Here is a 57,671-nt window from a genome sequence, read left to right as displayed (position 1 = left end):
CGTAGGCTATGCACAGGTTATTGCCGGTGTAGCCCCTACACAGCGCGCGGCCTACAGCCAGTTTAACCAGATTATTGCTGATTTGGGCTACTCACTGCCCAGCACCAACCCGTTTGACCGTATTATAGACCAGGACACGCCGTGGCGTTCTAACCAGGATATGGGTGGGGCTTCGGTTAACGTAAATATTAAGGTGGGTAACGGTACGCTTACCAGCACCACTGCGTGGCGTTTTTGGGACTGGGACCCCAGCAACGACCGCGATTTCACCGGCCTGCAGGGCTTAGCCAAATCAGAAGCGCCCTCTAACCACCGCCAGTGGAGCCAGGAAGTGCGCTGGGCAGGCACCCTTACCGAAGGGCTTGATGCCGTGTTTGGCCTATTTGCCATTGGGCAAACCCTAAAGGCAGACGGCGCCCATGTGGAAGAAGCCGGCCGCGACCAGTGGCGCTTTAGCCAGAACAGCACCAGCGAACTTTGGCAAACCCCCGGATTGCTTGAAGGCTATGGCATACGTTCTTACCCCAATATGGAGAGCTTTAGCGGGGCGTTCTTTGGGCAGGTAGACTGGGCCGTAACCGATAAGCTAAACATATTACCCGGTTTCAGGATAAACTATGACGATAAGGATGTTGATTTCCGCCGCGAAACCTACGGCGGCCTGCAAACCGACGACCCGGCGCTTATTGCCCTTAAAAATTCGGTATACAGCAACCAGGCGTTTACCGCCAATGTAGACGACACTAACTTCAGCGGGCAGCTTACAGCCGCTTACAAGCCCTCTAAACGCGTTAATATATTTGCCACAGGCGCCACAGGCTTTAAACCCGTAGGATTAAACCTGGGCGGCCTGCCAAACGCTAACGGCCAGCCCATGACCGAGCTTGCCACCATTAAGCCTGAGCGTGTTTTTCATTACGAAGCGGGTGTAAAAACCATACCGTTTGAAAACTCTACCCTGAATTTTGTGGTATACAACACCGATGTAAACGACTACCAGACCCAGGTACAGGCAGCCGACCTTTCGGTTAACCGTGGCTACCTGAGCAATGCCGAGAAAATCCGCGTGCGCGGTGTAGAGGTAGATGCCACCCTGCGCTTTAACGATCATTTCAATATTTATGGTGCCGTAGCATATACCGATGGCAAATACGTAAAATTTACCAACGCCCCCGTGCCGCTTGAAGAAACCGGCAGTGCTAACTTTAAAGATATATCGGGCGCTAAGCTGCCCGGCATTTCAGAGTGGGCAGGGTCTTTGGGGGGAGAAGGTTCGGTTGCAGGGTCGCTAATAGGCCGCAAAGGCGAATACTTCCTGGCCATAGACACCTACCACCGTAGTGAATTTAGCAGCAGCCCCTCACCCTCAAAATACCTTGTGGTAGACGGCTACTCGCTGGTTAACGCCCGTTTGGGTTTCCGCGTGGCAGACAGGTTTAGCGTGTACGTGTGGGGCCGCAACATTTTAGACAAAGATTATTTTGAGCAGCTATTGCCCGGTGCCGGCAACGCAGGCCACTATGCGGGCGTGCTTGGCGACCAGCGCACCTATGGCGTTACGCTGCGTTTCAGCATTTAGGTTGTTATTGTTTGTTAACCTTCTTTTGTTGTTTAAAGAAAATGCCGCCCCTGCTTGGGCGGCATTTTTATTTTAATCGTTAGCCTTACTCCTTCTTTCTCGCCACCGCCCTTAAAATACCCGCCGTTACCAGCGCCCCGGCAACATAATAGCCCACGGTAAGCGCCTGGCTGGTTTTGGTTTTGGCAACCGGCTCCGGGTCAAGGCCCAGCGGTTCGGGCAGGGTAATGGCGCCCACGCCAGCCGCCACACCATAGCTAATGGCACGCAGCCACAAATGCTGTGGCGCACCGTTGCCTATCATGCTATAATACATGGCATTACTAAGTATATCGCCCGCAAGGGTGGCTTTATACAGTGTTTTTTCATCTTCTATTTCACCCCCAAAATACTCCACGGTTTTTTGCAACGCTTCTTCGCCCAGCAGGTCTACACGTGGGGTTTCTTTGCTTTTCTTTTTAAGGCTTTCGTGAATAACGTTCAGGGCTATGGCACCGCCAAGGCCCGCCAGCAGGTTGGTTATTTTACTCATACTATTATAATTTGCTGCCCCGCTTGTGGCAGGGCAGCGGTTATTTAATCTTTATTTTTTAAGACTTAAGCCCCCACAGCTTTACAGTGGCTTTTTTATCGTTACCCGATGTGCCCACCGTTTTATAACGGAACACCACCTTGGTAACCTTACGCTCAGTATCTCCCGGCAGTTTGATTACCTCGCTTTCGCCCGCGCTTTTAATTTCTTTGCCCACGCTAACGCTTTGCTGCGCGCCCTTGTCAAAATAAATATCCAGCGACACCAGGCTTATGGGTGCATCTTCTACACTAAACTTAAGCGAATCAAAACGGTTGTTGCCAATAACCAAAAGCTCATCACTTTCGGTTTTAAAATCAACAGTGGTTTCGGCAATTTTTGTCCACCCCGGTTTATCGGTGGTAACAACTTTTGGCTTTTGCGCCCATGCAGTAGCCTGGGCGGCAACCATAATCAGGATTACAAGTAGCTTCTTCATAATATTGTCATTAGTGGTTTATAAACTATTCACTACTATAAAGTTAGCCCCTGCTACGCTAAAGAAAAGTAAAAGGCCTGCCAATTTTATTATAAAAACGGGCAGGCCAACAATTTGATTATCAAAGGAAAAAATCTAAACCACTACACGGTTAACCAGTTCCTGCTGTGCAGCAAAAGCATCTACATTGGCAAAGGTAGTGGTAGCAATTTGTTCTAACGCCTCACGCGTAAAAAAGCCCTGGTGCGATGTTATAAGCACATTGGGGAATGATATGAGCCTCATAATAAGGTCGTCCTGTATTACATCTTCAGATAAATCCTGAAAAAACAGGCTGCCCTCCTGCTCATATACATCAAGCCCCAGGTAGCCCAGCTGGCGGTCTTTAAGCGCCTCAATAACATCAGGCGTATTAATAAGCCCGCCGCGGCTGGTATTGATGAGCATGGCTCCGGGTTTAAACAGTTTTAGGGTTTCGGCATTAATAAGGTGGCGGGTGCCCTCCATAAGCGGGCAGTGTAACGATACCACATCGGCATCGCGCAGCACATCCTCCAGCGGGGCATAGGTAACACCCAGGGCTTCAAGGGCAGCATCGGGATATACATCATAAGCATAAATATTGCAGCCAAAGCCATTGAGAATGTTGCATACCGCCTTGCCTATATTACCCGTACCTATAATGCCCACCTTGCGGTTGTGCAGGTTAAAGCCCAGCAGGCGCTCCAGCGAAAAATTGCCTTCGCGCACGCGGTTATACGCTTTGTGGGTTTTGCGGTTCAGGGTTAGCATAAGCGCCACGGTGTGTTCCGCCACTGCCTCGGGCGAATAGGCCGGTACGCGCAGCACGGGTATACCCAGGGCATCGGCAGCCTTAATATCTACATTATTAAAGCCCGCGCAACGCAGCACAATAAGCCGCACGCCGTGCTGTTTAATGGCGCTGAGCACTTCGGCATTAACGGTGTCGTTTACAAACACGCATACGGCAGTAAACCCCTGTACCAGGTTGGCCGTTTGCAGGTTTAGCGGAAGCTTGAAAAACGTAAGGTTGTGCCCGGTGTTGTGCTGGGTTAAAAACTCCTCATCATAACTGTAGGTACTAAATACGGCAATGTTCATAGCGTGTAAAATTGTTGGTTTGTTAGCCTAAAGATACAATTTTACTAATGAAGCCCCGCCATTACGGGGGCGCAAAAAGCAATGTGATTTTAACCGGTTTATGATGCCTGCTAACAATCAATAATACAACCTGAAGTCAAGCAGTTTGCACAGTGCATAATGCCGTTCGTGCAGTTCTTCTACAATGCTGCGCAGGTTGTCATCGTCTTCAAAAAGGCTAAAGAATGCCCTATCCAGCCCGCTGCTGGTTAGCCCGCTGTTGGCATCGCCATAGCCCGATACTGCCCTGGCATTGGTTATATCCAGAAAATACTGGGCTTCATCGCTGGTAAGGTCGAGCGCCTTGGCATTGGCAAAATGCAGTATTTTACCCTTTAGCTTGCCTTCAAACAATTCGGCAATTTCCTCAACGCTGTAGTAATAGCCGTTAAGCCTTATGGTATTGGCCTCGCCGGGCATAACCAGGTATATAATTTCGTAGTTCTTAAAATTGTGATCGTCATACAACAGCGCCTGCAGGCTTTCTTCAAGTCCTTCTATGGTATCGCAGGTTTTGTAAATACTGCCTATGCCCTGCTCAAAAGCCAGGCGTTCCAGGTTTTTAACGGTTTCAGTCTCACGCTGATGCTCTACATCATCAACCCCTTCAAGGCAAAAAATAAACTTTTCATCGTCCATATTACAAAGATAAGGCTTAAAGCGCAATAGTGGTGTTAAAGCCGGGCACTACAGGAAATAGTTAACAAGAACCAGGACAAGAGAAAACACATTGAGCAGCACAAAAGCAGTAAGCAGCAGCTTTTGTGCTGAAATACTTTTTCTTACCGGCGCTATTACTGCCCACACCAGCCACAAAAACAAAATCTGGATAAGAATAATTATTAGGTTAAGTATAAAGCGGTTCAGCATAAAAATGGCCAGGTTGCTTTTAAGGGCTTCAAAGTCGTCTTTTGTACCTATCCAAAATATCGTAGTAAATTCAAGCATGGCGATACAAACCAGCAGGTAAAAGGCATACAGGTATTTCATGCTATTACTTTATAACCGTTTCATAATACTTGTATTGTACGGGCTCCATATCAACTGCAGCGTTTCCGGCATACACCTTAAGCGCCAGCGTGCTATTGTCAAGCCACACCATTTCATCAATAGACCATTCGGTCGATTCAAACTCACGGTACAGCCTTAATCCTTTCATGCCTTTAGTCTGCCCAATACTGTATATCATAAACTCACTACGGGTAGTGTAATAGTCTGCATAATCAGGCCCGTCATAAGAAGAATATACCAAAAAGTATTTACCAGAAGGTGACACCGAAAACCCCATCACTCCGGAATCATAAGAAGACGGCACATACATTATCCCGTTGGTTTCATGATCCAGCAGGTAGGCAGAGCAGGCCCCTTCGCCACACCGGCTTATCAGGTGCGAACGTATTTCAGGCACATATTGTATATAGCTGTACGAACTTTCATAACCCCCACCGGCGGGCAGCTCAAACAACGCGTTTTTTGTAGCTACTATAAGCTTTGAGTCTTTCAATACAGGTGCAGGCACTCCCCCGGCATTCTTATTGGCTATAGCAAAAGCCCTTATATCATTAAACTGTTTTCCGGTAATGGGTACAAACTTTAACGGGCCGGTTTTAACAGCTGTAGTATCCGGCCATACTACGGGCAGGGTATCAAAATCACGCCGGGTTTGGGCAAACACGCTGTAAAACGTAAAGAAAACGAGTAGAACTGTATACTTTTTCATGGCTATTTTATCATAACACAAATTAAACAAAAAACCTTTTTACTGTTAAAACAAATCCTGCTATCTTAGTAATACCAACACCACGCCATGACTATAGTAAAAGCCACTCCACAAGATTTTGACACTCTAACTACGCTTACGCTGCAATCTAAAGCCCATTGGGGGTATACCCCACAACAAATGAGTTCCTGGCAGGAAAAGCTTACCATTACCCCCGCCTATATTGATAAGCACGAAGTATACAAACTGGTAACCGGCAACACCATTACCGGTTATTATTCTTATTATTTAGATGATGACTGCGTGCTCGACAATCTTTTTGTATTGCCGGAATATATAGGCAAAGGCTGTGGCCGGCGGCTTATTGAAGATTTTTTAAGCCGGATAAAAAAAGAGGGCGTTACAAAAATAACCGCCGATGCCGACCCAAATGCAGAGGGTTTTTATACTGCTTTCGGGTTTAAAACCATAGGCCACAAGGTTACCCAGATTGAAGGGCGCTTTTTGCCGGTTATGGAATTTGTGCTATGACACCAGCTCAAGCTGCCTGAATACCGGCACCAGTGCCTGGCCTTTTTCGCTTAGCGTATATTCTATATGCAGGGGCTTTTGCTTAATAATGTGCTTATCAAACAGGCCGTTTTCTTCCAGCTCGCGCAGCGCTACAGATATAGATTGTTTACTTGCGCCTTTTAAATCCCTCAGCAGGCCGTTAAAACGCACAGGCCCTGAAACAGCAAATAAAAATATCTGCGGCTTCCATTTGCCCGAAAGCAATTTTAAAAGCCCCTCGGCCGGGCATTCGCTCTTGTTTTGTGTAGTCATATTTTTTTGACTAATTGACCGGCGCGTTTAAATGCACCAACTTTGCAGTAAAGTTACAACAATACATGAGAGCCGCAACCTTTATAGCACTGCTGGCATTTAACCTGGCTTGCCAACCACAAAAAAAAACTATGAGCAACAACAATCCTAACCCCCTACTGTGCGACCCCGAAACCGGCGTGTGCGAAATGCCCCAAACTGCCCCAACGGGTACTGCCGGTATCATCCCTACAACCAAACCCGTTAAAGTTATTTATTATACAGATCCCATTTGTTCTTCCTGCTGGGGTATTGAGCCGCAACTGCGCAAGCTAAAGCTGGAGTATGGCGCTTATATAGATATAGACTACCGCATGGGCGGCCTCCTGCCCGACTGGAGCTACAACAGCGGCGGCATAAGCAAACCCGCCGATGTGGCCCACCATTGGGACGAGGTTAGCCTGTATTATGAAATGCCCATAGATGGCGATGTATGGCTTGAAGATCCGCTTGATTCTTCTTATCCGGCTTGTATTGCCCTTAAGGCGGCACAAATGCAGGATAAGGCAAAGGCCGTTACCTTTATGCGCATACTGCGCGAAAAGCTGTTTTTAGACAAGCAGAATATTGCAAAATGGCCAGCTATAGCACAGGCCGCCACCGAAGCCGGGCTTGATGCACAACAGCTAAAAACTGATTTTGAAGGCCCTGCCAAAAAGCTGTTTGAAGAAGACCTGGCCTATGGCCGCACACTGGGTGTAAGGGGTTTCCCTACGCTTTTCTTTTCAGATGGTAAAGACATAAAAAATACCGTATACGGCTCTAAGCCTTATGAACAGTTTGAGCAGGCGCTGCTGGCTGTATATCCGCAGGCTAAAAAAACCGCTTTTAACAACACTACGCCACTTGCCTTGTTTAATGTATTTCCCTCACTTACCGCTAAAGAATATGCCGTAATACTTGAAACAGGCGTTAACGATGCCAAAACCACCCTTGAAAAAGCCTGTAACGATGGCCTCCTTACAAAGCAAACCATTAAAACGGGTACTATGTACCGTAAGAAGTAAAATCAGGCATTACACAACAATTTGTAACGCATTGTTTTAGATAATTTAAAGCCTCCGCCTTTTGTGGGGGCTTTTTTATTGAGCTGTTGCAACTCTTAAAGCAACGTTAAAGATATGTTTAATTTAAGGCAGTGCATTTATGAGCTTCTTAAATTTGGGTATCCACACTAAAAAATCATAAAACCATGTCAAGCCAAACAGAACTTATTGAAGCGTTACAAAAACAAAAAATTGACGACGCCCGCCAACTTCTTAAAGCCGAAGAAAACATTCCCGGCAACCTGGACAGCTTTAAAAACATACAGTTGTTTGATATTCTGCTGCGCACAAAAGCCTTTGATATTATTAGCCTTTTTGTAGACAAAGGCCTTATTGAAACCGACCTGTATGAGTATGATAACCTGGAAAGGACATTTTTTGACGCCGCTTTCCGAATCCTGCAGGACGATGCCGAATCGGTTGCATTTGTTGAAGAATTGATGCCTAAACTGAGCAGCCTTAACGATGCCGTACGCGATAAAACCCTGCTGAGCTTTGCCTTTGAACAAAAAGCCAACCCTGCCATTATTAAAACCCTGATAGACGGCGGCTGCGATGTAAACACCGTTAACAATGCCGAAAACACCTACCTGCACCAGATTGCCAAAACCTACAACACAAATGCCGAACAGGTTAAACAGTATGCACAGCTGCTTATTGACAACGGTGCCGATGTAAACGCTACTAACATCATAGCCGAAACCCCGCTAATGCTGGCTATTTCTAATCATAAAAAAGAACTTGTGGAGCTACTACTTGAAAACGGTGCGCAGGTAAACGAGCAGGACAAGGAAGGTAAAACAGCGTATTACCAGGTTACCGTAGACCACCAAAGCCTGGAAATGTATGAAATGCTCAAGAAATATGAATCGCCTGATTTCGACAAAAAAACAAGGGATGGCGTAGCATTTTTCTTTGAATATGTTAAGCGCATTAGCGGCAGCTATTCACCTTACCCTGCTACCCTGGTTACAGCAATGATGGAAGATGGCGCCGACCTGCACCAAACCTCAACACATTACGGCGTTGAAAAATCAGTATTTGATATTATGGGCGAAAAGCCTTTTGAGGTGTTTGAGCAGATTGTAAAAACCGGCAACATAGACCCATCTCAAACCGATAACGACGGCAATACACTACTGCACAAGGTAGCGGCTTATAATGTAAATTACGACCAGAATGCCGCCCGCGATACCTATAAAAAAACAAAGCTGCTTTTAGAAATGGGTGCCGATGCAAATGCCACAAACAACCGCGACGAAACGGCCATGATGCTGGCATCTGCCGATAACCTAAAATCTAAAACTGTTGAACTGCTTATGCAGGCCAAATAATACCGCCTCCTTATGTCAATGTCTTTTATTATAGCCTGCGAGTCGGGCAAACGGAAAATAGCCGAAATACTGCTTAAAAACAACGAGGTAGATGTTACCTATACCGATGAGAAAGGCCGCACTGCCCTGCACTATGCCGCCCACAACGGCTACCTTGATATTGTAAAGGGCCTGCTGGAAAAAGGCGCCGATATTAATTATGAAGACCACGCCGGCGAAACCCCGCTGTATTTTGCCTGCCTGCTAAAACAAAAGCAGGTGGCGCTGTACCTTATTGAGCAGGGTGCCAATACCGGCATTAACGACCACAAGGGCAACAGCTTGGTGCACCTTACGGCAAACCTGGGCCAGGCCGATGTTTTGGCAAAACTGCTGGAAAACGGGCTCGACCCCAATGCCGAAAACAAAGAGGCGCAGTCTCCGCTTATGCTGGCAGCCTACTGCGGCTTTAGGGATGTAATACACAAACTGGCCGATGCCGGCGCTAATGTTAATGCAGTAGATAAGTATGGCAATACCGCACTGCTGTTTGCCGTGCAGTCTAAAAACCTGCAGGCGGTGCAGGCTCTTGCAGAAAAAGGTGCCGATGTAAACCACCTTAACCAGCAGGGCGAAAGTGCCTTGCTGCTGGCCTGCTACCAAAACAATAACATGATTATTAAGTTCCTGCTGCAAAACGGTGCCGATGCTAAGGTATCGTCTAACAACGGGCTGGCACCGGTATGGTTTGCCGTAAACAACAACCAGAAAGAAATTGTAAGCCTGTTTCTGGAGTATGGCATTGAAGTTAACTACGCCAAACCACTGGCAGGTAATAACGATGATATGTCTTCTTACCTTGACTGGGTGCTTACCGCCAATGACCTTGCGGCCGACAGTAACTTTAACATCAGCTCCGGGGCGTATGGCGCCGAAAGCCTGTTACACGCCGCCGTTAAAAACGGCCACCTCAGCATGGTGAAGTTATTGGTTGAAAAAGGCGCTGCCCTAAACGCGCAGGACCAAAGCGGCAACACCGCCCTGCATTATGCCGCTGCAGGCGGAAAGAAAGATATTGTAAAATACCTGCTTGAAAAAGATGCCGATGCCACTTTGGTAAACGTAAAAGAGCAAAAAGCCATAGACTACAGCAACGTAAAAGGCTTTAATGAAATCACCGAACTGCTACTGAGCAAAAACCCGGCAAACGCACCCACAATGCAGCCTGTGGCGCAGCCCGTTGCCGCTGAGGCAAACAACGGCATGGGCGATAAAAAGAAAGCCCTCATGGATATTAAAGAACTACTGGATGCGGGCATCCTTACCCAGGATGAATTTAATGTAGAGAAACAAAAAATACTGGCGGGATAAGCAGCCATAGAGTACAAAACAAAAAGCCTCAGCAATTGCTGAGGCTTTTCACTTACTACTAAATATATCCTGACAAACAAGTTGTCAGTGTTTTGTGGTGGCATCAAATAAACGGCAAAAATTGCCGCTGCTTATCTTTATTATCTCAGCCTCTGTAAAGCCGGTTTTAAGCAACGCATCTGTAACAGCATAATAAAACCCTGTCGTCTGCCCTGCCCAGGCAAGGTTAGTGCGCTCACCTATCCTTTCGCCGTTTTTGTTTTCTTCTTTTTTAGGATGGTTATTACCTTCCGATGATGTACCCACATCTTTCCCTTTAGGCTTCTCCGGGCTGCCCTGCTTGCCCCATTGCTCATTTGGCGAATGGTATGCCGGTGTAAGTTTTGTATCGGTGCCTATACACACGTGGTCTATACCCACAACATCTGCCATAGCCCTTATGTTTTGTGCATACTCAAGAGGCGTTTCGGCAAGGTGTGTCCATACACCAATCACCCCACCTGCATTCGCAACAATCTTAGCCTGCTCTTGACTTATCAGCCTTGGCTTCATCATTTTTGCCATAAACGGGTTTTGGCCAAGCTGCGTGTCGAGCCCGGTGTGCGAAATCAATACCGGTTTTGTAGCCACCTTAAGCGCTGCATTAACCATATCATTACTGCCATGTGCAAGGTCTACCAGTATGCCCAGCCTTTCGCATTCTTTAATAACATCGCTGCCCAGCTTTGTAAGGCCACCATATTGTGGCGGGTTGGTATATACATCGCCCAGGGGTTGCAGTGCATCATTATCATGTAGCAGGCCCAGCACCCTAAGCCCGCGGTTATAAGCCTCCTCTACTTTAGCGGCGTCTCCTTCAAGAAAATGGCACCCTTCTACAGATTGTATTACAGCAGGCTTTTGTTCTTTGTGGGCAGCCTCAAGGCCGGCCAGATTAAGCGCCCTCTTTATGTTGTTAAATACAAGCAGCCTGTCCATTGCATCAAGCCCGGCTGTAAAACGGCTGTAAGACTCGCCGGGTGCAAGTGGCTGTTTATAGTCTACGGCAAACGTCATACAAATAGCCGATAACCCTGACTTTTTCATTTCGCCTGCCATATCCTGTGCAGGCCCGGGCAGTTCTGCCTGTACCAGCGGAACATCTATATGGTTGTGGGTATCAATACCCATGCTTTTGGCTACAAGGGCAGTAATTTTAGGGTCGGCACCTTCAAAAGCCCATGAAAATTGGGGATTTAGCAAAACAAGCGCGCCTGCACCTGTAAACCGGGCTACAAATTTTCGGCGCGACCAGTTAGGTTGGGGTAAATGCATAGTGTGTGTTTTTAGGTTAATAACCAAATGTTAGACGCACTATACTGTATATGGTTTAATGGCGGCCAAAACAAAAAGCCTCAGCAATTGCCGAGGCTTTTTCCATTACCTAATAATCTCCGAACCCTGTTTAAAAGTGCGGTATAATAACTAACCCTAATTATTCTGATTCTGTGTACAGGTAGTTTAACACAGCGCCCGGTGCTACGGCTATAGTACCGTTTTGCATGGCAAGCTGCACTACTGCGGTTTTGCGCGGGTCTACCATATTGTTGTTAAAGTGTGTGTGGAAAACATACTGCATATTTCCGGCAGTATCATAAAACAGGTCGCCGTGGCCGGTGCCGGGCTGGCTCAATATATTTCTTGATATAATCGGGCTGTTGTTTTCCTTATCCCAAGGGCCATAAAGGCTGCTTGAAGTGGCATAACCCACAGCATAATCTTTATTTCTGAAATCATTGGCCGAATACAGCATATAATACAAATCGCCCTGCTTAAACACAGTAGGCCCTTCGGTTACAGACCAGCCCACGTTTTCGGTATTTTCCCAGGGCTTGGTAGCCGTAATACACTCAGTAAGCGTTTCAGGCTTTATGGCGCTCAGGTCGGCTTCCATTTCTGCAACAAAAATCTTGTTACCGTTAACCAGCCTTACGTGATACAGGTAAGGTGTACCGTTTTCAAAAAACACAAACGGGTCTATTTGGTTTCCGGTTGAAGGTATTTGCGTGCCGTTGTTTGTAAATGGCCCAAGCGGGCTGTCGGCCTCGGCAATGGCTATTTGCTCATTGGCCGTATACGCCATGTAGAATTTATTATTGTGCTGAAAAATCTGCGGTGCCCAAAAGCCTGTTGTACCATAGCCGTCTCCTTTTTTAAAGGCAAAGCCATCGTGTGCACCAGCCGGGCCTTCCCAGTTTTCAAGGTCGGTTGAGGTGTAAACCAAAAAGCCTTCTCCCTGTATATTGGGGTTATTTTTTGTACCATAAAGGTAGTAAACACCGTTGTGTGCAAAAATGGTTGGGTCGGCCAGCATAGGATTTACACGCGGGGCAAGCGGGTTAGTAACCTGGCCGCCTCCATCATCAGAACCGCCACAGTTAACCATAAACGGTACCACAAGCAGCAATAGCATTTTTTTTAGTTGTTTCATAAAGTAGTGTAAGTTGTCAATTAAGGTTAGTTTCTGTAAACTATTTCGTTTTCGCAAAATAGCCTATTTTAAGCGGAAAGCCATACACGCCGTCATTCCAAAATATGTTCAAATCGTGTCAAACTTTGATTTCAGGCCACAAAAAACAGCCCTTTAACCCAAAATGCAGAAAAATAAGACATTTTGAATTAAGGCAACAGCAACAAATAAGACAATTTGGTTATGGCTTAAGGAGCACCGTGTAGCGGTTAATTTCCGGTTTCTGGCCTTTACGTTTTTTATAGAGCAGTGTAATGGTAATAGCAGCCGCTATGGTTAGCACCCTGAAAATATTTGCTGCCCAGCCACCCAGGGCATTGCTGTTATCGGTAAACAGCCCCCACGAAAGGTTCATAAACGCATGGGTAAAAATGGGCATCCACAGGTTGTAGTTCCATTCGGCATACAGCCATGCAAAAAATATTGCACCAAAAAAGGTAATGGCAAATATGCCTGCCATTTCAATTATGTTGGTACTTTGATACAGGTGGCCCGATGCAAACACCAGCGCCCCTATAAATATGGCCGGTATAAAACCCAGCTTTGTATTTTTAAACACCTGCCCAAACAAAAACCCACGGAAATAAAGCTCTTCAAAAAAACCGGCCACAAGGGTTCCGGCCAGCAGGTTTTCTATATCTATTTCACTCTTGAGGCTAAACACCGCCAGGCCTCCTATAAACATGGGCAGGGTTACCACAAATGCGGCTACAATACCTGTAAGAATGTTTTTGCCAAGCCCCAAGCTGCTGAAAACATTAGGTTTCCGGTTTAAAAAATAAGTAGCTAAAAACACAGGCACCCCCACTATAAAATAGGTTATAATGTAGCTGGTTAGCCCCTGGTTGGTATAGCCGTCAAGCCACACCTTTATGGCGGCAAATTGCTCAAACAGTATATAGTAGGCTACAAAACCTGTTATTACAATAGCCAGTGTGGTTAGTTCTTTCCTGTTTTTCATGGTTTTGGGCTAATAAGCACCAATTTAAAACAAAAAAGCGTTGGTTGGGCCAAACAAAAAGCCCTCTGCTGGTGCAGGGGGCTCTTTATATCTTGCTTTTTGCTATTTCTTAGTGAGCAGGAGCAGTTTCAGCAGCTGGAGTTGCAGCAGGAGCAGCAGTGTCAGCAGTTGGGGCAGCTGTATCAGCAGCTGGAGTAGTAGTTTCTTCAGTTGCAGGAGCAGCAGCAGTATCTACAGCGTCAACAGCAGGTTCAGTTTTCTTTTCGCCACAGCTTGTTAGAGATAGAGCAACAAATGCAGCGCTTAGTACGATTACTTTTTTCATGGTTATTAGTTTTTTAAAGATTATAAATTTGTCAAACTTTATAGTACAAATGTACCGGGTTATGTCAATGCTTTTTTGCAGAACGGGTAAAACCCCCTTTTGACTTGGTAAACATAATTGGAAAAGCATATAAAATTGATTTATTTTACAATACCAATACTATAGTTATGTATCGTTTTACCGGTTTGCTCCTCTTTTTAATGCTTTTTACCACCCTTGGGCTAAGGGCACAAACACCTGTGCAGCAAAAAAAGGAAATGCCCGGCCAGCTGAAAAGCGCCGCCAGCAACCTGGAAAAATCACTGCTGGAAAACGACAACCCTAAAATTGCCCGTAATTATGAGGCACTGGCCGAAGAATATATAGATAAAGACGACCTTAAAAAAGCCAAGCAATATCTTTTAAAAGCCTTAACCATTTATAAGGCTGCAAAAGACGCTACCGCCCCGGCACGCGTGTTGCGCAAAATTGCCCTTGTGCAGGAACAGCTAAACCAGTTGTCTGATGCGCAGCAAAACTTTAAAACCGCCGCAGAGGCATCGGCAAACAGCACGCTTAAAACCATTAACCTCAACGATTATAACCGTTTAAAAAACAACGGCAATACCGAGGCTGAAACAAAATACCTTATTGATAACATTGCCCTGCTAAAAAAGGTTAATAAAGACGAAGTGGCTGTTGCCTACACCCGGCTTGCCAAAGTATACCTTAAGACTACCGATACGCTTAAAGCCATTGAGCAGTACAAACAGGCGCAGGATTATGCAACTGCGCTTCCGGCCAAATCGGTTAAAATGTATGCCGAAACCGCAAGGCTCTACACAGCCCTGAAACAATATCCTGAAGCCATTGAGGCTGAGGCTAAACTTTTGGCCATAGCCAAAAAAACAAACGACACCGAAACACAAATATACCACCTGCGCAGTATGGCAGCTGCCTATTTTAAACTGGAAGACACCCAAAACGGAATTGGCGCACTAAAACAGTCGTATGATATTGCTGCGGCAAACGGAAAAACCTTTGAAGCCCGTGAAAGCATTTGGCTGCTGGCCGATTATTACAAATCGGTACCCGATAGTGTGCAAACGCTGGCCGTGTATGAGGGTTTTCTTAAAAACCTTGATCGCATTATACTTTCAGATAAATCGCTTACCGATGCCAAAACATTCAGGGTAACCGAAGAACGCATACGCCAGCTGGAAAGCGAAAAAACATTAAAAGACGAGCTCATTACACGCAAAAATACCTTTAGCTATTTCCTGTTAGGGTCTATTGTATTGCTGCTGGTATTCCTGGCATTTATTTTTAAAACCCTGCGCTCTATAAAGGCAAAAAATAAAGAAATTGCGCTACAGGCCCTAAGGCGCGAAATGAACCCGCATTTTTTGTTCAACAGCCTCAACAGTGTTAACCAGTTTATTGCTCAGAATAACGAGCTTGAGGCCAATAAGTTCCTTACCTCCTACTCTAACCTGATGCGCAACACCATGGAAAACTCCAATAAAGACTTTGTTACCCTGGGCAAAGAAGTAGAGAACCTAACGCAATACCTTGAGCTGGAACACCTGCGCTTTAAAGATAAATTCCGTTTTGAGATAACGGTAGACCAAAAACTGGATGTTGAAAGCGTGTGGGTGCCCAACATGATTATACAGCCCCACCTTGAAAACGCAATTTGGCACGGCCTTCGCTATAAAGACGAGAAAGGCCTGCTTAAGCTGGATTTTACTCTAAAAGAAAAGAATTTAATTGTAACGGTAGATGACAACGGTATAGGCATAACCAAAAGCAACGAGCTTAAAACCCATAACCAAAAAGCACATACATCGCGCGGCATAACCAATACGCATGAGCGCATGGTACTACTAAACGAGCTGCATAAAACCAGGATGGCCTTTACGGTTAATGAAAAGGAAGCCCCGCAAAGCGGCACCGTTGTTACCATAACCCTGCCCATAAAAGATAAACCATGATTACTAAAATAAAAAGTGTTATTGTAGAAGACGAAGCCGCCGCACGCGATGTGCTGCGCAGTTACCTTACCAAGTATTGCCCGCAGGTAGAAATTGTGGGCGAGGCACACAACAGCCGCGAAGCCGTGCCCCTGCTGCATGAGCTGCAACCCCAGCTGGTATTTCTTGATGTAGAAATGCCTTTTGGCAATGCCTTTGATGTGCTTGAAGCCTGTAGCACCCTTAGCTTTGAAACCATTTTTGTTACCGCGTTTTCTGATTATTCGCTTAAGGCACTGAATAGGAGTGCTGCTTATTACCTGCTGAAACCCATAAGCATTGAAGAGCTTATAACAGCCGTTAATAAGGTACAGCAGCAAATACACAGCAAAGAGCTTTTTAACCGCAACAAGGTAATTGTAGAAAACTTCAGGGAGCCCAAGCCGGAAAAACAGCAGGTTATACTGCCCACTATGGAAGGCTTTGAGGTAGTGCGTATGGACGAAATTGTTCGCCTTAAAGGCAACGGCAATTTTACTGACCTGTATCTTACCAACAGTACTAAAAAAATGGCCTGCCGCTTTTTAAAGTATTTCGACGAAATGCTGCCCCTGCCCTTTTTACGGGTTCATAAATCGCACATGGTTAACCTTAATTTTGTAAAACTGTATAACAAAGGCGGTTATATTACCCTTCAGGATGGCAGCGAGGTTGAGGTGTCGCCTACTTATAAAGAAGAGTTTTTAAAGCACTTTAAATAATTGTAGCTAAATAAAATTCAGCGAGTAAAATTACGCAGATGTAATTCAGTATTGTTTCACGTTAAAGCAATAATGGTTAAACAGCTGTTATAATATATTTATAAAGCCGCTTTTTTCGATATAAAATAACATTTCGCGAAAATTAATTGGGTAAATTAATTAGATTTTATTTAGATTAAATTTAAATAGGATTTATATTTGCCACACCAATTAATAGAAGAAACACCAAATGAGATTTTTACAGCTTGTTTTGCTGCTGGCCTTTTTTCAGGGCTGGTCGCAAACGGCATCAATTAGCGGAACTGTAATTTTTAATGATAATGAAATTGCAACAGGCACTGCCGTGCAAATTTCGGGCAGCCAGAAGTATGCCGTAGCCGATGAAAACGGGCATTATGAAATTACAAATGTGGCTTATGGTACCTATACCCTCGAGGTAACCTCTATGGAGGCACAGCCTAAAACCATACAGGTTGTGGTAAACAAGCCCCGCGTAGAGGTAGCCATTACCATCCAGAAAACCGACCCAAAGTTGCTTGACGAGCTGGTAATGACCAAAAAAACCGAAAAAGCCGAGATACTGAGCAAAGGGTTTTCGGTTAACGTAATTGACACTAAAGAAGCCGCAACCCGCAACCTGCAAACTAACGACCTGCTCGACAGGAGTGTGGGGGTACGCGTTAGGCAAAACGGTGGCCTTGGCGCCAGTGTTGATTACAACCTAAACGGCATGAGCGGCAATTCAGTACGGGTGTTTATAGACGGCATACCCATTAGTACTTATGGTTCATCGTTTAACCTTAACAGTATTCCACCCGCACTTATAGAACGTATAGAAGTATATAAAGGTGTAATACCTGCCCACCTGGCCGATGATGCACTGGGCGGCGCCATAAATGTTATTTTAAAGAAAGGGGCTAAAAATGTGGTTAACGCCTCAGCTTCTTACGGTTCATTCAACACCATACAGTCTAACTTCAACACCACTTTCAGGGCAGAGAAAGGCTTTACCGTAAAGGCATCTGGCTTCTATAACTATTCCGATAATGATTATGAGGTTTGGGGCAAGTTTGTATACAACATATTGCCAAACGGCCGCTATGAATATATAAGGGCAAAACGCTTTAATAATATGTACCGTTCTTATGGCGGCAGGATTGAAGCCGGATATACCGATGTTAAGTGGGCCGATGTGTTTTTACTTGCCTACAACGGTTCGGCTGATTTTAATGAAATACAGCACGGCCAGTTTATGACCAAGCCTTATAAAGGCCGTTTTACCGAGGCTGATGCCCACGCCTTTAGCCTTAACTATGCCAAGAAAGATTTTATAGCAAAAGGGCTCGATTTTAACCTTAACGCTGTGTACAGCCGCAGGAATGAGGTTGTAAACGATACTGTAAAATGGAATTATAACTGGAATGGCCAACCGGCACTTGGGCTGTATGGCGACCCGGTGCTGTCGCCTACAGGGGCACAGCAGGGGGCACCTACCATAAACCACATTACCAGGAATGTATTAAGCGTGCGTGGCGGTTTTAACTACAACATAAACGAGCAGCACAAAATCATATTCAGTAATATGTTTAATACGGTAGACCGCGATGATTATGATGAAATGAAATCAGCCCTGGAAAGAACGTTTCAGCAAACGCGCGACCTGCAAAAAAGCGTGTCATCGCTGGCGTATGAAATGCAGGTTTTAGAGTCAAGCTTAAGGACAAGCCTTTTTGGTAAATACTACTCGCAAAGCCATGAAATGCGTAACCCGGTTATCGTCAATCAAAACGGTCAGCAAACAGTGGTAGAAGATGTAAGCAAAAACACCACTACCACATTTGGCTACGGCTTTGCAGGGTCATATTTTATAACCCCCGAAGTTATGGTACTGGCTTCAGCCGAAAGGGCGGTAAGGATGCCAAGTGATGGCGAAATCTTTGGCAGCCCCGGAGAAAACATTACACCAAACCCGGGTTTGAGGCCCGAAATAAGCGATAACCTTAACCTGGGGTTCAGGCTGGGCACCTACAAAATCAAAAAGCACAATATAACCGTTTCGGCATCGGCATTCTGGAGAAATACATCCGATAAAATTGCCCGCCAGGCAAACGACAGGGTTAACGATGCCATACAAACTGCACCTTTTGTAAACCTGCGCGAATCACAGTCAGTAGGTTTTGAAGCCACACTGGAGTATACTTACAACAACAGGCTGTTTATAACGGCAAATACCTCAAAATTCAATTCGCTTTACAAGCTGAAATATGATAACAATGGCAACATATTGCCTTTTTACAACCAGCAGTTGCCTAACGAGCCGTTTTTTACGGTAAATGCTAATGCACAGTACAACTTTAAAGATATAATACAACGCGAGTCAGAGTTTAACGTGTTTTATAACCTGGGCTATGTAGACCCTTTTTATACGGCATGGCTAAAAATAGACAGTACACGCACACCCGCACAAATGGTACACGACCTGGGGCTTACCTATGCATTTCCGGGTAAAAAGTTTGTGCTGGGCTTTGATGCCCGCAATGTTACAAACAGGCAGGTTTATGATAACTATGCGGTGCAAAAGCCGGGGCGTGCCTTTTATGTAAAGCTGAACTATACCTTCGGCAACTTTTAATTTGAGCAATTAATAATTTATAAAACCAAATTAAGAACATGAGAAAGTGTTTTTTTAGACTATCAGCGTGCGGTGCTATGCTTGCCGCACTATTGCTGGGCACAGGCTGCAGCGATGACGACAACAACAATGGCAGCAACCCGGTTAACCCCGTTACAGACGGCAGGTTTATTACCGTAGCAGGTGCCATAATGCAGGATGAGCCGGGCGATGGTAACGGTGGTACAAGGGTGTATTCAATTACCAAAGAAAATGCACAAGACCCTAACTTCTCTGTAAATGTATATGCAAACGGTATGGCTGTACAGTCTAACCGTACCGCACGCTTACAGTCTTCGGTAGATGGCAGTACATTATTTAACATCACCTACACAGGCAGTAACGGTGGTGAGTTTATGACTTACAATGTGGCCGGCGGCGGAAACTTTACCCAATCAGGCACAACGGTAAATATTTCGCAATACGCAGGCACATCGCCAAGGTGGGTAAAGCTATTTGATGGCGATAATACAGGTGTTGCCGTAAACGTAACCGCCCCTCAGGTTGTAACCGGTACAGATGGTGCTTATGTGCGCACAAGGGGTACTGCAACAGTACTTTCTTTAGACCTTCAAAACATACTTATCTCGGGCTACAAGCAGTATGAAATTGCACTTTCAGCGGCAGAAGAAGCCCAGGGCCACCACATTTTCCGCCTTGATGCCCCTACGCTTAATGCAGCAGGCAACAAGCTTATTATTGGCACATGGATGCGTAAAACCGACCCTGCAACGGGCCAGAACGCAAGCGGCTTTGAGCGCCTTGGTTCAAAATCAGTAGTGGTAGATTACCCGTCTCTTGAAAACCCTCAGGTTATTACATCAACAGTTGCCTTTGGCGATACCAGCGGCTACCGTAGCTTTAACAGCTTTGTAGGCAATGATGGCAACGTTTACCAGGCTACACAACGCGATACCGAAAACGGTTCGTACATCCTTAAAATAAACCAAAACAACCAGTATGACAACTCGTATGTATTTAGCCTTGACGATGCCCTTGGTGTAACAGGCTCTTACATAGATGCGTGGAGGTATGCCGGCAACGGTATTGCATATGCTGTTTACACACACGAAGGTGCAAACAACCAGGGCTTTGTTGCCCGTCTTGACCTTAACGCCAGGACTGCACAGCTTGTAACAGCTATTGAGTATGATGCCGATCTTGACTTTGGCCAGTACCAAGGCTTTGTGGTAGACGGTAACCAGCTGTATATTGCTGTAACTCCTGTAGGTAAAGACGGTAACATTTATGTTATTGACATACCAAGCGGTGCAGTAACTAAGGGTGCCAAGCTTGTTAACCAGCCAGGAAACCACTACATAGGTGTATTCTAATACAACATATTACCCTACCTTTGATGCATCCGTTCCCCTTTATTTGGGGAACGGATTGTGTCATTTTTATAAAACAGCATACAACCGCTATTTCATAAAACCAATGAAAAAAACAATTTTTACCGCACTACTGCTGGCTTCGCTAAGCGGCTTTGCACAACAAAACAGCCTTTTAAGCCAGGATTTCTGGAAAACAAACCCGGGCCTTGACGCCGTTAAGGCAGAAGTAGCAAAAGGCAACAACCCGGCCGAGCTAAACCCTAATGCGTTTGACCCTGTGGTTATGGCCATTAACGGCAATGCCTCTGCTGAAACCGTTACCTATCTTATAAACCAGCCCGGCAACGGCGTAAAAAAACCTACGCACGATGGCCGCAACTACCTGCACTGGGCCGCCCGAACCGGCGATGTAAAGCTGGTAGAATATCTTATAGCGCAGGGTTCTGACCTTAACCTTGAAGATACACACAACTATACCCCGGCCCAGTTTGCCGCCGCTAACGGCCAGACAAACACCGCCATTTATGATGCTTTTTTTAAAGCGGGTATAGACCCAAAAAAGAAATATAAAGACGGTGTAAACCTGTTGCTTATAGCAATTCCGGCAGATAAAGACCTTACCCTGGCCAACTACTTTGTATCAAAAGGCATGTCCTTAAAAGATGTAGATGCCAGTGGCGCTACCGCTTTTGACTATGCTGCCCGTACAGGCAATATAGACCAGCTAAAGGCGCTTATTAAAGCGGGTGTAAAATATACCGACCAGGCTGTTGTAATGGCCGCACAGGGCTCTCGCCGCAGCGCTAATACCATAGAGGTGTACAAATACCTTGTTGAAGACCTGAAACTAAAAGCTACAGCCACTACTGCTGAAGGGCAAACCGTACTGCACTTTTTGGCACGAAAAGAAAACCAGGCCGATATTATAAAATACTTCATAAGCAAAGGCGTAGATGCTGCTAAGGCAGATAAAGAGGGCAATACACCGCTTATGCTGGCTTCGGCTGGTAAAGATGTACAGGTACTGCAAACGCTGCTTACCGGCACTAAAGATATAAATGCAGTTAATGCAAAAGGCGAATCGGCACTAACGTTTGCCATACAAAACAGTAATGCCGAGGTGGCTGCGCTGTTGATAGCAAAAGGCGCTAACGTGCAAATTAAAGACAAAAAAGGCAACAACCTGGCCTACCACCTTGTAGAGGCTTACAGGGCGCCAAGGGGCAACCAGCCCGATGATTTTACGGCTAAGCTTACCCTGCTTAAAGAGAAAGGCCTTAACCTTGCCGCACCACAGCAGGATGGCAGCACACTGTATCATGTGGCGGTGGTTAAAAATGATGTGGCACTGCTTAAAAAGCTTTCGGCTGCCGGTATAGATGTTAATGCACAAAATGCCGAAGGCCTTACCGCGCTACACAAAGCGGCCATGGTGGCTAAGGATGACAGCGTACTAAAATACTTGGTGTCTACAGGCGCTAAAACCAACATTAAAACAGAATTTGACGAAACAGCCTACGACCTTGCCGGCGAAAACGAGCTGCTGCAAAAAGGTAAGGTATCGGTTGATTTCCTAAAATAATATAAGCATGAAAGTATTCTATAAACTATGCCTTGCCCTGCTGCTTTTAGCATCGTTCCAGGCATCTGCACAAACCTCTAAATACAAGTGCCTGCTGCAAATGTCTAACTACATAGGCGAGGGTGCTTACATAACCGTATCGCTTATAAACGCTAAGGGAGAGTATGAAAAAACCCTGTATGTAATGGGCGATGATGCCCAGTGGTACAACAGCCTTAAAGAGTGGTATAAGTTCTATTCTAAAAAACCGAAGCTTAGCGCCAAGACAGGGGCATCTGTAGCCGGTGGCGACCGTAGTGTTACCGTTTTTGAGATAGAAGACTCAAAAATAGGCAAAGGCTACAAACTGCGCTTTGAAACCGCTGTGGAAGACCAGAAGTACCACGCTACCGATGTTGAAATTCCGCTTACTGCCGAGGGGCTTACCGCCAAGACTGACGGCACTGGTTATATACGTTATGTAAAGCTGAGTAAGCAGTAAGGAGTTGGGGTATGACACTTTCCGTATGGAGATTTGCACATTTGGCGCTTGCGGTAACGGCATCGTTGTTTTTAATACTGGCATCGGCCACGGGCATAATTTTAGCCATAGATGCCGCCGGGCAAAAACAGCCTGCCTACACTAACAGTGATTTTGAAAAGCTTACACTGGCTGAGGTACTGCCGGTATGGCGCCAAAATTACCTTGAAGTTACAGAGGTTACCGTAAGCCATAACCGCTTTGTTACCCTTAAGGGGTTTGACGAAGACGGCAATGAAATTGATGCATACATAGACCCCAAAACCGGAAAAGTTACAGGTAAGCCTGAAGCCGAAAGCTCTTTTATAAAATGGGTAACATCATTGCACCGCTCGCTGTTTATGCACGAGGCAGGCAGGCTGTTTGTGGGCATAAATGCTTTTTTGCTCATACTCATAGCCCTCTCGGGTTTAGCATTGGTGCTGCAACGCCAAAAAGGCCTTAAGCGCTTTTTTACCAAAATAACTAAAGACAGTTTTGCCCAGTACTACCACGTGGTGCTGGGCAGGCTGTTACTTATACCCATACTTATCATTGCGCTAACGGGCACCTACCTTTCTATGCAGCGCTTTAAGCTGTTCCCTGAAAAGGTTCAAAACCATAAGGAAATTGCTTTTCCTGATGAGGCCCCAAAAGCACAGGACATAGCCACTTTTGCCCTTTTTAAGCAAACACATTTGGCCGATGTACAGAAAATTGAATTCCCCTTTGATACTGAAGACCCCGAAGAACTGTTTACCCTAAAGCTAACCGACCGCGAGCTTAAGGTGAGCCAGTTTACCGGAGAGGTGCTTAGCGAGGTGCGCTACCCCACAACAACGGTACTGGAAACCCTGAGTATGGATTTGCACACCGGCCGTACTAATGTTATCTGGGCAATAGTGCTGGGTATAGCATCTGTAAGCATACTGTTTTTTATTTACTCCGGTTTTGCCATGACGCTGCGCCGCCGGGCAACACGCATTAAAAACAAGTATAAAGCTGAGGAGGCTACTATTGTTTTACTGGCAGGTTCAGAAAACGGCAGTACACTGGGGTTTGCAAATGCCATACACCGCCAACTGCCGGCTGCCGGGCATGCTTCTTACCTTGCACAGGCTGATGATTATACACTGTATCCCAAGGCTACACACCTGATGCTGTTTACCAGTACACACGGGCTGGGCGATGCGCCTTCTAACGCCCGTAAGTTTTTAAGCCTTTTACAGAAACAGCCACAGGCTCAAAATATAGAAGTTTCGGTAGTGGGTTTTGGCTCAAAAGCCTATCCTGATTTTTGCGGTTTTGCCCTAAAGGCACAGGAAATACTTGACGGGCAAACGTGGGCAGAGCAACTCCTGCCACTGCATACGGTTAATGATAAGTCGGCTACCGAATTTACAAACTGGGTAACAGCCTGGAGCGCCCAGACCGGTATAGCCCTGGCTACCACCCCGGCACTTTACAGCCAGAAACCAAAAAAACTACAACGCTTTAAGGTAGTAAGTAAAATGGCTGATGACCATACGTTTATACTTACTTTGAGTACACCGTGGTTTGCCAAATATACCTCAGGCGACCTGCTGGCCATTTACCCCGATGACAATACAGAACGGCTGTATTCTATTGGTAAAGTAAAACGCAGGGTTCAGCTTGTGGTTAAGCGCCATGAAAACGGACTCGGTTCGGGCTATCTTAACAGCCTGCAAACCGGAGATAGTTTTAAAGCGCGTATAGTAGCCAACCATTCATTCCACCTGCCTAAAAAGCCGGTTGTTATGGTAGCAAACGGTACCGGTATTGCCCCGTTTTTGGGTATGTTTGCCCATGCAGGCAAGCGCTATGACTGCCGTTTGTACTGTGGTTTCAGGAGTAACACAACACTTACAGAGCACTATCGCAGCGTTGCCACTGCCCAAATGCTGAAACACCACCTTAAGAGTTTCCACATGGCTTTTTCGCGTGAAGCAGATAGTATGTATGTAATGGATCTTATAAACCGCGATGCTGCTTTTTTTGCCAGCCATCTTGAGGCAGGGGGCATAATAATGCTGTGCGGTGCCATAGCCATGCAGCAGGATGTAGAAACCGTACTGGAAACCATTTTGGCCAGCCAAAACAAACAACCACTATCGCACTACAAAGAAAATGGCCAGCTCCTTGCCGACTGTTATTAAATAGTTTTAAACACTTTTAACCCGTTGCTATGCTACTTCGCGTTCAAAAGCTATAAAATGGGTTAGCTTGTCCTGGCTGTTATAAAGAGGGATAATGTTTACTTCACACATATATTGCTCCCCGTTTTTTCTGTAATTAACAAGCTGTGCAACAACAGGTTCTCCTTTATCAATAGCCTGCCTTATTTTTTGTTTGGGTTCGGGCAGTGTATTTGGCCCCTGCAAAAAATTTGGCGATTTGCCTAATGCCTTTTTTACCGCATAGCCCGTCATGGCAACAAATCCGGGGGTGGCATGTAGTATAATTGCATTTGCATCAGTTACAACTATTGCCTCATAAGTTGCGTTGTCCCAGTCTAAAGCATCAAAATCATACACCCAGGCATATTTAGCCTTCAGCTGGTTTAAAAGCGTCAGGTCTTTGGCACGTTCTAATTCATCGAGTTTTCTTTGATAGGCCTGCGAATAGATATCCCAGCTTGCAAGCGGCGGGCGTGTGGGAGATGGCTGTAGTTTATCGGCAATGGCATCACGCTCATCTTTACTGAGTGATGACAGGTACAGGTCAAGGCTTTTTATGTTATCAAGATCGTCTTTGCTCATCGTATAACCGTTATTATTAGCTTACCAAAAAGGTACATTATTTATAATGCAGTAAACTGGTTGTGGCTGGTTATAAAAACTTACAAGTATTCCAACACGGAAACTCAAACAGTGTTTGAATGAAGTTTATTAAGAACGCTGCAAAGATAGGCAGAATTTCATTATTTAATAGAAAATGTGTTTTAAGCTTTGCCTTGTGGGCTTTGAGCACTACTTTTGCATCGTGAAAAAGATTGCAGTCTTTATAGCATTATTCTTATTCCTAAGGCCCATATTGCCCGTAGGCGAATATGTATTTAACTATAATTATATTGCTAAAGAACTGTGTATTAATAAAGATAAGCCTGTAATGCACTGTAACGGTAAGTGCCACCTTATGAAGGAACTTGCCAAAAAAGCAGCCGAGGAAAACCCTTCATCTGAAAAGAAAACGGCTACTGCGCAGTTTGAAATACTTGCCCTGGTTCAGGAACCTTTTACAATTTCTTTTACTGAACAGGTAAATTATAACATTAGCCCCGCTACCGTTTATACCAACCTGTATTCCCACAATTACAACCCTGTATTTTTAAGGCCTCCCGGTTTGGCATAATTGCTTTTACTACATATAGCGCATTTAGCAATGCGCCCTATATGCTATTATATAAAAGTAATTAAGCTGTAACTGCACAATGGCACAGGCTAAGCCTTATGTTACGTTTGCGTGTGTATATCAGTATATACAATACATCCTGATTTCGTGTGCGGGCAGCTTTAAATTAAAAATCCAGACAATGAAATTTTATTATTGCCTTGTAACTGCAATGCTTTTTGCGGTTACATCATGCACGCTTGATAAAACCGATTATGAAGCAGAAACAGGTGCGGAAATACCTGAACATTATGAGTTTGAAGAAGCGGCCTCAATAAACAACGGTATTTACACAATTAGTATAGAAACCCTTAACGGCACTTTCTATAAAGGATATAACCAAGTACACGTAACCGCTACCAACACACAAACCAATGAACCGTTAAGCACAGAAGAAATCACGTTCCTGCCGGTTAAGGCAGATGCATCGGGCAATGCAATGTCATGCCCGCACAAATACAATCTGGCTTATGATGCTGAAAACGCTTACTACAGCGGCTATGTTGTTTTTACGGAAGTTAGCAACAATACCACAAGCTGGAAACTATATCTGGGCATTAACGGCAACACAGCAACTACCGATATATCTGTTGCCGAGCAGCCTAACAAAAACCTGAATATGACCGCTTTTACCGGTAATGATGGCGGCAGTTATGTTATTGCGCTTATTGCCCCCCAAAGGCCTGGTGTTGCCGAAAACGAGCTGGTAGCGGGTATTTATAAATACAACACGCCAGATGCCCCACCCGTAACCTTTCCTGACCCGGAACAGTTTTCGTATACCGAAGTACAGGGGTATACATTACGGCTCGACCCGCGTATGCCGCAGCCCTCTATGGGTAACCATTCATCGCCCAATAACCAGGATTTGACTCAGCATGAAGACAGCTTGTACTATGGCGTGGTTAACTATACCATGACCGGCAACTGGACGCTCAATTTTATCCTGGAAAACCAAAACGGGCTGATAATTAAAGGTACTGAGGTGCCTACTGATTTTACCCCCGGTATTGAGGGCGTAAAAAGTGAGCTGCATATAGACATCTTATTCTAAAAGCATGAAAATACTAACCATAATCCTGCTTTTATTAGGGATAAGTGCCGCAGCACAAAACGACAGCATTACTACTCTTGAAGAAGTTAAGGTTACCTCAACGGTAAAAAAGAAAATTGAAACCGATATGAAAATGGCGGTTTCGGTTGATGAGTACCTGGCTTCATCAGAAAGTATAAGTTTTATAAAACGGGGTGCTTATGCCTGGGAACCCATGCTTAATAACATGGGCAGCGAACGCGCTACACTAACCATAGACGGTATGCATATTTTTGGTGCGTGTACTGATAAAATGGACCCTATAACGTCTTATGTAGAGGTAAACAACCTTGCGGCTGTAGATATAAAATCAGGCCAGGCAGGCAGCCTGCACGGGGCTACGGTTTCGGGCAGTATAGACCTGAAACGAAAGAGCACCCCGTTTGGCCTTGACAAAAAATGGAACAGTGCTTACCAAACCGGTTTTGAGTTTAACAACAGGCAGTTTTTTAACCTGGGCAATGTATCTTATTCAGGCGAAAGGCTGGTGGCAGATGGTAGCATATCTTACAGAAAAGCCGGAAACTATACCGCAGGTAATGATAAAGAAGTTAACCATTCGCAATTCAGTAAGTTTAACAGCTCGCTGGGGCTGGCTTATAAAACCGGCAAACTCTCATCACTCCGTGCCGATGCCATTTTTGATATGGCTAAAGATGTGGGCTTCCCTGCCCTGCCCATGGATTTGTGGCTGTCAAGGGCTATAATTACGTCAGTAGCTTACAAACAGCTTTTTGAAGAAGGTTTTGTGCGCGCCTGGGACACCAAGCTCTACTTTAATGCCATAGAGCATTATATGGATGACACTACCCGACCCGAAAACCTGGTACACATGGATATGCCCGGCTGGAGCACTACATATGGCCTGGTAAGCAAAGCCAGCCTCAAACGTGGCAACTATTCGGGCGAAGTGCAGCTTAATGCTTACGATAACCTTTCTATAGCCGAGATGCGCATGTATCCGCAAGACCGCAGCCAGCGCACCATGTTTGCCTACAGCTGGCCATGGGTTACCACCCGTTTTGCAGGGCTTAGCATGAACAACTCTTATGATGTTTCTGAAAAAAGCCGGGTAAATTTTGGTGGCTCACTGTCATTAAACTACAATTACTCCAAGTATGCCGAGTTTAACTGGATTTTTCATCCCGGTGCGCCACAGGAAAAAACAAGGGTACTACCGGGCCTGCACGGCAGCTATGTGCTGACTGTAGACAAATTTAATTTTTCTGCGGGGGCGGGTTACGGGCACAGGGCGCCATCGGTATCAGAAGGCTATGGCTACTATATTTACAACAGCTTTGACCGTTATGATTACATAGGCAACCCTAACCTAAAGAACGAGATTTCGCACGAACTTAATGCTTCAGCAGGATTTGCCAATGATAAATTCAGCCTTCAGGCTAAAGCCAATTACTTTTACATTAAAAACTATATTATAGGCCGTATTTTGAGTATGGGCAGCCCTATGAATTACCAGTCGGTTGGTGTAAAAGGCTACACCTCTCTGGATTATGCCACGCTGTTTAACTTCTCACTAAATGCAAGCTATAGTATACTGCACGACCTGCATATTAACGGTGTACTTACTTATGCACGCGGGCAGGATAATAAAGGAGGGAACCTGCCCTTTATCCGTCCGCTAAGCTATCAGGCATCGCTGCACTATATGCTTAAAAAATTCAGTGTACAGGCATCAATAAACGGCGATTTATCCCAAATTAACTATAGTCCCCAATATGGTGAAGACCATACGCCGGCATTTACAATAGTAAACGTATCGGCCGATTATACTTTCAGTATAAGCAATGCAACGGCCACCATTCAGGCCGGAGCCGAAAACCTTTTTAACCAATACTACAGCACCTATGCAGACTGGGGAAATATACCCCGCATGGGAAGCAACATTTTTACATCATTAAAATTTAACCTTTAAAATATCCTAAAATGAAAAATTTAAAACAGTACGTTTTATTATCACTTACAGCACTTTCATTAACCTCATGCTCAGATGACGAGCCCGTAGCCAATAGCGTGACCCTTTCTTTTAACAACACGTTTAATACTACTACTATAGTTTTGGGCAATGCTGCTTCTGCCACAGCTACAGCTAACACCTCGGCAGCCGGTCAGGTACACCATTTTTCTGAACTTAAATATGTAATTAGCAACATACGCCTTATTAAAGACGACGGAACCGAAGTGCCCTATAACATTAACGACCTTGATAATGGTGCTGCCGTTATAAACCAGGCAAACCCTGCATCGTTAAATTATGTGCTTAATAACATACCCTCGGGCACTTACAGGCAAATAAAATTTGGCCTGGGCGTTAAGCCCGATATAAACACGTTAGACCAGGTGCGTTTTCCTGCTTTTTATGCAGCGGCCGGTGCTAACGATACTGAAATGCACTGGGAATGGGGAACCGGATACCGCTTTACCAAAATTGAAGGATTTTATGATACCGATAATAAAACGCTGTCTATACATACCGGCAGTACGGTAGAGGGCGCTGAAGGTAGCTACACGCAAGGCGTTGATGCCTACAGGGATATAACGTTAGACCTTACCACCAACGCAGTAGTGGGCAGCTCGGCTCCAAAAATTACTATTAAAGCCGATTTCAACAAGCTGCTTAGCGGTGCTGCAAACACCATTACACTGGGCGAAGACAATGCCATACCAAGCATACATACCGCTGCAAACATGGTGCTTTTTGTAGATAACCTGGGCGGTAACGGCACAAGCGATATAAAAGGAATGTTTTCTGTTACAACTGTAGAAAATTAATAGATAATCAGGGGCCGCCTGATAAAAGCAGCCCCTGATTTACAATTGCATAAACCAATGAAAAGAATTGCCTGCCTGTTACTTTTAGTACTACTAACATCATGCAGTAATGACGATTACCGGCCAATATACAACAACCCTGAAATTGTGCTTACTATTCCGCCGGGCTTTCCTGCCCTAAACCCTGCTGTAAACCAAAACAGGCCTACGCAATATGGTGTTGAGCTTGGGAAGCTGTTATTTAATGATAAGAGGTTTAGTACAGATAACAGTATATCGTGCGCAAGCTGCCACATACAGGCCCATGCCTTTGCCGATAATAATATTCAGGGCATAGGGGTTGAAGGCAGGATAGGGCTCAGGAACGTGCCCTCCATACAAAATATGGCGTTTATGCAGTTTTACAACTGGGATGGCAGCAAACTGAAGCTTGAAAACCAGCCGCTTGTACCCATCATTACACACGAAGAAATGGATTCGTCTATACTTGAAGTTATAGATAAAATTCAGGATGATATAGCCTATAAAGACTTATTTGAAAAAGCTTTTGGCGATGCAGCCATTACACCCGAAAGGATTTACAAAAGCATTGCACAGTATGAGTATACCCTTATTTCGGCCAACAGTAAGTATGACAACGTAATGCGCAATGAAGGCGAAACTTTTACAGATAGCGAAGCCAGGGGGTATGAAATATTTCAGCAAAAATGTGCCGGTTGCCATAGCGGGGAACTGTTTACCGACCAAAGTTTCAGGAATATCGGTTTCCCGGTAAACACTGATTCTAACGAGGCGGGCCGTGCACGTGTTACCGGTAAGGCAGAAGATTATATGAGTTTCCGTGTGCCGTCTTTACGAAATGTGGAATTTACAGCCCCATACGGCAGTTTCGGGCAGTTTGCCACACTTCAGTCTGTACTGGATTATTTTGATAACGGGGTTTTAGGTGCCGATAACCTTGACCCTGTTTTTAAAAACAGTAATAACAGGATTGCACTTACCACACAGGAAAAGGCCGACCTGATTGCATTTATGAAAACATTGAGTGACATTCATTTTACAGAAGGCTTAAAGTAAATGTATTAGCCTTAGTTTAAACATATATCCTAAAGAAATATTAGTTTGCAGGAAGCCAAACTGCTGAGTAGCCTTATCAAGCGGGCTCTTTGTAGTACGTATGTCGCTCATGTCATGGGCTGCTACATTTTTAAGTTCAAAGTCATATCCCGGACCTTTAAAATGTATGTTATGTAGCTACTGCTGCCTAAATGGTCCGGATGAAAATAATAGCTGTTTAACAATTTTTGGTCGCGCACCCCATAGGTTATAATTGGTTACCACCGCACTAAAAACAGCTTAATATTTCACTTTTGGAGTTTGTTTTTACGGTGTGAAATATCAACTCTCATATTGAAAAATTTTAATTACACATTTAACATCTAAGCCATTTGTAAATTTTCCTTAACAAAATTCTCCAAGAAATAAAAAAATAAAGCAACCCAAAGGTTGCTCTATTTTTTTCATCATAATTTCAATAAATATATACTGAAGACTCACACTTAAATACTACTTTATTAATTGAATTTAATAGATAGTAATATCTAAAATCTAATCTTTTCATCATATCTATTATAGCGGTATATTTTCAGTATTTCTTCCATATACCTCACGACAGCCTCATTATCAAATCCAGAAGATAGAAATTCTGAAATAGTTTTTAATGAATCTGTTAAAGCCCATAAGTCTAATACTTGAAATTTTTCGCCTTCTTTTAAGATTATATACGTGAATGAGGGACTTCTGTTCAAGTATAATCTGTAAATACCTTTACTCTTGTAACCAATTTCAGCTTTATCTATAATTTCTTTTATAAAAAACTTTTCTCCATTATTTAGTTCATTTTTATCAGTTAAATATTTCTCAGCCCCACCCTTAATTTTAAGAATTGTTTCAGGACTATCAATAATTTGAGAAAAAGCATTATTAACAAAACATATAATAATTATTAAAGCTATTTTCATGACTAATGTTTCTTTTGTTTTTTAATTTCATCAGCTATTTGATATCCTGTTGCCGTAGGTCCCGCTTCTTTATCACCGCCCTCTTCCATTACACGGGCATTTTCTACTGTGGTATGATCAATTTCATGACCGAACACAACAGCTAACATTTCATCCATGTTTAAATCCTTTAACTTATCGTTTTTTATCGTTCCAGAAGAAATATCACTCATTACTGCCTCAATGTTAGCAACATTTATTTTAATACTAGCACTATTAATCTTAATATTAACAACTTCTGTTTTACCCGTTTCCATGTCATATTCCGACTCAGAATCATAATTACTAACGGTAAGGCCCATCTGATATCCTCCATTATCTTTTTTTGCTTTCGACGATAAGTCAATCTCTACTGTTATAGGTGCCGAAGAATTAACTAATTTATCAAACTGCTTTCTACCGGTTTCTGTAGTCTGTAAGGCATTCCCTAACCTCTTGTCATTTCTGGTTGCGTCTGCAGTATATCCTCCTTTGCCATCATTCAATGATGTGTCGTATACCAATTTACCACTGGTATTATACCATCCTCCTTTTACAGGATCGTCATTACTAGGCTCATTTGGCTCCATCCCCGTAGGATCAATCAAATTAATTGGATTATTAAAACAATACGCATACGGGCTAATCCCGGGATATTTATCTGCCAATGGGTCCACACTTATAAATATACTCAATTTAGGGTCATAATAACGTGCACCGTAATAATAATTACCCGTTTCTTCATCAAGTTCCTTACCGTTATATTTAAACGGAGAGTTGTTAGAGTTTAAGTGTTCATCCACAAGCGTTTCTCCAAACGGCAGGTACTCCATGTGCTGACACACCACGCCCGAACTATTTGTTATGTAACTACTGCTACCCAAATGGTCCGGATGGAAATAGTAGCTGTTAAGCAGGCTTTGGTCGTGTGCGCCATAAGTCATGGTTGGCTCCTGCTGTACAGCCGGTATGGCAGGCGGCGTAACCCCAAAACTATTGTGTATTGCCACAACGGTAGCGGTAGCTTCCTGCTGAGTAACGGTACTTGGCGTACGCATAAGGCTGGTGCCTACTGTAGCCATCTGGCCCATCTTGCTGTTTACAAGTGTTTGCGGATAATCACCAAATTTAGCCAGGGTGCCCGTTTTGGCACTTACACGCTCACTGCCTATATAATAATGTTTAGTGTATACTAACGTATTATCTGCTGCACCTCCCTCTTTGCGCATACGGGCAGCCTTGCCCATAATCAGTCCACTTGGGTATATCATTACGTTGTCTTTTCGTGCCTGCCCCACTTCGGTAGCATTGCTTGACACGTCTATACGGTCATAATTATAGCGTATAGTGCGTGCACCGCCTGCATCATATGTATATATGGCTATAGGGTGTGCCGTAGGGTCATCCGGTTTCAGGTTCACAGCTTTAAGGCGGTTAGCTTCATCCCAAATGTTTTTGCGCAGGCTGGTTTCCACTTCGCCCAGCACTTCTTTTACTTCAGTCTGGTTACCATTGGCATCATACAAAATTTTCTTTTGCTTAATGCGTGGGTCATCCGGCGCCGGGTTGGTTACCCAACTTGGTGTTTCGGTAATAGTTCGGGGTGCATGCGGCTGCTGGTAACCATAAGGCCCCGATACAAAAGCGGCATCGCCATAACCTGCATAGTCTAATATGTAACTGGTTTTTTGTACAGGCCGCAAATCGTTAATTGTATTATCACTGTAAGCATTAACCCATCCCTGCTCCTGTAGCTGCGTTTTTTTCTTAATTGTATGGTCTGTATTATATTCCATATCCAGCGAGTAGGTAGTGCGCAGGTAAGGCGTTGTAAGGTCGTTAGCTCCTGTATAAACCCCTTCTGCATGCTCAAGGCGGTTGTAATCATCATACTCATAATGATGCCTTATAGGCCCTCCTATCCTGCCATTTGCCGGCAGGCTGTTTTGCGGGGTAGCCGTAGTTATGTCTGTTATATTAGATAAGGCATCATAAGCATAATTTTTAGTGATACCATAATTAAAGAATGCATGCGAAAGGCCATTCATCCTCCGTCTTGTATCATAAGAATAAGTAGTGGTTGTAGCACCACTGCCACTACCATGTGTAATGCTTACCCTCTCACCAAAGTCGTTATACAATATATTACTAACCACAGGCTGTGCGGCACCACCTGCAATACCGGCCATCTGGCTGTTGATGCCCTGTATAGCACCGGCCTTGTTATAAGCATAGGTTACTACTTCCTGGTCAGGATATGTAATTTCCTGAACGCGGTTCCAGCTGTCATATTTCCATTGGGTAAAGAACCAATAAGACTGGTAATCGGCCACCGCTACAGAGCGCAGGTGCTCTACCAGTTCGCCCATACGGCCATAGCTAAAGAGTTGCTTACCGGTAGCATCTTCCTGCGTAAGCAGCCTGCCTATGGCGCGCTCGTCTATAGCAAGCTGGTTACCGGGAGCACCATAGGTATATGTAACATTATTTTGCGGGTTTTGCGGGTATTCTATACGCTCCATCCTGCTGTAATTATAAAAATAATTTATTTTTTGCCCGCCCGGTAACAGGTTTGAATTGCTTTGTTCAGTCATTCGGCTAGCCTTGTCATACTTAAATGTTACCACCCCCCTGTCCGGATGATGTGTTTCCGTTTTACGCCCGGCAAGGTCATACAAATATTCTGTAGCGAACCCTTCGTTATCTATAACTTTCATAAGCTCATTAATGGCGTTATATTCAAAAGTTGTAGTTATCTCACCATTTTGTAGAGATCTACGCTGGCGTCCTCTAATATCGGTATACGTATCAAGAGTTTGCCCAAGTTCATTGGTAAGTTTTTGTGCATACATACCATTTTCTACGGCATACACCATTTGTGCGGCCTGGGTTTCACCAGGCTGTTGCACGGTTTTAGGCCTATCTTTAGCATCATATGTTGTAATAACAGGTGGCTGTAACAAACCTGCACCGGTAACATAATTACCTGCAGAAGCATCAAGTGTTGCTGCCATAGCGGTAGATGTTGTAGGGAAGCCGGTAGTATTTACAACAGGTAAATAACTTTTCAGTACCCTCCCAAAAGCGTCTTTTTCCTGGAAACCACTTACCATCCATTTGCTTGTAGCACCTGTTTGGTGTGATTTTTTTACCTGTAGTGCTTTGCCAAAGCCATCAATAAGGCTTACAGTAAGCATTTGGTTGGTCGTGGTAATGCCTGTGGCATACTCCGGGTCAAAATGGCGCGTTACTGCATAGTGCTTAGCCGTTGTAGGCGTTGCTGTACCTGGTGCAACTGCCCTGAATGCAGTTAACAGGGTTGTTGGTGTATCAGTAATATTCAGCATATAAGTACCAGGTGCTATATTAGCTGAAATAGCCGGAACACCTTTATAATCCGTTCTTATGGTCCATGCTCCACCGCTGGCCGTTTCAAGAGCCATTTCATTAGGGCCTGTAACTTCTATTACCCTCCCGCGATTATCTATACGGGTTCGCATATACTGGCTGTTTACATCTTTAACAAGTAATGGTACCCCGAAAAAATAATTATATTGTTCTATAGCTGAAGACTCTCCAAAACTGTTACTTATGGTTGCAGGGTAGGTTTTAAGAATGGTCTCATAAGCAATAGTTTTAGTATAGTAGTTAGTATTAGCGCTATTCTTATTTTCAAGGTCGCTTACCTGAGTAAGATTTCCAAAACTATCATAGGCCAGCCTTACCTTGCCATAATCTGTACTGTTAAGCTTGGTAGTAATTTCATAAAGCCCACCTGTATTAGCATAATAAGTAGCCTGCCTTTCACGCATTAGTATATTGCCTGCATTTTTATATACCGATATTTTTTGTGGGTAACCGGGGCTGTATGCTATGCCGGATATAGACGAATGATAGTCAATAACGGTTTTATAAGCATCATCTTCACCTTCGCCATTATCCCTAAACTGGGTAATATTACCCAAAGTACTATAGCTCAGGAATTCTTTTTCGGTAGTAAGCCCCTGCCCGTCTTCATAAGAGGTAGACGTAGCTTTAGCCACGGCAATAAACAACCTTGATTTGTCAAGCAGTGCATTGGCATTAGCCACAAGGTCTGCCTGAAAGTAATTGCCTTGTGCATTGGCTGCAAAATTAACAACCGGAGTATCAGGACTAAGAAGGTTATACAACGAACTTTCTGAAGAAAGCATTTGCATTGAACTATCATACAATATACTTCCTTTTTGTAATCCACTCACATAATAATTTTCATTATGGTAAGTAGTTACGGCAGTGCGGTAAACCGTGCCGTTAGCATCTTTTTCCTGTACGGTAACAGTGCCATAGCCTAAAAATTCGCGTTCCCTGCGGTCTTGTTTAGGGTTAGCATATATAACGCCTGTTTTTGTAACATCCGGCCCAAAACCGGCATTGCTGTCAGCCGTAAAACCGTCGTGAGTATCTATGCTGGTTAGCGTCCACTTGCTCTGTGGCATATCATAAGTATTGCCGTTACGGGTATAGTTTATGGTCCAGCTGCCTCCAAGTGGGGTATTAACCTTTTTAAGCAAATTAGCTTTGCCTGTCTGGTTAAGCCTTGCTGTAAGGCTGCCGTTTCCGCTACCGGTTTCCACAACGTCTACAAGGCCGTCTCCGTTAATATCCTGTAGCGTCCTGTTTGTATTGCTCAATGTAGTATTGGCACCTAAAGACGGCGTAATAACCACTTTCAAGGTAATTATAAACAACGGGATAGGGAAACCAAATGTATAAGACCCAAAAACATTGGCAGAAGTAGACACATTTCGCTCTAAATCTGAACTGTAGAATGAGAAAACCTGGCTGCTAAATCCTTCCCCTGTATTTAACCTGTAATTGTAAGCAGCAGTAGGTGAAGTACGGTAAATAAGATCCGGAAGCCCGTCTCCGTTTACATCGTTTAAAAAAGTTTCGGCATTGGCAGTACTGGTAGTTGCCCCCACCCCAAACGAAAGAGAGCTGCTAAGGCCAAGAGAGCCACCGCCACTTACGCTCACACTTGTGTTACGCCTTGTGTTGGTAAGGTAATCAGAACCATTTGTAAACCAGTTAAACGGTGCGGTAAAGCCATAGCCTGTATTAAGTTCTACCTGTATTGTAGTACCGGCTATTTTAATCTTATCAGGAAGGCCGTCTCCGTTAATATCTACCCACTGGTTAGCGTTAGACGACTCACCATTACCTGTATTGATACCCGAATTAACGTTGGTATTGGTTTTATTACCGGTTGTACGGCCACTGCTGTTATCGGTCGAATTAGGCTGTATACACGGAATAGTAACCCCTGCTGTCCAGTCTTTGCTCGAATCGCCCGAGGCAAAATTATTCGTTTCCTGTTTGGTAGAAAGTGCCCCAAGCATATCTGTATATTGTATTCTTTTTTCTGTAACAATATCCGGATAGCGGTCGCCATTAAGGTCAATATACTGGTTAAGCACTTTTGAGGTAGCTTCACTTTCGGTACCGTTAGCATAGGTTGCCCCTGCACTAACTGCCTTACCTTTTGACTCGCTGCGTTGCCTTAATCCGGGATACACCCCCGGTGTGGCAGTTGTAATGGTGGCCGGGTCTATATATACATCATACAAATTAGCCTCGCCAAAACGGCCTATTGTGGCAGCAAGTACAGTGCCTGCTGTGTTAAGCCCATACAAAGCGCCTATTACCGAAGCGTTATCATAGCTTAAAACCTCATTCTTTTCTTTATATGTAGCAAACCTTACCGGAGAATCGTCTATCTCCATATCTTCAGGATCGGTATTTTGGTATTGTTCAAGCTGGTCTTCCTGCGCCTGCATATCAAATATGGTTAGGTCTATAGGCCCTGCAAAGGTTTGCGGCGTTGAATTAGGGTCTATCTCCCCCTCATCGTCGTGCTCAAACCTAATACCACCGTTATACAAAAACTGGTTCCAGCCCCTGTGAGGCCTGCCAAACTGCCCTACAATACGCGAAAAATAAGGTTTATCAAGTTCTATATTTGCAAAAGTATAATTGGCGGCCTGTGTATCAATTAGCCCAAATTTAATATTAACATCTGCATCTGCAAGCTCTTTTTGGTCGATATAAAATGCCGAATACAGCCTGGCCGATGAACTACGCAGGGTTTGAACAAGGCCTTTGCTAAGGTTATACTGCCAGTAACTTGTATCGGTAGACAAAATAGGAGATCCTCCCTGTGTTTTTGCCAATATAATTGACCCTGTACTATTCTTATATATATATATTGTGCGCCTGTGCAGTACCGTTGTAGTAGTGCCTATTTGTTGTTTTACAAGCCAGTGCACAGGCAGGTAGCTTAAATTAGGCATAGCAGACATAGCCGATGAGAAATTCTGGTCCAGCAGGTTGTGGCTAAAAGTCATCATAGCTGTGCTACTATCGTTATTTATAGAAGGCACAGGAAACGTGTTGGCATTTATCCAATAGTCAGACTGGTATACGTTATCATCATAATTATAATAATTTACCGGTACATAAAGCGTGCCTAATGAAGTATGAGAAACCGTAGGCTTCCATTTTAGCCCTTCCCACTTAACGTTTGATGTACTTTCCACATAAGCCATTACAGAATATTTATATGTACTATTTAGGGTGGTTGAATACGTTATATTAGGGTTTGCAGGTGTAAAGACCCCTGTTAAATGGTTATAAGTTGCCTGCCAAGTAAGGGGGGTAAATTCCTGTCCGGCATCATTACTACGGCTGATTTTTATTGTAAATGTTAAATTATCTGAGAAAGACGGCACAGGATAAGAACCAAGGTTAAAATTAACGCTCAATGCGCCCGAAGCATTTAAGCTTATCCCCTCGTCATTATTTACAATATAATCCTGAAAAGAATTGTAAACCTTAAGGTTTTTAGCGTTATCATCGGTAACATTGGTATCGGTTATATTAGTTAAGCTACTGTAGGTTATAATTGGGTTCCATTCTACTTTGCCCCCAAAACCATAATTGAGGTTATGAATACGGAACATTAACTTATCGCCCTTAGCAACAGTTATATTGTTTTTATTCATACTAACAGACCCCGTTGTTGTTACAGTGTTAAATGCAATTGATTCGTTACCCAGTTCAAGAACGGCAGTACCTGTTATTTGGGTTGCGCCTGCCCTTTCAATGGTTATCCTGAACCTGTTATCAAGGCTACCCTGGGTATTTTTTGCAAGCAGCCTGGCTATACCGGTTATATTTACTACCCCGTCATAAGGTGCTTCCCACAATTTTACGTGGTCAAACTGCGGGTTTTGCTCCCTTAGCATGGCAAGGGTTTCCAGGTTAAGGTCAGGTATAAGGTCCTGAGAAATAATACCCGGGGCAATATTGTTTTCTGATTGTCCGGGGCTATTATCAAACTTGCGCTGCATTGGGTCGCCCGTTGGGCCGGTTACATTAAATTTTACCCGCCCGCCGGTTACAACATCCGGAAGCCCGTCGCCGTTAAAATCGCTAAAGTAGCTATCGGTCTCGGTTTTGGTTTTGCTCCAGCTTTTACCGGCCGAAATAGGCCCAAGGCTGGCGTCTACACCCGCGCCCACGGTTCTTGATTTGCTCTTACTTAGTTCAGAAAGGTCTACAATAGTGCTGGGGCTTCCAAAACCGGTACCGGTATTAGGGCGGTAATAGCGGCCTGAGCCGTTGCTTACCACCTTATCTGGCAGGCCGTCTCCATTTATATCAACAAAACTTATTTTGCCTTCCTGGCTGTTTTTGCTGTAATTAAACGAGCCGCCTACAGAGGTGCCAATATCCCAAACCTTAATGCCATAACCAAGGCCGGCACGAAGGCCAAAAGAAAAGCCCGATGCTGTTGAAGTACCCAATGCCGAACCTGTAGGCGAACCGCCTACAAGATTTGGCAGTAAAGACTGTACATCATCTGAAGTGCCCGAATAGGTTGTTTGGCCTGAAATAATAGAGGTATTATCCATTGGGTAATATTCCAGCGTATTGGAATAAAATAAATTGCCCTGGCTGTCAAATTCTGATATTTCTTCTATCTGGTTTTTCTGGAAAGCAGTAACCACATAGTCAAAACGGTATTTGCGTATTATGGTAGGCGTGCCGGATTGTACTAACGACACGTGTACCTCAGTAAGCAAATCATCTGTTATCTGTATAATACCATTGCGGGCATTTACGCTTACATCTGTACGGTTAAGCACATTGTTAGACTGGCCGTTTAGCGTAGTACTATATGTATTGCGTATAAATTGCACCCTGTAGAAGTTAGGCTCAGAAGCACTGCTCTTGGTATACTCAATGCTGCTTATGTAAAACTCCTGCCCGCTTATGGCAGATGTGCCTACTGCGGCGTTAGCTTTAAAGTAATTATAATCTACATAGTTACCATAGGTGTCCTGGGTTCTCCTTAAAGCCCAGTGCGTAACATTGTTGGCAGCATCTCGCATAACGGCATTAGTATCTAATGCGGTAACACCACCATAAAAGCTTTTGTTGCCCTGCTTATCTGTAATAATCCAGAAATAGTTAGACGGGCTGTTTCCTTTTCTTACAATATGCTGGTAGGCGCCTTCCTTCCGCTCATAAAATTGCCTGTCGGCAGCACCCCTTAATATACCAGAATCGCGGTTGGGGCTTGTATAAACCTCACTGCCGTTTATGGTTGTTTTTAATACCAGTTCAGAGCCGTTAAGGCTGTACATTTCTGTTTCATAACTACCGTTAAATAACGGTGCCCCCCATTTTGTATTGAGGGTAACAGCCGGGGTAGAAAGGTTCCAGCCCACACCCATCCAGCCGTTACCGGCCTCGCTGTTATAGCTTACCTGAAGCGACGGCTGCTGGCCATGCCTGCCCTGCGGAAGCTTGATAGGAAAACTTGTATTAGCCGTACCCGTACTGTTTGGCGTGGGGGGTGCAATACTTACAACACCTGTAGCCGGGTCTGACACCTTAATATCAGACATTGTAGTAGGGGCAAAACTGCTGGTTTCGGGAGAATCCGGCACCTTAATAACACCGTTAATATAATCGGTATCATTCTCATAGGTACTAACCACCACTTCATTTTTTTTAATGTCAAGGCTGTCTACAGAAAGCTGTTGCCATGTACGTTGCTCTGCATTGTAGTAAAACGTCCTGATATCCTGTGCGGTATAACCGTTAGGAATTTTATCGGGGTCATATTTTAAATGTAGTTTTGCAGGCACACTATCAGGAAAATCAAGTTTTTGTATCCTGTAGCCGGCAAAACTGCCCAATGTTACATTATCTACATCAGGATTTAATGCCTTTAAATCTTTAAAATTAAGCCCAGATACCATTACACGGCTGCCGGCAGCCAGTTTTTCATGCTCTGCCGAAATGCTAAGGTTATCATAGCTTACTGTACCGTTACTAAAATCGGCAGTACTAAACTGTACAGCCCCCGGTGCTAAAACAGAAGCCTCAAAATTATACTGGGGCGCTTCATGGCCTGTTATTATACTAATATTTTTGTGCTGTTTGCCCCGAAGGGTTGTATATGTAAGCTCAAGGTTTTTAAGGTTTAGCGGCACATTTTCAAATACCTTTTCTATAACACCTTCACAAACCTGCAGCTTTTCTCCAAGGGCTTCAACCTCTTTCACTTCGGGGTTTGTTACCGTAGCCACAAGGTACAGGTTACCCTGCCCGTTTATAGCTAACGAGCCCGGCAGCGCTATATCTGCAGCGGCAGCATCTTTAAGCTCTATCTTTAGGTTTTTTACCTGATAACGGTATTGCTCTTTAGCCCTGCGGTTAAAATAAATTTCATTTTTACCCGCCTTTATATAGCCCAAAGGCAGTACCTCTGATACTGAAGACCACTGGCCGGAAAGTGTAACCATTTTTCCGCCATATGCCGGCTGGTTATTAATACGTTTAGTGGTTTGTGCAGCACCGTTAACCCCATAAAGGTCATAAGACATTACAACCTCATAATTTGAAAGGTTTACATCTTCCGGAAGCTGGAGGGTAAAGAAGTTATCATACGGGTTTTCAACTCCCGAAAGTTCATCTGCCCCAACTATTGCATGGCCTTCCAGGGCATGGAAAACCCTGTTTACCTCAACAGGACGGTAGCTTTGATTAAAAGCACCTGTAGCTGTACCGGCCGGCGGCAGCGGCATATCCTGGTTGTTTTCTGTTGCACCGGTAAGGGTGTTAGAAGGGCTGCCGGTATTTACCCGGTTATTTTTTGCAGCCGAATATATAAATACCATTTCCTGCAATGGCTGTCCAAATAGTACCAGGTTGCTTAGCAGCGAACTGAATAGTAACTTATTGAAATATGACTTCCTGAGGAGTGCTAAATAATTTGTGGCCATATTACTTAATGATTATTTTATTGGTTAGTGTTTTTTCTCCAACTTTGGTAATTGCCAGGTAAGTACCTGATGTGGTAAGGCTTAACGGAATATTGTATTCAGATTGCCCCGATATGCCTTTTTCAAACAGCAGGGCACCGTTAGGGCTGTATATATATACCGTGCCGGAGAATACTTCAGATGAGGTTATCTCATAATAAAACGTTGCATTTACATCACTTGGGTTAGGGTATACTTTTGCCGAAATAGCCTCTGCCGGTTGCGGGTTTGCTATACGGGTGCCAATTGGCTGATTATTCCCCCCATCCCTTATTCCATACATCCTGTTTATGGCTACAGTTTCAGTAATGTAACATCCTGTTTCTAAGTTGTATATTAAAACCTGGAATTCATTGAATCCACTTGGATCCGGTGAGGGTTGCTGTGGAGTATTATACAATTCTACTAATGGGCCATTAATATTGCTTTGATAATTACCATTTACATACCATTCATAAATAACATTGGGGTTTGTAACCAGTACAGAAGCGTCAAGTGCTATAACCCCGCCACAGGTGTACGCCGGAACCGATGTGTTAGAATAAAAAGTAGACGGAAAACATATAGGAAATTCCGGTATTTGTGCTTCAAGGTCTACATCCATACCCTCAAGCATGTCTAAAATTTCAAGGCTGGTCTGGAAAACATTCCCGCTGCTATCTGTTGTAGTTACTGTATATACATCTGGCGGCAGGTTTGTAATGGTGCCACTTGTTGTACTGTGTACCTGGCTTACAGTAACCGTATTTCCGGAGGCAACAGTAGTAAAAGGTGGCACACCACCTGTTACTGTTGCTGTTATATTGCCAAAATCATCTTCACAGCCAATAGAAACATATGCCGAACCTGCAAAATTGTACCCCACTATAATGGTATCTCTTTTTTGGCACATCATGTTACCGCTGGTTACTTCCACCGTATATTCACCGGGCTCAGTAACAGTAAGAACAGGGCCGTAAAAATCTAAAAGAACACCATCTTTATACCACTTATAAGTTGCTGTGGGGTCAAGTACGTTTTGTCCTGCATTTAACGTAGCCTGCTGTTGCGAGGCATTAAAAACAATATCAGGGCCTAAGTTTACATTTATTTGCGGCACTACCACCTCTACTTCGGTTTCGGCCACATTGCCAACCGAATCCTCTACTGTTACCGTATAGGTAGATGGGGCCAGTGCCTCAAAGTTCAGTGTATTTTCATTTGTTACAAAGTTCTCGTTATAACCGTTTGTACTGGTTATATTTACTTTATATGACGGGCGCCCCCCGGTAATTACAACCGTACTCCTAACCCTGTTTGTGTCGCAGCTGTTGTCAAAACGCAGCTGTACAATCATATCCGGGCCTACACCAAAGGTAAACTGGTCATAAAACCCATCGTCAGTATCAAAAAAAACGTCTTCAAAAAAACCATACTGTAAGCCATCCATACCTGCGGCATCATAATATTCTACATACTGGCTTGTAAAATCTGAAACCGTTTGGTTTGTAGTATATTTATCATGAAGCATCCACAGCTTTAGTGTGCTGTTTGCCGTCATTGCCTGGTTTATGGCAGTCATAAGGTTAAACTTAAAATAGATGTTTATATCCTTAGCTTTTTCATTCGTGTTCTGAGACAGCCACTTTCTGTGCAGTATCCTTACATGCTGCTCATTTTCCGCCATTAATCCATCTGCCAGGCCATTGTCGCCAAAAACTATAAAGTTGTTATTTGCAATCTGTTCAATTTGTTGTTTTTCCAGATTGGTATCCATAAGTTTTCTTACAGATGCTATAAGATAATTCCTGTTGTGCACACTCTCACTCTGTAACTGGTTAAGCCCAGAAATGTTATCCCTGCCTATACCGAATATCCTGGTGCCAAACTTTGTATAATTTGCCGCATTCCAAAATACCGTGTTCTTTGCATTTCTGTAAGGGGTATTTGGCGCCAGTGTAATACCATATTTTAAAGCCAGGTACGACTCAACACGGTTTTTTTGGTTAGCCGTAAGCTCAAACGGATATGATATAAATTCAGGAAAATTCCCCATAAATGACTGTCCTTCCAGCGTTGGGGTAACAGTAGTATTAGTAAAGCTCTTCCCTATATTAAAAGCCGTTTCGCCACCAAGGCCATAGCTTTTAAACCTTTTGTCTGACTGGTAAACATTCCAGTTATAAAAGTTTATGTTTGCCTTGGTAACACTGTTAAACGCAACAGAATTGTTATTTGCATATGCGCCTTTATTAGCAAGGTCAAAACGATACCTGTTTATCCACGCAGGCAATATTATAGAAGACATATCTGTACGCCAGTTTGTTGTAAGATGCCCGTAATTTATATTGAGCTCTTTGGGCTCGCCTACAAAAAAAACATTTCTGGATGTAGTATTTTCAAGCGATGCATTGTATGTAAGGCAAAGGAGGTTAGTATTAATTGAATGATTAAAATTAAATAACCCTTCGCTGCCTAAACTTGAAGTGCAGGATGACAACCTTATATAAGGGTCTGCCAGGTTAGGAAACTGGCCCTGAGCCAGGTTAGCATAGTCTACAATATACCATGTTTCGGCTCCGGCTACACCTCCCGGAAAAAACTGCTGGGACCAGCTTAAAGAATAACAAAATGATGTAAGGAATAAAAGTAGTTTTTTTAAATTCATGAGCTTATCAGTTAAAGTAGGAGTAATAAGTGATAACCATCAAAAAAAATGGCAATACAGGGTCATCCCCTGTTTAACCAGAGGGTAGTAAAATTAGTGTACTCTGAATTTAGCGTAATACCCCCTAAAAGGTATACCCTGCTTATTCAAATTTAACCGGGTGACTTTTTAGTCAGAAAAAAATGAAGGAAATAGAGGATTCATAGTAAGGAAATGTTAAATAGTTGGTTTGTAAAAAAAACACAAGATTGGATTATCAAACATAGCTAATGTTTTAACACTATATTCAGGCGTAGTGTTAAAATTTAGTTAATAATTTTAGCAGTTTTCTTTATAACAAACTGAATTTCATTTAATAAATAAATTTTTATCTATGCTCTAAATTAACAAACTAAAACCACGTTTGCATTTTAATTAAGTTAACATACACAATCACAAAAAGCTCTTGACATGGTAAGTTATTTTATTACGTTAATATTTGTTTTGTACCATCAGGAAGCTTATCAAACACCTACTATGTAAAATCTATTATCACATAATGCCAATAAAGGAAAGAGGGGATTTGATATACAATAAAAAAGGCATAATCTTTCGACTATCCCTTACAGTGGAGTGCCGGGGTTACAGTCGAACGTTTTATATCTGTTTTGACATTTATCGAAAATATAAAATAGACTACCTGATACCGTTCGACTATAACTGTCAATTGCTCATCAAAGTGAAATGAAAATTTTCTTTGTCCGACAATAAAACTTCAATTGAAAAACAGGATTTGAATTTAGCACTTAACTCACTTTTGCCAAACTCCTGTTGGCAGTAGTTATTCTATCAATTCAGTTACTTTTACAATTGCCCTATCTTCTTTATCCAACTCAAAATATAATGATTTTAAAAACTGCTCCTTCTCTCTCGGATAATCTATTTGATAGTCTGGTGGAATACCATATACTTCATAATTTTTTCCATTTGTTCCTTCATACACTTCATTAGATAACCAATAATTCCAACCATTTGGTAGTTTTTTATTCAAAATATCCGAAAAGGCACCACTTGTGTTTGAGCCAATCTTTTTAAAATTATCAAAATTTAATGTTGCTAAGATTGTTGTTTCAGCTGCACTAACTGTATATGAACTTGTTAACACATAGATTTCCTTAGTATAACGGTTTTTAGATGGTTCTATTTTTATTGTTTGGTTACCTGCAAACCCATCTCTAAAACGTCTTTTTTTACTATAAACATTACATGGCTTGTTAATAAAATGACTTAAAAAATCAAGCCCTGTTAAATCATCGCCTCCACCGTTAAAGCGCAGGTCAATAATGCAGGCTTTAGTGTTTCTTATCTCATAAATAACAGAATCTGTAATTGAATGAATATCATCAACTTGTTCCATACTGTTTAGTTGAATATAGCCTATGTCGTTACCTATTAAACCATAATAAATCTGACCATCATTGTACGTTTTTACGTTTTTTAAATATTTTTTTAAAATTTTACGTTGCGTAAGTGTTTTGTAATCAATTGTGTCAATTTTTTTATTTAGATTATGCCATTGCACATCAAATTCATCAGGAACTTCAAAGTCTGAATGAGCGTCTTTTAGTTCAAGAACCATTTTTTCTAATAATAAATAGAATTCGAAAGGTTCTGTTTTGTCGGTGAATTTTGATTTATATTTTTTCTTGATTAAATCCCAATTAATATTTCGTTCTTTGAAAAATACATATTGCTCATTAAATGTGTTCCAGAGTGTTTCAAAGTTGTAAGTGTTGTTATTTTTTTGATTTTCGGTCAAATCTGTACATAGTTGTGGTTTCTCTTTTAACTTCATATACGTATATACCGTGAATCCTTCTTTATTTGTGAAAGATCCATCATCATTCAACGTAATTGTAGGTGTTTGATTATTGAAATATTCTCTTGAAATTTTCCAATTAGGATAGCAATTGAAATTACTGCTGTAATATGATATAACCAAAGAATCATTAATTTCTATGATTTCTCCTTCTCCTTGTTGTTCCCAATAACCATTTAAGTCAGCTTTAGTCAGTTTTTCTTTTTTAGAACTTTTACAACAAATAGCTGTAATGCTAATGATTATTACAAATATTGCTTTCTTAAACATAAAATTATTTAAATAATTTTTGATTGTTAAACTGTGATTTTGAACTATGTGAAATTACCGTAAGCTTATGTATACCTATTACTTTATAGCAAACATCTATTTTTTACAGATGTATATACGCTACTTGATCAGCCACAAAATTTCAAAATATTACACAAAGAAAATCAATGTAATTAGCTTTTTGATTGATTGAAATGTATTTTTTGAAAAAGTAAAAAATTAAGCTAAGAATTTATAAAGTATATTAAAAAACAAAGCCATTGGAATCCAATGGCTTTGTTTTTCTTTCTGTGGGCTGTCAGGGATCACAGTCGAACACTTAATAGCAATTTTTGCGTTTTTCAAAAACATAAAATGATGCATATGGTAACTTTCCGCGACTTCATGAAGTGGAACTTTTTAACTGCATATTTTCACTAAACTGTAATTTCATCCGAAAGGAAAATATAATTTTACCACTTTTTTAGCCATTTCTTGAAACCGCTGTTGGCGGTGATTTTTCTTATACTAAATAAAGTTTTATCTTAGAACTTATTGATTGTAAATTTGAAAGATATGATTCCATAACATTAAAATGTTTCTCAGTAATTGATTCCATATCAATGTGAGCATTGTTTACTTGATTCCCAATGTCATTAATTTCAATAGCGTTTAAATCTTCTGGCACATACTCAAAAGCTATACTAATTAATGGAACAACGAACTTAGCATTTAGTTTTGCCCTATCTTTTAGTCCGTTGTTATCAATAATTGACGTATCGTTGGAAGTATTCAAAATCAATTCAGTATATCTCTGCATAAATTTATCGTCATCGGCAAATTTCCATTTCTTTACACCTTGATCAATTATAATCGATTCTGCTCTAACATTACAAATTGAAAAATACTTTGTATAAAGAAGTTGGCGGTATAAATAAAATTTACTTTCATGATAATTATATTTTTTCAAGTATGTTCTAACTTCATCTCTTAATGACTCTCTGAAATCATAAAGTGTATATAGTGATATCATTAAATTATTTATTTTTTCAATGGCTTCAACATTATTAAAACCCGCATTTTTATACAAATATTTGACATTTACAAATTGAAGGAAATCAACTTGAATAGCTGAATTAAATATTAATTTAAAATCTTTATTGTCAATATAACTTTGTAAATCAACAATTTGTTTTTCAATTGCACGGTCTAATTCAATAAGACTATTTTTGAATAAATGAACTTCTGAATTTTGAATATCTAAATCTTCTGTATTTTTATCTGTTTTTTCTTTTTTATAGATTCTTTCAGCCAGGTAGAATGCAAGAAATATACTCGCTGCACTAATAATTAATGAACTCAGTAGAGAAAACCAGTCAAACCAATTGGGAGTTGTTTGACTAAATTCTCCGAATTGAAAATTAAAGAATGAATTCATAATTTCTTTTAAGCATCTAAGTTCATTAAATTACCGCCTACTAACGAAAAGCCCCTATTGGTATACCCGTTACTTTTTAGCGCATTTTTACCTCTTGATAGATGTATATGCGCTACTTGATCAAGCACAAAGTTTAAAATATTACACAAAGAAAAGCAATATGAGTGGCTTTTTTTGGCAAATTGTTTTTTTTTATAATTAAGCTAAATAATTTGTGAAGTAAATTATTAAAATAAAGCCATAGGAATCCAATGGCTTTATTTGTCTTTCTGAGGGCTGTTAGGTGGTGCAGTAGAACACTTAATTATAATTTTGATGTTTTTTGAAACTCTAAAATAAGTATAATTATAAAAATGAAAATGACATTAGATTCTAATGGCGTTATTTGTTTTTGTGGGGAGTTGGTGGAATCTCAGTCGACCTAATCTCTATCATTAGCTTTTTTGAACGCCTTAAAATTATGTGGCTTATACACAGTAGTAATTGAAAAGGCCATAAAGTCAAGTTCTTTTGGTTTATCTCACATGAACATTCGCAAAATGCCAATTTTGGATTGTTCAGCTTGATACGCGATGCACAGGGTGAGGATCACGAGGAAGAACAGTAGGCATAATTTTTTTAATCAAGCAAATGAATCTAATTTTTCCTTTCTTTTCTCCCAATCAGGCATCATCAAAGTGAGTAAATCAAAAAAATCCTGATTATGGTGTTTATGAACCGTATGACACAATTCATGCATAATGACATACTCAATGCACCTTTTAGGAGTGTGAATTAATTTAGGATTGAAGATAAGTTTATTTTTAATGGTACAACTTCCCCATCGGGTGGGCATATCCTGAAAATAAATGTGATTCGGAGCCTTGAAGCGTTCTGAAAATTTTTTAATGATAGGTTTTGCTATTTCGCTTATTTTACTGTGAGCTCTTTGTTTTAACCACCCATCGAAAAGCATTTGTGCTTTTTCCTTATTTTTTACTGTAATTAAAAACAGATTTCCTTTATAGGTAACCTCTTCCTTGTCAGATTTTTCAACAATTAATTTATACTGCCTTCCTAAATATAAAATAGAATACCCGGATTTAATTTCATAGGAGATTTCCGTTGCATCAAAATTCAAGAAATAAGACTGTTGTTTGCATATCCAGTGGGCTTTCTTTAAAAGTAATTCTTTAATTTTTTCCAGCGATATTTCTAATGGAGCTACTACAAAGACAGAAGTGTCTGGCAATATTTTAATACCAATCGTTTTGCGATTAGAGTATTGTAATTCAAATTCTATCTCTTGTTTTCCGTATTGAATGCTTTCTTTCATTATCTGTTTGCGATGGCAATATCAATTAATTTTTTTGTTAATTCATCTGCCTTAGCGATAGAAACATCAAAGACATCCATTAAATAATCTCCAAAATCTAATTCAATTTTATTGATAATATCAGTGCGTTTATGCCAGTCTACAACTTCAAATTCTGAAACAATTTCATCAAACATTTTTGTGATTTCTACTTCTTTATCGATTAAATCACTTTCTTGTTTTAGCAGTTGAAAAACAGCAATATTTCTACTTTTTTCTTTAATATCATCTGGGATATCATCTGAAAAACCTTTTGCAGCTTGTTCTTTATAATCAGTCAACCTTCTTAATGCTTCAATTTCTGACAGGCGATTGGCACGCATTTCTGCAATTGTTTCGCTGATTAGTTCAGATAGTTTTTTGAATAACGCAGGATTAGAATCAATATTGATAGATAAATATTTTGAAGTTGCAGCTGCAATCTTTTCAGCCTTAGCTCTTGGTCCTACCAATTTTTCAACTTCCTCGGCAAAGGCTTCTGTATCTAAAATATTCAAAGGTTCTACTAAACGAATGATTTCCTCTGTAATAACGTGTTGATCGAGCAATTTCTGTAATTGCTTTTCGTATTGTGTAAAACTGATTTTATCCAGATAGATCGAATTTGCTGCGACACGAATACCTGCAAATTTTTTAAGATCGTCTTTATACTGCTTAATTTCTTGCTCAGGTGTTTGGTTATGAAAGTCAATAGAAGACAATGCTACCTTCAGTATTCTGGCAAAAACATTAAATTTATTATAGAAATCATCTCTTATGAACTGGTCAGACAAAAAGACTATATATTCATCAATATTCTGCTTATTGCTAATGGTTTTGAAAATATTCAACAGATCGGTATGAGCCCAAGATAATTTATTTATTTCTTCAGAAATATCCGTTAAAGAACCTGCCAGGTCTTTTGGATCAAAAGAATTATCATCTCCAGAATAATTCTCCAAAGCTTGCTGAAGCTCTTCCATTATACCTGCATAATCAATAATGTATCCATAATCCTTGCCCGGGAAAACTCTGTTTACTCTGGCAATTGCTTGTAGCAATGTATGTTCCCGTAACTTACGACATAAATACATCACAATCGTCTGAGGTACATCAAACCCGGTAAGAAGCTTATCAATAACAATCAGTAATTCAATATTTTCACCTTTTTCGTATTGTTGTATGATATCTTCATCTATCCGCTGGCCGTATTTAGTTTTTAATAACTCATAATATTGAGTGACTTCGGGCGATTCAGAGCTGTGTACGTCTTCATTATTTTCTCTTGTATCGGGAGTCGACATTACCACTTCCGTTTTTACTTTCCCGATAAGGTCAAATGCTTTCTTGTATTTAACGGCAGTTAATTTGTCTGGACAAACCACCATTCCTCTGAAACCTGAATGTATTCCAGTTTTATCTTTTCCCCAGTTTGACTGAAAATGTTTGCTGATATCAAAAGCAATTTGGTCAATATTTTGTTCCGTTTTGGTAATTAACCCTGCCCGGCTCATTTTCTGTTTCAAATCAGCTTTGTGATATTCTGCCAAATCTTCCATCACCATATCCACACTTTTATCAAGTACTTTTCGGTTTACATCCTGTACCGCCAGTCTTCCTTCATATAAAATAGGAACAATAGCACCATCTTCAACCGCTTCTGAGATGGGGTAAGTATCTATTATCCCTCCAAATTTATTCGCAGTGTTCTTTTGTTTTTTCATCAACGGCGTTCCTGTAAACACTATGAAACAAGCATTAGGCAATACTTTTTCCATATTCACATTAAAAATACCATGCTGTGTTCGATGTGCTTCGTCAATCAAAACAAAAATGTTGTGACTGGTTAATTGATTATCTGATAAACTTTTGACGGCTGCATCAAACTTATTGATAATAGTAGTAATCACAAAATCACCATTTCCTTTTAGTAAGCTTACCAGCTGTTTACCAGATGCAGCATTGATGACATCTACTTCTACTTTTTGTAATGTTTTTGTGATCTGTCCGTCTAAATCAATTCTATCTGTTACTAAAATAATCTGAGGATTATTTATGGTGTCTTGAATTTTACGAGCAAGCATTGCCATTGTTAAAGATTTTCCACTGCCTTGTGTATGCCAGATAACACCACCTTTTCTTTTACCGTTCCGAATAGGTTTTATCCGTTCAATGATTTTGTTGATGGAAAAGAACTGCTGAAAGCGGGCAATTTTTTTGACAACACCAGCTTCAAACAGAATAAAGTCCTTAACAATGGTTAATAAACGCTCAGGACTTAGAAGTCCTTGAATAAAAATATCCTGTTGGGTAGGTGCTACATATTGTTGATACTTTTCTTGGTATGCAATATGGTCTGATTTAGTTCTGATATCTGGATTTGAGAAAAGTTTTGCTTCTATATCCTTTGATAAAGCCGTATTTACTAATCTATCTAAACTGTCAATAAACTGTGTTTCCTTTTCTTTCCACATCGCCCAAAACTCTTCTTTCGTGTTTGTAGTGGCATATTTAGTTTCTAACAGAGACGTTGCTAATAATACCTGACTATACACATACAAATTTTGAATACCATTTTCTTGTTGATTCCTGATATGCTGGGAGATAGCCTGTTTTATTGGTTCTTTAATTGTGGGACTTTTACATTCCATAACAGCTAATGGAATACCATTGACAAATAAAACAATATCAGGTCGGTACGTATCTTTTCGTCCTGTACGTAATACCGAGAATTCTTCCGATACGTGGAAATAATTGTTAGTCGGATTTTCCCAATCAATATATTGAATTGTATGACTTTTTTTGTCACCATTAATAGATTGTTCTAAAGCATGTCCAAATACCAACAAATTGTAGATTTGATTACAAACTTGTACCAATCCCTCAGAAAGCGGTATATCCTGAAGTTTCTGGATAGCTTTTTCAATATTTGCTGGTTCAAACTTCGTTTTCTTAATTCCGATTTTAATATCATTGATATGCATCAAACGTTCCCGGAGGATATCGGTTAAAATCACATTACTTTCTCTATTTTCACGAAGCTGTAAGGCTTCGCTGGGGGATAAGTAATCATACCCCAGATTAATAAGTAGTTTGAGCGCAGGAATTTGTGATATATTATCTTCGGTGAATGCCATGGTATGGATTTAGGGATGCTACTTTACTGTTCTACAAAGAAATCTTCGTCTAAATGTTTTATTTCATAAGTTGCTTTTATTTGTACACCAACATTATATTCGTGCATTAAATCAACCAATTTATTACCATCTATCAAGATGATTTTGTGATGTGCGTTTTTAGCCTTTTCCTCTGCACCTTTATCAAATAAAGAGGTTGTCACAAAAACACCTTTGTTAGTGTCACCACTCATTGCCCCAATAAAATTTCTGATGTCTTTTTCACGGACTTTATTTTCTGTAAATCTTTTTGCCTGAATATAAATCTTATCCAAGCCGAGTTTATCTTCATTGATGACTCCGTCAATTCCTCCGTCAGAAGATTTTGTAGTTTCAATAAAATCTCCATACCCCATCTTCTTTAACAAAATCAAAATAACTTTTTCAAAATAATAGGGATCTATTTCTTTCAACTTTTCAAGAAGTTCGTTCTTGGTTTCCCTCTCAATTTGATTAAAGCCTTCATCAATTAAATCCTGGGGAGAAGCATTCGATATTTTCTTTATTTCTGTTGATTTTTTATCATTTTCTGTTTGATAAAAATCCATTAAAGAACTTTCCTGCTCTAAGCTATTTAAACTTAAATGTGTTTTCTGAGCAATTCCTTTTTCCGTAATTTGTACATTTCCTCTTGAAGGGTAATGAATATACCCACCTTTTTTAAGATAAGATTTTCCCCAAGCAATTCTATTATTGATTAAGTTCTCTCCAGATTTTGTCGTTTCTTCAAGAAGTTCTTTGGGTAAATGAACGTAATACTTTTCAATCACCCTATTTTGCATCACCCTTGTATGAATTACTTCTCCGTTTGATAAAATCTCCAGAATCGGATTAAAGGTTTCATGAAATTTAGGCAGTTCTTGATGCATTTATAAATTAGAAATTATGAGTTATGATACTAACTTTCGTACTGAACAAATATAGTAAAAATGCACTCATAACTCATAATTAGCAACTCTTAACTACCTTAATGCCTTAAACATCTGCTCAATGGCTTTCTTCTTTTGTTCCATATTAGGATGAACATAGAGATTTAAAGTGGTGCTGATGTTAGAATGCCCTAAAAGTACACTCACAGTCTTGTAATCACAATTACTTTCGATACATCTTGTGGCGAAGCTATGCCTTAGACCGTGAAATTTTATTTCCGGCATTTTGAGTTCTTTCATTAAGTTTTTATAGTAACTGCGGTATGTTCGGGGTTCTGTAGGTTTAGCATCGTTTGTCAAAACAAAAAATGATGGATTGACGATTTTTTTAAATGGTTTCAATATCCTCAATAAATCCTTACTGATTGGAATTTCCCGAATGGAGTTTTTGGTTTTTGGCGTATCTAAAATCAGTTCCGTTCTACGGGTTCCTTCTTCAATCACATAAATACGTTGAATCGTGCGATTAACACTGATAACACCGTTATCTGTATCTATATCCTGCCATGTTAATGCACACACTTCTCCAATACGCATACCTGCACTCAAGCAGATATAAACTCCTAAGTTTCTAAATGTAAAATGTTCCTGTATATAGCTCATTATTTTTTTCTGATCTGCTCGGCTTAATACTTCAATATTGTGTTTTTCACGCTCTGTAGGAAACTGTATGTCAAAAGGAGTATAATCCAACCATTTATGTTTTGCACCAAATTTGAGAATCATCTTCAGCACAATCAGTATATCTTTAATTGTCTTATGGCTCAAGCCTGATTCCAATTTCTGGAAAACAAAGTTTTGTACATCAGTCTCTTCAATAATAAATTGATCACCAAAAACAGGTTGTAAATGATTTTCAATCAGAAGTGTATAAGCTGAAAAGCTTGATTTCTTGACATACTGCTTCTTGTCTGCTTTCCAAAGTGTGATCACTTCTGAAATTCGTTTTTTATTCATTTTGCTTAAATTTTAAATTAATCTCAAAGGAAAGTAATTAAGGTTTTTTAACATTGAGGATATGAATTAGTCAATGTTCCCCCTTTGAGATTTCCGGGCTTTGAAGGGGAATGGGAAGTGAAAAAGTTGGGGGAGATTGCTGATAAAGTCAATAGTGGAAAGACTCCTTTAGGAGGTGAAACCGTTTACACAAAGGAAGGTATAATTTTTATACGGAGTCAAAATGTAAACAACGACAGGTTAGAATTAGATAATTCTGTATTTATTCCAGAATCTGTAAATAACCAAATGAAAAACAGCATTGTTAAACCAAATGATATACTTCTTAATATAACAGGTGCTTCATTGGGGCGAAGCTGTGTTGTGTTTAATGATTTTAAAATTGCAAATGTTAATCAACATGTCTGCATTATAAGATTAAGTCAACAATATAATCCAAGATTTATTCAACCTATATTTTCATCAAATAAAGGTCAAATTATTTTCAATAATTTACAAACGGGAAGCGGTCGTGAAGGTCTAAATTTTGAAAGTATCAAGGGTATAAAATTATTTACACCTATCTCGGATGAACAACAAAAAATCGCATCTTTTTTATCACTCATTGACGAAAGAATCCAAACCCAAAACAAAATAATTGAAGAACTAGAGTCCTTAATTAAAGGGCTAAGTGAAAAGCTGTTTTCTCAAAAAAATAGATTTATAGAATTTACAGGGGATTGGGAAGTAAAACGATTAGGAGATATTTTTTATTCAGAAAAAGGGAAAGGTCTTTCAAAAGATAAACTTACTCCAAACGGGAAATATGAATGTGTGTTATATGGAGAATTATACACAAAATATAAAGAAGTGATTTGTAATGTTGTCAGTAAAACAAATGAAGAAGATGGATTGAAATCTCAAATAGGTGATTTGCTAATACCAAGTTCAACCACTACAACAGGTATTGATTTAGCAAATGTGACGGCTATTGATAAAGAAAATGTTTTATTAGGGGGAGATATTACTGTTCTGCGTAGCAAAGAAAAAATAAATAATATCTTTTATGCCTACTATTTGTCAAATTATAAAAAGGAAGAAATAGCTAGTTACACACAAGGGAGTACTATTGTACATCTTTACTATAATCATATGAAAAATATGACTATTGATTTTCCCTCATTTGAAGAACAAACTAAAATCGCTCGATTCTTTTCGTCGATTGACATAAAAATTGAAACTGAGAGAAAAATTTTGGAGGAATACCAGTCTCAAAAACAATATTTATTACAGAACCTATTTATATAAATAGGTTCTGTAATAAATGCTTTTTCTGCATCTCATATTTTTGTAATAAAGTCTTTTCAATATTTATTTTCTCATCAATTGATGATAGTAATTGTTCTATATTACGCTGTTCATCAATTGATGGGCAAAAAATTAATGATTCTCCATAATCTTTGAAATAAATATGAGGAATACCGGATCCAACTTTGTATTTTTCAAAGTTAAAGAACTTTAGACTAAAAAAAATATACTTTAGATTGGTATCTGATTTCGCAATAAGATAGTTTAAGGTTCCGATAACGGAGAGTTTTCCTATCCCAAATTGAATCTTCCCAACTCCAGCTCCATCCTTTATGATTAAGATTGAATCATTATCAATTTTATAACTATCAATAAACGAAATAATTCCGTTTGCCCCATACTGGATATACCAATTAAATTGACCCCCTCTCGCCAGAGCAAATTGACCCCTTAGAGTTATTGACAAAAAAAGCGTACAAGTTGTAGTTTGTGTCAGGCTTTAAAAACGGTAGTTTTTAGTCCTGGTTATTCACTAATATTTTTACAAAAATACACTATCTGATTTAGATTTTCTTCTCCTTAACGATTCCCCGTAAAGTTCGAGCCTTAAAGAGTGGTGTACGATGCGGTCCAGTACAGCGTCAGCTATGGTTTTCTCACCGATTATATCATACCATTGCTTTACCGGTATCTGCGATGTAAGCATCGTAGAACGCTTTTGGTGGCGGTCTTCTATAATGTCCAGCAGTATAAGCCTTGACTGCGGGTCGAAGGGCTGCAGGCCAAAATCATCAAGTATAAGCAGGTCTATGCGTTCGATACGTTTAAGTTCAGCCAGCAGTGTCCCTTTGGCTTTGGCCAGTTTAAGCTGCCCCATAAACTTGGCGGTATTGACATAGAGTACCTTAAAGCCATCCTGGCAGGCCTGGTAGCCCAGCGCTGTTGCCAGGTAACTTTTCCCTGTCCCGGTGGAACCGGTAATAAATATATCCTTATGTTCCTTTATAAAATCGAGCCCGGCCAGCCTGTGGAACTGGTTTTTGTCCAGCCCCCTATCAATAGCATAGTCTACCTCTTCCAGTGAGGCTTTGTAACGGAAGCCTGCTGATTTAATAGCCCGTTCTATATTCCGGTTACGGCGGTCGTCCCATTCGCTGGCGATTAAAAAGGCAACGAACTGGTCGGGTGTAAGCGATTCTTTTATGGAGGTTTCCAGGTTGGTTTTAAAGGCATCATACATGCCGTATAAGCGCAGCTGGCGCATCTTGTCTAGTGTTTCGTTATTCATGGTCTTTATTGTTTTAATGGTAGTGATTATTGGTAATATTCCTTTCCGCGGATGTTGCTGTGCGGCGGTATTTCAGTGAGCTCCTGTTCGGGTTGTAACTGGTCAAGGCGCTTGCGCAGTATCTCCTCAATAACAGGATAAT

The 57,671-nt window shown here is 41.6% G+C and carries 41 protein-coding genes (1 of these 41 cut by a window edge); 18 read left to right on the top strand and 23 right to left on the bottom strand.

Annotation, left to right across the window (positions count from 1 at the left end; genetic code table 11):
* On the top strand, positions 1-1,579 hold the 3' portion of the coding sequence (locus AM279_RS17345; RefSeq protein ID WP_054409312.1) for a TonB-dependent receptor. The gene continues 965 nt to the left of window position 1, outside the view; the window shows 1,579 of its 2,544 coding nt (coding positions 966-2,544); its start codon lies off the left edge, out of view; it ends in the stop codon at positions 1,577-1,579.
* A gap of 85 nt (positions 1,580-1,664) precedes the next feature.
* On the opposite strand, the gene AM279_RS17340 is transcribed toward AM279_RS17345, so the two are convergent.
* From AM279_RS17340 to AM279_RS17315, 6 genes are all read right to left on the bottom strand, one after another.
* On the bottom strand, positions 1,665-2,111 hold the full coding sequence (locus AM279_RS17340) for a hypothetical protein (protein ID WP_054409311.1): 447 nt from the start codon (positions 2,109-2,111) through the stop codon (positions 1,665-1,667).
* A gap of 58 nt (positions 2,112-2,169) precedes the next feature.
* Positions 2,170-2,589 carry a hypothetical protein gene (locus tag AM279_RS17335; RefSeq protein WP_054409310.1) on the bottom strand — a complete coding sequence of 140 codons (420 nt, stop codon included), beginning with the start codon at positions 2,587-2,589 and terminating at the stop codon, positions 2,170-2,172.
* A 135-nt stretch (positions 2,590-2,724) separates the two neighbouring features.
* Positions 2,725-3,711, bottom strand: a complete 987-nt coding sequence (locus AM279_RS17330) for a 2-hydroxyacid dehydrogenase (RefSeq protein ID WP_054409309.1) — start codon at positions 3,709-3,711, stop codon at positions 2,725-2,727.
* Positions 3,712-3,828: 117 nt separating this feature from the next.
* The gene (locus tag AM279_RS17325; protein ID WP_054409308.1) at positions 3,829-4,389 is read right to left on the bottom strand and encodes a DUF6642 family protein; all 561 of its coding nucleotides are present in this window, start codon (positions 4,387-4,389) and stop codon (positions 3,829-3,831) included.
* Between the two features lie 48 nt (positions 4,390-4,437).
* On the bottom strand, positions 4,438-4,740 hold the full coding sequence (locus AM279_RS17320; RefSeq protein ID WP_054409307.1) for a hypothetical protein: 303 nt from the start codon (positions 4,738-4,740) through the stop codon (positions 4,438-4,440).
* Between the two features lie 4 nt (positions 4,741-4,744).
* Positions 4,745-5,470, bottom strand: coding sequence for a hypothetical protein (locus tag AM279_RS17315; protein ID WP_054409306.1), 726 nt, complete (start codon positions 5,468-5,470; stop codon positions 4,745-4,747).
* An 87-nt stretch (positions 5,471-5,557) separates the two neighbouring features.
* On the opposite strand from AM279_RS17315, the gene AM279_RS17310 reads away from it, so the two are divergent.
* Positions 5,558-6,001 (top strand): GNAT family N-acetyltransferase, encoded by a 444-nt coding sequence (locus AM279_RS17310; protein ID WP_054409305.1) that lies wholly within the window; start codon positions 5,558-5,560, stop codon positions 5,999-6,001.
* Here AM279_RS17310 and AM279_RS17305 read toward each other — a convergent pair.
* The gene (locus AM279_RS17305) at positions 5,996-6,295 is read right to left on the bottom strand and encodes a winged helix-turn-helix transcriptional regulator (protein ID WP_054409304.1); all 300 of its coding nucleotides are present in this window, start codon (positions 6,293-6,295) and stop codon (positions 5,996-5,998) included. The genes AM279_RS17310 and AM279_RS17305 overlap by 6 nt on opposite strands.
* A 131-nt stretch (positions 6,296-6,426) precedes the next feature.
* Here AM279_RS17305 and AM279_RS17300 point away from each other — a divergent pair, with 131 nt between their 5' ends.
* From AM279_RS17300 to AM279_RS17290, 3 genes are all read left to right on the top strand, one after another.
* Entirely contained in the window at positions 6,427-7,341 is a 915-nt protein-coding gene (locus tag AM279_RS17300) for a DsbA family protein (protein WP_054410396.1), read from the top strand.
* Positions 7,342-7,526: 185 nt separating this feature from the next.
* The gene (locus AM279_RS17295) at positions 7,527-8,714 is read left to right on the top strand and encodes an ankyrin repeat domain-containing protein (protein WP_054409303.1); all 1,188 of its coding nucleotides are present in this window, start codon (positions 7,527-7,529) and stop codon (positions 8,712-8,714) included.
* A gap of 18 nt (positions 8,715-8,732) precedes the next feature.
* Positions 8,733-10,064 carry an ankyrin repeat domain-containing protein gene (locus tag AM279_RS17290; protein WP_236688528.1) on the top strand — a complete coding sequence of 444 codons (1,332 nt, stop codon included), beginning with the start codon at positions 8,733-8,735 and terminating at the stop codon, positions 10,062-10,064.
* Positions 10,065-10,148: 84 nt separating this feature from the next.
* On the opposite strand, the gene AM279_RS17285 is transcribed toward AM279_RS17290, so the two are convergent.
* From AM279_RS17285 to AM279_RS20835, 4 genes are all read right to left on the bottom strand, one after another.
* Positions 10,149-11,378, bottom strand: a complete 1,230-nt coding sequence (locus AM279_RS17285; RefSeq protein WP_054409301.1) for a dipeptidase — start codon at positions 11,376-11,378, stop codon at positions 10,149-10,151.
* Between the two features lie 160 nt (positions 11,379-11,538).
* Entirely contained in the window at positions 11,539-12,534 is a 996-nt protein-coding gene (locus tag AM279_RS17280) for a glycoside hydrolase family 43 protein (RefSeq protein WP_054409300.1), read from the bottom strand.
* 220 nt (positions 12,535-12,754) lie between these two features.
* Positions 12,755-13,534, bottom strand: coding sequence for a CPBP family intramembrane glutamic endopeptidase (locus AM279_RS17275; protein ID WP_054409299.1), 780 nt, complete (start codon positions 13,532-13,534; stop codon positions 12,755-12,757).
* A 109-nt stretch (positions 13,535-13,643) separates the two neighbouring features.
* Positions 13,644-13,988, bottom strand: coding sequence for a hypothetical protein (locus tag AM279_RS20835; RefSeq protein WP_177205391.1), 345 nt, complete (start codon positions 13,986-13,988; stop codon positions 13,644-13,646).
* Positions 13,989-14,026: 38 nt separating this feature from the next.
* Here AM279_RS20835 and AM279_RS17265 point away from each other — a divergent pair, with 38 nt between their 5' ends.
* The 7 genes from AM279_RS17265 to AM279_RS17235 all read left to right on the top strand — a co-directional run bounded on the left by AM279_RS17265 (position 14,027) and on the right by AM279_RS17235 (position 24,835).
* Entirely contained in the window at positions 14,027-15,832 is a 1,806-nt protein-coding gene (locus tag AM279_RS17265; RefSeq protein ID WP_054410392.1) for a tetratricopeptide repeat-containing sensor histidine kinase, read from the top strand.
* Positions 15,829-16,572: a LytR/AlgR family response regulator transcription factor gene (locus AM279_RS17260; protein WP_054409298.1), complete on the top strand. Its 744-nt coding sequence runs from the start codon at positions 15,829-15,831 to the stop codon at positions 16,570-16,572. Before AM279_RS17265 ends, AM279_RS17260 begins: the two co-directional genes overlap by 4 nt.
* 229 nt (positions 16,573-16,801) lie before the next feature.
* Positions 16,802-19,204 carry a TonB-dependent receptor gene (locus AM279_RS17255; protein WP_054409297.1) on the top strand — a complete coding sequence of 801 codons (2,403 nt, stop codon included), beginning with the start codon at positions 16,802-16,804 and terminating at the stop codon, positions 19,202-19,204.
* A 38-nt stretch (positions 19,205-19,242) separates the two neighbouring features.
* Entirely contained in the window at positions 19,243-20,577 is a 1,335-nt protein-coding gene (locus AM279_RS17250) for a hypothetical protein (RefSeq protein ID WP_054409296.1), read from the top strand.
* 103 nt (positions 20,578-20,680) lie between these two features.
* The gene (locus tag AM279_RS17245; RefSeq protein ID WP_054409295.1) at positions 20,681-22,159 is read left to right on the top strand and encodes an ankyrin repeat domain-containing protein; all 1,479 of its coding nucleotides are present in this window, start codon (positions 20,681-20,683) and stop codon (positions 22,157-22,159) included.
* A 7-nt stretch (positions 22,160-22,166) separates the two neighbouring features.
* The gene (locus AM279_RS17240) at positions 22,167-22,640 is read left to right on the top strand and encodes a DUF2271 domain-containing protein (RefSeq protein WP_054409294.1); all 474 of its coding nucleotides are present in this window, start codon (positions 22,167-22,169) and stop codon (positions 22,638-22,640) included.
* An 11-nt stretch (positions 22,641-22,651) separates the two neighbouring features.
* The gene (locus AM279_RS17235; RefSeq protein ID WP_054409293.1) at positions 22,652-24,835 is read left to right on the top strand and encodes a PepSY domain-containing protein; all 2,184 of its coding nucleotides are present in this window, start codon (positions 22,652-22,654) and stop codon (positions 24,833-24,835) included.
* A 27-nt stretch (positions 24,836-24,862) separates the two neighbouring features.
* Here AM279_RS17235 and AM279_RS17230 read toward each other — a convergent pair whose 3' ends face one another.
* Positions 24,863-25,438 carry a PAS domain-containing protein gene (locus AM279_RS17230; RefSeq protein ID WP_054409292.1) on the bottom strand — a complete coding sequence of 192 codons (576 nt, stop codon included), beginning with the start codon at positions 25,436-25,438 and terminating at the stop codon, positions 24,863-24,865.
* 223 nt (positions 25,439-25,661) lie between these two features.
* Here AM279_RS17230 and AM279_RS17225 point away from each other — a divergent pair, with 223 nt between their 5' ends.
* The 5 genes from AM279_RS17225 to AM279_RS17205 all read left to right on the top strand — a co-directional run bounded on the left by AM279_RS17225 (position 25,662) and on the right by AM279_RS17205 (position 31,029).
* Entirely contained in the window at positions 25,662-26,030 is a 369-nt protein-coding gene (locus tag AM279_RS17225) for a hypothetical protein (RefSeq protein ID WP_236688527.1), read from the top strand.
* 181 nt (positions 26,031-26,211) lie between these two features.
* Positions 26,212-27,123, top strand: coding sequence for a hypothetical protein (locus tag AM279_RS17220; RefSeq protein WP_054410390.1), 912 nt, complete (start codon positions 26,212-26,214; stop codon positions 27,121-27,123).
* A gap of 4 nt (positions 27,124-27,127) precedes the next feature.
* Positions 27,128-29,095, top strand: a complete 1,968-nt coding sequence (locus tag AM279_RS17215; protein ID WP_054409290.1) for a TonB-dependent receptor plug domain-containing protein — start codon at positions 27,128-27,130, stop codon at positions 29,093-29,095.
* An 11-nt stretch (positions 29,096-29,106) separates the two neighbouring features.
* On the top strand, positions 29,107-29,952 hold the full coding sequence (locus tag AM279_RS17210; RefSeq protein ID WP_054409289.1) for an MbnP family protein: 846 nt from the start codon (positions 29,107-29,109) through the stop codon (positions 29,950-29,952).
* Between the two features lie 57 nt (positions 29,953-30,009).
* Positions 30,010-31,029, top strand: coding sequence for a cytochrome-c peroxidase (locus AM279_RS17205; RefSeq protein WP_054409288.1), 1,020 nt, complete (start codon positions 30,010-30,012; stop codon positions 31,027-31,029).
* A gap of 524 nt (positions 31,030-31,553) precedes the next feature.
* Here AM279_RS17205 and AM279_RS17200 read toward each other — a convergent pair.
* The 9 genes from AM279_RS17200 to AM279_RS17160 form a co-directional block, all read right to left on the bottom strand.
* Positions 31,554-31,973: a hypothetical protein gene (locus AM279_RS17200; protein WP_054409287.1), complete on the bottom strand. Its 420-nt coding sequence runs from the start codon at positions 31,971-31,973 to the stop codon at positions 31,554-31,556.
* Positions 31,974-31,975: 2 nt separating this feature from the next.
* Entirely contained in the window at positions 31,976-42,328 is a 10,353-nt protein-coding gene (locus AM279_RS21015; RefSeq protein ID WP_082344258.1) for an RHS repeat-associated core domain-containing protein, read from the bottom strand.
* Position 42,329: 1 nt separating this feature from the next.
* Positions 42,330-45,014: a T9SS type A sorting domain-containing protein gene (locus AM279_RS17190; protein WP_054409285.1), complete on the bottom strand. Its 2,685-nt coding sequence runs from the start codon at positions 45,012-45,014 to the stop codon at positions 42,330-42,332.
* An 820-nt stretch (positions 45,015-45,834) separates the two neighbouring features.
* On the bottom strand, positions 45,835-47,142 hold the full coding sequence (locus AM279_RS17185) for a S41 family peptidase (protein ID WP_054409284.1): 1,308 nt from the start codon (positions 47,140-47,142) through the stop codon (positions 45,835-45,837).
* 502 nt (positions 47,143-47,644) lie between these two features.
* Positions 47,645-48,559, bottom strand: coding sequence for a hypothetical protein (locus tag AM279_RS17180; protein WP_054409283.1), 915 nt, complete (start codon positions 48,557-48,559; stop codon positions 47,645-47,647).
* 622 nt (positions 48,560-49,181) lie between these two features.
* Positions 49,182-49,874 (bottom strand): M48 family metallopeptidase, encoded by a 693-nt coding sequence (locus AM279_RS17175; RefSeq protein ID WP_054409282.1) that lies wholly within the window; start codon positions 49,872-49,874, stop codon positions 49,182-49,184.
* Positions 49,874-53,029 carry a type I restriction endonuclease subunit R gene (locus AM279_RS17170; protein WP_054409281.1) on the bottom strand — a complete coding sequence of 1,052 codons (3,156 nt, stop codon included), beginning with the start codon at positions 53,027-53,029 and terminating at the stop codon, positions 49,874-49,876. Before AM279_RS17170 ends, AM279_RS17175 begins: the two co-directional genes overlap by 1 nt.
* A 23-nt stretch (positions 53,030-53,052) precedes the next feature.
* A complete protein-coding gene (locus tag AM279_RS17165; protein ID WP_054409280.1) occupies positions 53,053-53,937 on the bottom strand; it encodes a restriction endonuclease in 885 nt (294 codons plus the stop codon).
* Positions 53,938-54,030: 93 nt separating this feature from the next.
* Complete coding sequence (locus AM279_RS17160) at positions 54,031-54,954, bottom strand: tyrosine-type recombinase/integrase (protein WP_054409279.1); 924 nt, start codon at positions 54,952-54,954, stop codon at positions 54,031-54,033.
* Between the two features lie 84 nt (positions 54,955-55,038).
* Here AM279_RS17160 and AM279_RS17155 point away from each other — a divergent pair, with 84 nt between their 5' ends.
* The gene (locus AM279_RS17155) at positions 55,039-56,241 is read left to right on the top strand and encodes a restriction endonuclease subunit S (RefSeq protein ID WP_054409278.1); all 1,203 of its coding nucleotides are present in this window, start codon (positions 55,039-55,041) and stop codon (positions 56,239-56,241) included.
* Here the strand turns inward: AM279_RS17155 and AM279_RS17150 are convergent.
* The gene (locus tag AM279_RS17150; RefSeq protein WP_054409277.1) at positions 56,234-56,707 is read right to left on the bottom strand and encodes a restriction endonuclease subunit S; all 474 of its coding nucleotides are present in this window, start codon (positions 56,705-56,707) and stop codon (positions 56,234-56,236) included. The two genes, AM279_RS17155 and AM279_RS17150, sit on opposite strands and share 8 nt — an antisense overlap.
* 75 nt (positions 56,708-56,782) lie before the next feature.
* Positions 56,783-57,529: an IS21-like element helper ATPase IstB gene (gene istB / locus AM279_RS17145; RefSeq protein WP_054405553.1), complete on the bottom strand. Its 747-nt coding sequence runs from the start codon at positions 57,527-57,529 to the stop codon at positions 56,783-56,785.
* Positions 57,530-57,671 lie beyond the last annotated feature (142 nt).

The organism is Flavobacterium akiainvivens, assembly GCF_001278115.1.
GTDB lineage: Bacteria > Bacteroidota > Bacteroidia > Flavobacteriales > Flavobacteriaceae > Flavobacterium > Flavobacterium akiainvivens.
The sequence above is the reverse complement of the archived record's forward strand: the minus strand, read 5'-3'. Positions and strand labels throughout refer to the sequence as shown.

Coding starts and splice junctions, on each gene's coding strand:
- AM279_RS17340 (WP_054409311.1), bottom strand. CDS start 2,111: ATGAGTAAAATAACCAACCTGCTGGCGGGCCTTGGCGGTGCCATAGCC.
- AM279_RS17335 (WP_054409310.1), bottom strand. CDS start 2,589: ATGAAGAAGCTACTTGTAATCCTGATTATGGTTGCCGCCCAGGCTACT.
- AM279_RS17330 (WP_054409309.1), bottom strand. CDS start 3,711: ATGAACATTGCCGTATTTAGTACCTACAGTTATGATGAGGAGTTTTTA.
- AM279_RS17325 (WP_054409308.1), bottom strand. CDS start 4,389: ATGGACGATGAAAAGTTTATTTTTTGCCTTGAAGGGGTTGATGATGTA.
- AM279_RS17320 (WP_054409307.1), bottom strand. CDS start 4,740: ATGAAATACCTGTATGCCTTTTACCTGCTGGTTTGTATCGCCATGCTT.
- AM279_RS17315 (WP_054409306.1), bottom strand. CDS start 5,470: ATGAAAAAGTATACAGTTCTACTCGTTTTCTTTACGTTTTACAGCGTG.
- AM279_RS17310 (WP_054409305.1), top strand. CDS start 5,558: ATGACTATAGTAAAAGCCACTCCACAAGATTTTGACACTCTAACTACG.
- AM279_RS17305 (WP_054409304.1), bottom strand. CDS start 6,295: ATGACTACACAAAACAAGAGCGAATGCCCGGCCGAGGGGCTTTTAAAA.
- AM279_RS17300 (WP_054410396.1), top strand. CDS start 6,427: ATGAGCAACAACAATCCTAACCCCCTACTGTGCGACCCCGAAACCGGC.
- AM279_RS17295 (WP_054409303.1), top strand. CDS start 7,527: ATGTCAAGCCAAACAGAACTTATTGAAGCGTTACAAAAACAAAAAATT.
- AM279_RS17290 (WP_236688528.1), top strand. CDS start 8,733: ATGTCTTTTATTATAGCCTGCGAGTCGGGCAAACGGAAAATAGCCGAA.
- AM279_RS17285 (WP_054409301.1), bottom strand. CDS start 11,378: ATGCATTTACCCCAACCTAACTGGTCGCGCCGAAAATTTGTAGCCCGG.
- AM279_RS17280 (WP_054409300.1), bottom strand. CDS start 12,534: ATGAAACAACTAAAAAAAATGCTATTGCTGCTTGTGGTACCGTTTATG.
- AM279_RS17275 (WP_054409299.1), bottom strand. CDS start 13,534: ATGAAAAACAGGAAAGAACTAACCACACTGGCTATTGTAATAACAGGT.
- AM279_RS20835 (WP_177205391.1), bottom strand. CDS start 13,988: ATGCTTTTCCAATTATGTTTACCAAGTCAAAAGGGGGTTTTACCCGTT.
- AM279_RS17265 (WP_054410392.1), top strand. CDS start 14,027: ATGTATCGTTTTACCGGTTTGCTCCTCTTTTTAATGCTTTTTACCACC.
- AM279_RS17260 (WP_054409298.1), top strand. CDS start 15,829: ATGATTACTAAAATAAAAAGTGTTATTGTAGAAGACGAAGCCGCCGCA.
- AM279_RS17255 (WP_054409297.1), top strand. CDS start 16,802: ATGAGATTTTTACAGCTTGTTTTGCTGCTGGCCTTTTTTCAGGGCTGG.
- AM279_RS17250 (WP_054409296.1), top strand. CDS start 19,243: ATGAGAAAGTGTTTTTTTAGACTATCAGCGTGCGGTGCTATGCTTGCC.
- AM279_RS17245 (WP_054409295.1), top strand. CDS start 20,681: ATGAAAAAAACAATTTTTACCGCACTACTGCTGGCTTCGCTAAGCGGC.
- AM279_RS17240 (WP_054409294.1), top strand. CDS start 22,167: ATGAAAGTATTCTATAAACTATGCCTTGCCCTGCTGCTTTTAGCATCG.
- AM279_RS17235 (WP_054409293.1), top strand. CDS start 22,652: ATGACACTTTCCGTATGGAGATTTGCACATTTGGCGCTTGCGGTAACG.
- AM279_RS17230 (WP_054409292.1), bottom strand. CDS start 25,438: ATGAGCAAAGACGATCTTGATAACATAAAAAGCCTTGACCTGTACCTG.
- AM279_RS17220 (WP_054410390.1), top strand. CDS start 26,212: ATGAAATTTTATTATTGCCTTGTAACTGCAATGCTTTTTGCGGTTACA.
- AM279_RS17215 (WP_054409290.1), top strand. CDS start 27,128: ATGAAAATACTAACCATAATCCTGCTTTTATTAGGGATAAGTGCCGCA.
- AM279_RS17210 (WP_054409289.1), top strand. CDS start 29,107: ATGAAAAATTTAAAACAGTACGTTTTATTATCACTTACAGCACTTTCA.
- AM279_RS17205 (WP_054409288.1), top strand. CDS start 30,010: ATGAAAAGAATTGCCTGCCTGTTACTTTTAGTACTACTAACATCATGC.
- AM279_RS17200 (WP_054409287.1), bottom strand. CDS start 31,973: ATGAAAATAGCTTTAATAATTATTATATGTTTTGTTAATAATGCTTTT.
- AM279_RS21015 (WP_082344258.1), bottom strand. CDS start 42,328: ATGGCCACAAATTATTTAGCACTCCTCAGGAAGTCATATTTCAATAAG.
- AM279_RS17190 (WP_054409285.1), bottom strand. CDS start 45,014: ATGAATTTAAAAAAACTACTTTTATTCCTTACATCATTTTGTTATTCT.
- AM279_RS17185 (WP_054409284.1), bottom strand. CDS start 47,142: ATGTTTAAGAAAGCAATATTTGTAATAATCATTAGCATTACAGCTATT.
- AM279_RS17180 (WP_054409283.1), bottom strand. CDS start 48,559: ATGAATTCATTCTTTAATTTTCAATTCGGAGAATTTAGTCAAACAACT.
- AM279_RS17175 (WP_054409282.1), bottom strand. CDS start 49,874: ATGAAAGAAAGCATTCAATACGGAAAACAAGAGATAGAATTTGAATTA.
- AM279_RS17170 (WP_054409281.1), bottom strand. CDS start 53,029: ATGGCATTCACCGAAGATAATATATCACAAATTCCTGCGCTCAAACTA.
- AM279_RS17165 (WP_054409280.1), bottom strand. CDS start 53,937: ATGCATCAAGAACTGCCTAAATTTCATGAAACCTTTAATCCGATTCTG.
- AM279_RS17160 (WP_054409279.1), bottom strand. CDS start 54,954: ATGAATAAAAAACGAATTTCAGAAGTGATCACACTTTGGAAAGCAGAC.
- istB (WP_054405553.1), bottom strand. CDS start 57,529: ATGAATAACGAAACACTAGACAAGATGCGCCAGCTGCGCTTATACGGC.